Origin of the sequence: Stenotrophomonas sp. SMYL11 (assembly GCF_036320005.1) — a bacterium.
Classification (GTDB): Bacteria; Pseudomonadota; Gammaproteobacteria; order Xanthomonadales; family Xanthomonadaceae; genus Stenotrophomonas; species Stenotrophomonas maltophilia_A.
In genome coordinates this window covers 65732-107693 of sequence record NZ_JAWIRS010000014.1, presented here as the reverse complement: position 1 = coordinate 107693, position 41962 = coordinate 65732, and the positions used below count along the sequence as shown (strand labels likewise).

The following is a 41962-nucleotide window of genomic DNA, read 5'->3' as shown; positions in this document are numbered from 1 at the left end:
CGGGTTGGGTTCGCGGGGGTGTCAGCCGCATGGATGCGGCTGCCAAGCCTCCAGGGACGGATTCACGGCGTCCCCCGCGCACCCAACCCGACCGGCCCCCCCACGGCTTTTGCTTTCCACGACCAACCAGACACGACCCACGTGGGGCTGCGCCGTTGGCTGGAATCACCCTCGATGGCGGATCAACAACTGACTCATCAGCGCCCGCAGCGCCGGCGGCTTCACCGGCTTGGCCATCATTCCCCAGCCGCGTTCGGCGGCCATCTCACGCAATCCCGCATCGCGCTCGGCAGTGACCAGCACCACCGGCGGGCGGGCCTGCCACAGCTCTGCCAATGTCTCGTACAGCACCGGCCCGTGGTGGTCACCCATGCGCACATCCAGCAGCACCAGCTCCGGCACGGTTGCCGTCGCGGCCAACTGCAGCGCTGCCTGCGGGCCATCGGCCAGCAGCACTTCGCAGCCCCAGCGTTCCAGCAGCGCGCGGCTGGCCGCGCACACGTGCGGATCGTCATCGATCACCCACACCCGGCGCCCTCGCAGCGGGTTGTCCGCCGCCGGTTCCTGCGCCAGCACCGGCGTGGGCGCGGTGGCGGGAATCGCGCTGGCGTCGCCGAACGGCACGCCCACGGCGAACACGCTGCCCTGGCCCAGCTGCGAGCGCAGCCGGATCGGATGTCCGAGCAGGCGGCCGATGCGGTCCACGATGGCCAGGCCGAGGCCGGCACCACGCTGCTGGCCGTCGTGCAGGCGACGGAACTCCTCGAAGATCTCGCCCTGCAACGCGTCGGGAATGCCGGGCCCCTGATCGTGCACTTCGATCCACAGCAGGCCTTCGCGGCGACGGCAGCCGAGCAGCACACGGCCGCGCTCGCTGTAGCGCAGCGCGTTGGACAGGAAATTCTGCAGGATGCGGCGCAGCAGCGCTTCATCGCTGACCACCACGGCAGCGGTATCGACCCAGTCCACCACCAGGCCACGCGACTGCGCGGCGATGCCGAATTCGCGCGCCAGTGTCTGCAGCAGCGGCCCGAGCCGGAACGCCTGCACGCGGGTGGGAAGGCTGCCCGATTCCAGCCGCGCAATGTCCAGCAGGCTGTTGAGGATCGCATCCTGCGCGGCCAGTGCAGCGTCGATGTGATCGCTGGTCTGCTGCTGCGCCGGGTCGCTCAGCTTGCCGCGCAGCACCGAGACGAACATGCGCGCGGCATTGAGCGGTTGCAGCAGGTCGTGCACCGCGGAGGCGACGAAGCGGGTCTTGTAGCGGTTGGCCTGCTCGGCTTCGCGGCGCGCTTCGTCCAGATCGCGGGTGCGCTCGGCGATGCGGTGTTCCAGTGCATCGGCCAGCGAGCGCAGTTCGCGCGCCGCGTTCTTGTAGCTGGTGATGTCGGCGTAGCTGGTGACGAAACCGCCGTCGGGCAGCGGGTTGCCGCGGATTTCCAGCACCGTACCGTCGTCCTTCTCACTTTCGCGCATGTGCGGACGGCCGCTGCGCAGGTGGTTGAGGCGACGCTCGATGGCCTCGTCGACCGGGCCGGGACCGAGCAGGCCCCGGCGGGCGTTGAAGCGGAACAGTTCCTCGATGGGCCGCCCCACGCGCACAAGGTCCAGCGGGAAACGGAACAGTTCCAGGTAGCGCGAATTCCATGCGACCAGACGCAGGTCCCGGTCGATCACCACCACGCCCTGCGGCAGGTGTTCAAGACTGCGGCTTAGGCCGCTGTCGGCATCCGTGGCGGCCTGCAGCAGGCCATCCTGGGCGGTGCGCAGTTCCTGTGCATGCTGCTTGAGCAGGGTTTCCAGCTCGCGGCGGCTGCGCAGGCGATGCTTGGCCAAGCGCCGGCGCTGCTGTACGAACAGCACCAGGAAGCCTAGCGCCAGCCACGCAGCACCTCCGGTAAGCGCGGCCGCACGGCCGGCGGCGGTGGCGGCACTGGCGTCGTGCAGCAGATGCAGGTTCCAGTCTTCGGCCGGCAGCGCCAGGCTCTGCCACAGCATCGGCTGCGGCAATGCCGGATCCAGCAGGCGTACCATGCGGCCACCATCGGCCAGTACATCCTCGGTACGTGCGCGCAGTGGCTGCAGGTTGCGATCGGCGTACTGGCGGGCGTCCAGCATCTCGCGGCGCTCATCGGCGCCCAGTGGGCGCAGCAGGCGGTAGCGCCAGCTGTCACGGTTGGCCAGGAACACCACGTCATGGTCGTCACTGGCGAGCACCACGTCAGGGCTGCTCAGCCACTCCTGCTCCAGTGCCGACAGCTCGACCTTGATCACCACCACGCCGAGCCGCTTGCCGTCTTCCTCGATGGCCTGCGACAGGTAGTAGCCGGGCACGCCGGTGGTCATGCCGATACCGTAGAAGCGGCCGCGGCCCTGGGCCAGCGCCTGGCGGTAATAGGGACGATAGCTGTAGTTCTCACCGACGTTGGTGGTCGGCTGGTCCCAGTTGCTCGCCGCCACCGCCACACCATCGTGACCGACCAGGGTCAGGGTCGAGGCACGGGTGACTTCATTGGCGCGTTGCAGCTTGAGGTTCAGCCGCTGCCGTTCGGTGGGCGAGGGCGGCACACGCAGGGCGTGCAGAAGATCCGGATCCAGCGCCAGTACCTGCGGCAGCGTGCCGAAGCGGTCGATGCGCTGCTGCAGGCCCTGGCCATACAACTGCAGCTGGCGTTGTACCTGGCTGCTTTCATCACCGAGAGCGCGCCGCCAGGCGTAGTGGCCGGCGGCGACCGCACACAGCACGGTGCCGCCGACCATCACCGCGATGGTCAGCAACAGCATCCGGTGGCGGCTGAGCCAGTACATGGCGGCAGTCTACGCAGGGCCGGCGGGCGTGGCGTGCACGCCCGCCGGGATCTGACGTGGAAGGGGTCAGAAGTGCATCTGCGCGCGCAGTTCGAAGATCTCCGGCGTGCTGTGCACGCCACGACGGCTGGCGTCGACCTTGACGTAGTTGGCCTGGAACTTGAAGTGGCTGGTCAGGTACCAGTTCGCACCCAGAGTGAGGTCGTGCTGGCGGCCGCCGAGGATGCTGCCATCGTCGAGGTCCATGCGGCTGTAACGGGCCACCAGTTCCACCGCGCCGTAGTCGTGCGCCGGCTTGATGTTGGCCACCGCACCGGCGTTGTACGGGCGCGATTCGCCGGTCAGCACCCAGCTGGCCATGGCGTACTGGCCGTGGCCGGTGTAGTCGGGCTTGCCATCGTGGCGGGTGACGGTGGCTTGCAGGGCTTCGGCCTGCAGCGAGAACGGGCCACGGATCCAGATGCCTTCCAGGCCGGTGCGGCGGATCTGGTCGGCGGTGACCAGCGCGCCGGAATCGACATAGCGGATGTCGGTCAGGCCAGCTTCCGGACGTGCGCGCAGGCGCGCGCTGGCCTCGTGGTGCACGTCGCGGCCATCGCTGTAACCGCGCGGATTTTCCTGCGAGTAGGCCAGGCCCAGGTGGATCACGTCACCCGGCGCCTTGACCGGGGTCCACACCGCACGCACGGCCTGGGTGGTGCCCGGGTTGTCACCCTGCAGGTCCTTGCCGCCATAGGCGCCGGCCTGCAGCAGGTACTGCGGGCGCTCCAGCACCCATTCCACACCCGTACGGCGGCCGGCGTAGAAGGCCTGCACGGGCAGTGCGGTTTCCAGGAAGCTGCCGGCGCGCGAGGACGTGTTCGCGTCCAGACCGACCGGGGTCTTCATGTAGCCGAAGCGGAAGCGGCCGATGTCGCGGCCAAAGAAGGCCTTGCTTTCGAAGCGCACGAACACGTCCAGCCAGGTATCGGACTGGAAGTCGTAATAGACCATCGCGTCGTAGACGCCCTTCTTCTTCAGCGTCGCACCGAACTCCTTGCGGCGCACGGCGTCGTCGTCCTCAAGGCCGCTGCCCGAGGAGAAATCGTTGTAGTCGTAAGCGATGTTGGCGGTAGCGGCCAGCTCGGTGCCGTCGCCGAAGGCGTACTTGGTCGGCCAGTTGTCGAAATCGGCAGCCGAAGCGAAGGCGGGAAGCGCTGCCAGCGACAGGGCCAGCAAGGTGGGAATCGGGCGCATGTTGGGTGCGGCTCTCTCAGATTGCGTGTGGACAGGACAACAACGGCCGCAAGGGCCGGAACTTTCGCAATGACGCGCCCGGCCGTTCAGCTCGGGCCACCGGCCTCCCCGTGATCGGGCGGTGCGGCGCCAGTGTAGGCATCGCGGCCACCTGAACCGGGGGGCTAGTACCAATAGGTTATCTGCGCCGGCGTGCCCGACGCGTACAAAGGCGTCCATTGGTCGCACCCCCTGCGCGTGCAGCACAGGGCCTGCGGTCAGTTTCCACGGTAACGGTTCCCGTGCAGTCCCGGGGCCGTACGTGCCTGAAAACGCCCCTTCCGGAGTCCGCCATGCACATCCCGACCGCAGCACCGGTGCCTGCAAAGCCGTTGCCGATCTATCGCCAGCTGTACTTCCAGGTGATCGTGGCGATCGTCCTGGGCGCCATCCTCGGCCACTACGAACCGTTGATCGGCGAGAAGATGAAGCCGCTCGGCGATGCCTTCATCAACCTGGTGAAGATGATCATCGCACCGGTGATCTTCCTGACCATCGTCACCGGCATCGCCGGCATGACCCACCTGCGCACGGTGGGCCGCGTATTCGCCAAGGCGATGGCGTACTTCCTGTTCTTCTCCACGCTGGCGTTGATCGTCGGCATGATCGTGGCGCACGTGGTGCAGCCCGGCGCCGGCATGAACATCAACCCGGCCGAGCTGGACCAGACCGCGGTGCACAGCTACGTCGAGAAGTCGCATGACCTGACGCTGGTCGGCTTCCTGATGGACATCATCCCGAAGACGCTGCTCAGCGCGTTCGTCGATGGCAACATCCTGCAGGTGCTGTTCGTGGCCGTGCTGTTCGGCATCGCGCTGGTATCGGTGGGCGAGAAGGGCAAGCCGATCGTGAACTTCCTGGAGGCGCTGGTCGCCCCGGTGTTCAAGCTGGTGCACATCCTGATGAAGGCCGCACCGATCGGTGCCTTCGGCGCAATCGCCTTCACCATCGGCAAGTACGGCGTCGGCTCGCTGATCAACCTGGCCTGGCTGGTGGGTTCGTTCTACCTCACCGCCTTCCTGTTCGTGGCGGTCATCCTGGGCCTGGTCTGCCGCCTGTGCGGCTTCTCGGTGTTCAAGCTGGCGCGCTACCTGAAGGCCGAACTGCTGCTGGTGCTGGGCACCTCCTCGTCGGAATCGGCACTGCCGTCGCTGATGGAGAAGATGGAACGCGCCGGCTGCAGCAAGTCTGTGGTGGGCCTGGTGGTCCCGACCGGCTACTCGTTCAACCTGGACGGCACCAACATCTACATGACCCTGGCCGCGCTGTTCATCGCCCAGGCCACCAACACCGAACTGACCCTGGGCCATCAGATTGCCCTGCTGCTGGTCGCCATGCTCAGCTCCAAGGGCGCGGCCGGCGTCACCGGCGCCGGCTTCATCACCCTGGCCGCCACCCTGGCGGTGGTGCCGGAGGTGCCGGTGGCCGGCATGGCGCTGATCCTGGGCGTGGACCGCTTCATGAGCGAATGCCGCTCGCTGACCAACTTCATCGGCAATGCCGTGGCCACGGTGGTGGTCTCGCGCTGGGAGGGGGCGCTGGACCGCAACCGCCTGAAGCTGGCGCTGGACGGCCGCGAAAGCGAACTGCCGCCGCTGATCGATGCCGTGCCAGAGGCGCTGCCGGCCAGGGGCTGATCCAGGTGTGTGGTACCGCGGGGCCGATCACGACAGTGGTACGGCCCCGCGGCGTTTCAAGGCGTCCCATGGCTGTCATGGGACGCACCGAAGCTGGTGTCGCGGTACCGTCGCATACGGCACGGAATTGTGCGGTCGCAGCATGCCTGCGACAGGATAGCGACAGGTCCAGACGCTCCAACGGGGGTATCATCCCCTGTCCCTTCTGCCCATTCATGTAACCCACATCGATGTCCAACGAAGATTTCAAACAGGCCGCCCTCGATTACCACCGGATGTCCCCGCCGGGAAAGATCAAGGTTTCCGCTACCAAGCCCATGCTGACCCAGCGCGACCTGTCGCTGGCGTATTCGCCGGGCGTGGCGTACGCCTGTGAAGCGATCAAGGCCGACCCGCAGCAGGCCAGCGAGCTGACCGCCCGCGGCAACCTGGTGGCGGTGATCTCCAACGGCACCGCGGTGCTGGGCCTGGGCAACATCGGCGCGCTGGCCGGCAAGCCGGTGATGGAAGGCAAGGGTGTGCTGTTCCAGAAGTTCGCCGGCATCGATGTGTTCGACATCGAAGTGGATGAAACCGACCCGGACAAGCTGGTCGACATCATCGCCTCGCTGGAGCCGACCTTCGGCGGCATCAACCTGGAAGACATCAAGGCCCCGGAATGCTTCGTGGTCGAGCGCAAGCTGCGCGAGCGCATGAAGATCCCGGTGTTCCATGACGACCAGCACGGCACGGCGATCATCGTCGGCGCAGCGGTGCTCAACGCCATGGCGATCACCGGCAAGAAGATCGAAGAGGTGAAGCTGGCGACCACGGGCATGGGCGCGGCCGGCATTTCCTGCGTGAACATGTTGGTGCAGCTGGGCCTGAAGCCGGAAAACATCCTGGCCTTCGACCGCGAGGGCGTGATCCACACCGGCCGTACCGACCTGGACCCGGAAAAGCAGCGCTATGCGCGCGACACCGACAAGCGCACCCTGGCCGAGATCGTCGACGGCGCGGACATCTTCCTGGGCCTGTCGGCGCCGGGCATCCTGACCGCCGAAATGGTCAAGACCATGGCGCCGGATCCGGTGATCTTCGCACTGGCCAACCCGACCCCGGAAATCATGCCGGAGGTGGCGCGCGCTGCGCGTCCGGACGCGATCATCGGCACCGGCCGTTCGGACTACCCGAATCAGGTCAACAACGTGCTGTGCTTCCCGTACCTGTTCCGCGGTGCGCTGGACGTGGGCGCGACCGCGATCAACGAAGAAATGAAGATCGCCTGCGTGCGCGCCATCGCCGCGCTGGCACGCCGTGCCGCCACCGACATGGGCTCGGCCTATGGCGGCGAGACCCCGAGCTTCGGCCGTGAATACCTGATCCCGCGCCCGTTCGACCGCCGCCTGCTGGTGGAGTTGTCGGCCGCCGTGGCCCAGGCCGCGATGGACTCGGGCGTGGCCTCGCGCCCGATCGACGACATGGGCGCTTACCGCGACAAGCTGGCCCAGTTCGTCTACCGCACCAGCCTGATGATGAAGCCGGTCTACGACCGCGCGCGCAGCGACAAGCAGCGCGTGGTGTACGCCGAAGGCGAAGAGGAAGTGGTGCTGCAGGCGGTACAGAACGTGGTTGATGACGGCCTGGCGCACCCGATCCTGATCGGCCGCCCGGAAGTGATCGAATCGCGCATCGAGCGCCTCGGCCTGCGCCTGAAGATCGGCGAGAACGTTGAAGTTACCAACATCAACGACGACCCGCGCTTCAACGAGTACTGGCAGTACTACCACGGCCTGACCGGCCGTCGTGGCGTGACCGTGGCCGCGGCGAAGAACCTGATGCGTTCGCGTCCGACCCTGATCGCGGCGGTGATGGTGGCCCGTGGCGAAGCCGACGCGATGCTGACCGGCATCGTCGGCCGCTTCCACAAGAAGCTGGGCTACGTGCGCAGCGTGCTGCCGCTGGAGCCGAAGGTCACCTCGACCTCGGCGATGACCGGCGTGATCAACCAGCAGGGCGTGTTCTTCTTCGTCGATACCCACGTGCAGGAAGATCCGACCGCCGAGCAGCTGTGCGAAGCGACCCTGCAGGCGGCCTACCGCATGAAGCTGTTCGGCATCGAACCGAAGGTGGCGCTGCTGTCGCACTCCAACTTCGGTAGCCACGATTCTAAGGACGCGCTGAAGATGCGCCAGGTGCGTGAGCTGCTGCTCAAGCGCAACCCGCGCCTGAACGTGGACGGCGAGATGCAGGGCGACACCGCGTGGGACGAAGCGCTGCGCCAGAAGCTGCTGCCGGGCTCGACCCTGCAGGGCCGCGCCAACCTGTTCGTGCTGCCGAACCTGGAAGCGGCCAACATCGCCTATAACCTGGTGCGCGTGTTCACCGACGGCGTGGCGATCGGCCCGATCCTGATGGGCGTGAACAAGCCGGTGCATATCCTGACCACCAGCGCGACCTCGCGCAGGATCCTGAACATGACCGCGATCGCCGCGGTGGATGCGCAGATCCGCAAGCAGCTGGAAGCGGAAAAGAAGGCGTAAGCCTTCTTCCCGATTCCAGCTGCAGAAGCGCGCCCCCCGGGGCGCGTTTCTGTTTCCGCAAAGCGGAAACGGGTAGAGTCGACTGTTAGTCGACTGCTCTTGATTCGGGCGCCGAAAATCCCGCGCTATTGCGCGATAGTCGACCAACGGTCGACTCTACCGGTCCCGAAGCCGGTCCCATCGCTGCCACACGCGCTACGCAACCCGGTCATGTCCCTGCAACGCCTGTGCGGCCCAATACGCCCACGCGGCCCGGCCGTGGGAAGGGACCGGACCGGCCTTCCCACCCTGGGCCCGACCAACTTTTCATGGGCGAGGGTGTCATGCGCAATCGAGTGACGCGGCGGTACTTCCAGCAACTGTTCGCGCTCTACGCTGGCTTCGTGCAGTCGCGCTGAGGCGCAGAAGACAGCGAGGTAGAGTCGACTATCGCGCGAAGCACGGGGTTTTTGGTGGCTGTACGAAAGGCAGTCGACTAACAGTCGACTCTACCCAGTCGCCAACCCGCTCAGTGCCGCTTGCCGCGGCGTGCCGGCGCCGGCGGCGGTGCATCCGAACGCAGCTTGGCGTACTGCGCCCACAGCGCCGGCAGTGCCTTGCCGGTGTGCTTCTGCCACAGCGCCGGTGCATAGCGGCCGTCGCGCAGCGCCTTGTCCAGTGCCAGCACCAGGCCGGGATGTTCTGCCTCCGCCCACTTCAGGAACGCGGCGGTTACCCGGTAGCCGCTGTCGACGTTCTGCCCCTTCTCGACCTTCACCGGCAATGCCCAGCCAGCGGCGGCGTTGTCCATGCCGTAGCGGTCGCGCGCGTAGTCGGCGATGCCTTCCACCAGCCAGCCCGGTACCCGTGCATCGCCGTAGCCGGGATACCCCTGCACGATGTGCATCGCCTCATGGGTGACCAGGTCGATGTCGTTCGGATGCTGCGCCAGCCAACCCGGATTGATGGTGATCGTCGCTGCCTGGTCCTTGTCGCCGACGAAGGCGATGCCGGTGTAGGCCGGATCGATCACGATGCGAACCATTGACGGCGCAGCGGGATGGAAGTCGGCACGTTCGCGCAGGTACGCGAAGAAGAACGTATCGATCACCCGCTTGCGCTGCGGTGCGGCCAGGGCGCCACGGGCGTCCTGGTAGTTCAGCGTCACGCCGTCGCGGGTCAGCTGCGTATCGAACGCCTGGGTCTGGCCGAAGCTTGGGAAGGACAGGGCAACAAGGGCCAGAGGCAGAAGACGGAAGCGCATGCAGCTCATTGTACGGTGCCGGGCGCCAGCAGTTCGATCTCCGCCAGCGGCAGCCGTGCCGGTGCCACCAGGCGCAGGCGGTACTCGCTGTAACGACCGGGTTTGGCGATGCGGAACGGACGGGTCTGGCGGGCGGATTCGAAATCTTCGCCGCTGCGCTGGTCGAGCACGGCCCAGCTGCCGCCGCCGTTGCGCGCCTCCAGCGTCCACTCACCGCCCTGGATGCGGCCGTCACCGCTGGTCAGCGTATACATCGTCGGGGTGCCCTCGGCCAGGCCGGTCAGCGCGATGGTTGCACCGGCGCCCAGACCCACCGTGGTGCCGGCATCGTCATCGACCAGCGCGGGCAGGGCACGGCCATCGGCCAGCGTCGCCTTCGCGCCGCTGCCGAGCAGGTCGTGCAGCAGCTGCGGGTGCTGGCCGCGCGCGGTCAACGAGCGCGGCACATCGTCCACGCCGCTGCCCCAGCGCGAGGGGCGGGGGCCCATCACGAAGTCGAGGGTCGCGCCCTTGGCGATCAGGTCGTGCGGCACCCAGGTCTTGGTCCACGGCGTACCGTTGATCTTCAGCGACTGGACGTAGACGTTCTCGCGCGAGTTGTTGGCCGCGTTCACGGTCAGCACCGCGCCACCCTGCAGCTCCACCCGTGCATGCTCGAATGCCGGCGAGCCGATCACGTACTCCGGGGCGCCCATGCGCAGCGGGTACAGGCCCAGCGAGGCCAGTACGTACCATGCCGAGGTCTCGCCGTTGTCCTCATCGCCCGGGTAGCCCTGGCCGATCTCGCTGCCGACGTACAACCGCGACAGGATCTCGCGCACGTGCTGCTGGGTCTTCCACGGCTGCCCGGCGTACAGGTACATCCACGGGATGTGGTGCGCCGGCTGGTTGCTGTGCGCGTACATGCCCATGCGCACGTCGCGCGCTTCGGTCATCTCGTGGATGGTGCCGCCGTAGGAGCCGGCCAGTGCCGGGTCCGCGGTTTCCGGCGTGGCGAAGAAGGTATCCAGCTTCGCCGCCAGCTTTTCGCGGCCGCCGTACAACGCGGCCAGGCCTTCGCCATCATGGGCGGCGGTGAAGGCGAAGGTCCAGCCATTGGATTCGGTGTAGTCGTGGCCCCACACGCGCGGATCGTAGGCCTTGGCGTCCACGCGCCAGCGACCATCGGCCTTGCGGCCCTGGAAGAAGCCTGCCGCCGGATCGAACATCGTCGCGTAACTGGCGGCGCGATGGCGGAAGTAGTCGGCCTCGGTGCTGTAGCGCTCGCGTGCGGCGGGCGCGGTCGCGCGCTTGGCCAGGGCATCGGCCATGTTGGCGATGCCAAAGTCATTGAGTGCGCCTTCCATCGTCCACGACATGCCTTCGTGCACGTCGGCACTGGCATAGCCCCGGAAGGTCGAACGGCTCATGCCCTTGCGGCCGACATGGCGGTCCGGCGGCACCACGGTTGCGTTCTTCAGCGCGGCGGCATAGGCCTCGGCCGGATCGAAACCGCCGACGCCCTTCAGCCATGCATCGGCGAAGGCCACATCGGAGCTGGTGCCGACCATCAGATCGGCGTAGCCCGGCGACGACCAGCGTGCGATCCAGCCGCCGGCGCGGTACTGCTCGATGAAGCCCTGCACCAGCTGCCCGGCATCGTCGGGCGTGAACAGCGCGTAGGCCGGCCAGGTGGTGCGGAAGGTGTCCCAGAAGCCGTTGTTGACGAATACCTTGCCGTCGCGCACGGCGGCATAGCTGCGGGTCGCGCTTCCCTCGGTGTTGTCATCGCTGGCGCTGGCCTGGTTGGCGTAGCGCCACTCCGGTGCGGTGGCGCTGCCCACGTTCTCATGGCCGGAATTGGGGTACAGGAACAGCCGGTACAGGTTGGAATACAGCGTGGTCTTCTGGTCGTCGCTGGCATCGCCGATGTCGAAACGGGCCAGGCGCGCATCCCATGCATCCTGTGCACGGCCGGCCACGCTTTCCAGCGTATCGGCTGCGGCGATTTCCAGGGCCAGGTTGTGCCGTGCCTGTTCCACCGAGATCAGCGAGGTGGCGATGCGCATGGTCACCCGCCGGTCGCTGCCGGCATCGAACTTGATGTAACCGGTCGGTCGGCCGGTGTTGAGGCGCCCACTGCTGCGCCACGGCCTGTCGAAGCTCGCTGCCACGTACATGCGGCTGGCACCATTGGACAGCCCGCTGCGCGTATCGGTGTAGCCGGACAGTGTCTGCGTGGCAGCGTCCAGGGTCAGGCCACCGCGTGCATCGACATTGTCGAACAGCAGGTTGGCGTCGCCGCCCTCGGGGAAGTCGAAGCGGAACAGCGCGGCATGATCGGTCGGCGCGATGGCGGCCGCGATGCCGTTGTCGAAGCGCACGTCGTAGCGATACGGGCGCGCGCTTTCATGGCTGCGCTCGAACGACAGCGCGCGCTTGCGACGGTCGGCCTCCGGCACGCCACGGCTGGCCGAGGGCATCACCTGGAAGGTCTGGCGGTCGCCCATCCACGGGCTGGGCTGATGGCTCAGCGCAAGCGCCTGCAGCTGCGGGCGGTTCTGTGCGTCGTTCTGTTCGTTCCAGCGGTACAGCCAGTTCAGTGCGCCGGCATCGGTCACCGGGGTCCAGAAATTGAATCCGTGCGGTACCGCGGTGGCCGGGAAATTGTTGCCGCGCGAGAAGGTGCCGTTGGCCTGGGTGCCACGGGTGGTCAGCACCCAGTCGGAGACGCGCGCTGGCTGCTGACGTGGCACTGTGTCCAGGCGCACGTCATCGATCCAGCCGGAGACCGGTGCACCGTCGGCACTGGCCACGTCCAGTTCGATCGCCACCACGCGGCGGCCCTTCAGCGCGGGCACGTCGCCCAGCCGTACCGCCTTGCGCGCCCACTGCTGCGGATACAGCGTCTTCGAATCGCCCTGCGCGCGCGCACCGATGGCCACGCCATGCTGGTCGCGTGCAGCGCTGGCCGAAACGCGGCTGCCATCGTCCAGCAGCAGGTCCAGTGACACATAGGTCGAGGCCACGGTGTCCTTGCCGACGATCTCCGGCAGCACCAGCCACGACAGGGTGGTATCGGCCTCAATGGTCATGTCCGCCTTGAACAGCTCGCGCCGCGCGCTGCCGCCTTCGCTGCTGTAGCGCAGTGCATGCAGGCCGCTGTAGCCCGCATTGCGCTTGGCGGCGTAAGGCGCAGCAGGGCCGTTGCCGATCGTGACCTGCAGTGCGCCTGCGGCCGGTGCCGGAGCCGGCTGGCCCGGTTCGAACGAGGTCTGCAGTCCCTGTGCCAGCACCGGCATCGCGGTAGTCGCACAGGCCAGGGCCAGGGCGAGCGGGAGCAGGGCGCGGCGTGGATCGGACAGGGTCATGCAGGAGTCTCCCGGAAGGGCAGGCGGCGGGCAGAACCCGCATCGGCGGACACCACGGACAGCATCGCTCCGCCCGCCGGGATGGCAGTGGAAGAAGCGATGCCGGTCCGGTGGGGGCGGGCCATGCGATCGGGTCGGATTGGAGTGGGCCGGTTTACGACCTGGCCCGATCCTGCAACAGCCGTGGCAACCTGACAAGTGCCATTTAGTTCGATCCAAATGCGGGAAATATCGTTGTCGGCGGATTTTCGGCATGAACCTGCAGGATCGGTCGGGAATTTCCACCGGCACCCCGTCCCGAGGCGGCATGCAAGGCCGCAGGGAATCGGCCCGGTACGCGCAAAGACCCGTTGCGGCGCAATGTCGGGGCGGCCCAGATGCTAGAATCACAGGCCTCGCAACCCGTTCATCGACATCCGCCATGAGCCATACCGCCACTGCGCCCGCCAACGCCGAGAAGCGCTACACCGTGCACCGCAGCGATCTGCCGCTGAGCTGCCCGACCCCGGAAATGGCGCTGTGGAACTCGCATCCGCGCGTGTACCTGCCGATCGAAGACGAACCCAACGGCGAAGCGCAGTGCCCGTACTGCGGTTCCGTGTTCGTGCTGGCCGACTAAGCGGCCGCCTCTTCGATGCGCCGATTGACCGTGGTGCAGTTGCTGCCGGCGCTGCACTCCGGCGGTGTCGAGCGCTCGACCCTGGAAATCGCTGCGGCCCTGGTCGCTGCTGGCCATCGTGCGCTGGTGGTCTCCGCCGGTGGCCGCCTGGTGCAGCCGCTGCTCGATAGCGGTGCCGAGCACCTCACCCTCGACATCGGCCGCAAGTCGCTGCTGACCCTGCGCCACCTGCCGACGTTGCGCCGCCTGTTCGCCGAAGTTGGCGCGGATATCGTGCATGCCCGTTCACGGCTGCCGGCCTGGCTGGGCCTGTACGCGATCCGTGCGATGCCTGCCGTGCAGCGCCCGCACTGGGTGACCACCGTGCACGGGTTGAATTCGCCCAGTCGCTACAGCGCGGTGATGACCAGCGGTGAACGCGTGATCTGCGTGTCCAACACCGTGCGCGACTACGTGCAGCGGCACTACCCGACGGTTCCCGAAGCGAGGCTGCAGGTGATTCCGCGCGGCGTCGATGTCGCACAGTTTCCGCGCGTGGCCCGCGCCGACCGCCGGCCACGACTGGCGCTGGCAGCCGATTACCCGTGGCTGGCGCAGGTTGAGGGCCCGCTGCTGCTGCTGCCGGGGCGGGGCACCCGGCTGAAGGGGCATGCTCATGCGCTGCAGTTGCTGGCGGATGTACGCGCGGCCGGTGTGCCGGCACAGCTGTGGATGCTGGGCACCGATGAACCCGGCCGTGAAGCCTACGTGGCCGACCTGCGCGGGCAGGCGGCTGCTTTGGGCGTGACCGACGCAGTGCAGATCAGCACGCCGACCGCGCGCATCGCCCAGGCCTATGCGGCCAGCGATCTGGTGCTGCAGCTGTCGGACAAGCCCGAAGCGTTCGGCCGTACCGTGGTCGAGGCGCTGTCGGTCGGTCGCCCGGTGCTGGGCTGGGACCATGGTGGCGTGGGCGAACTGCTGCAGCAGCTGCAGCCGGCCGGCGCCGTGCCGCTGGGCGATGCACGGGCGCTGGGTGAACGTGCGCTGGCCCTGCTGGCGCAGCCGCCGTCCTTGCCGACCCGCATCCCGTTTACCCTGCAGGCCATGCAGCGCGACACCCTCCGCCTCTATGCCGACCTTGCAGGCTGACGCCGCAACCCTCGTGCGCGAGGACCGCGCCGGGCGCTGGGCGCCCTGGTGGGTGCTGGCCTACGTGGCGCTGTGGCCGTTGCCGGGCATCGCTGAAACCGTGCTGGGTCTTGGTGCGCTGTATGCCGCGGTGCGCATGATCATGCGCCGCCTGCAGCGCCGCCCGCACCTGCTGACACCCGCCGCGTGGGCGCTGACCTCGATCCTGTTCCTCGGTTACTGGCTGCCGCAGGCGTTCTCCGCGTTCGATGCGATCGATCCGGCGGCGTCGTGGACCAAGGCGGCCGCCGGCCTGCGCTACCTGCCGTTCATGTGGCTGGTGGCGATCGCCGTGGCCACCCAGCAGCGGCGCCGCCTGATCTTCGGTGGCCTGGCGCTGATCACCGCGCTGTGGACGTTGGATGCGCTGGTGCAGTCGGTGGCGGGCACCAGCCCGTGGTTCTGGTCGCTGCAGCAGCTGAAGCTCACCGTCAGCGGCCATGCGCTGTGCCCGGCCGAGGAAGCCGCGTTGGCCGACCGCCTCAGTGGCGCGCTCGGGCCGTGCAACCTGAAATTCGGCCAGGTGCTGGCCAGCCTGTCACCGTTCCTGCTGCTGCCGATGGCGCGGCGGTTCGGCAGCGCGGGGTGGCTGCTGGCCGCTGCCGCACTGGGATGCGTGTTGCTGTTGGCCGGTTCGCGCGCATCGTGGATCACCTTTGCACTGGTGCTGGCCTACAGCGGCGTGCGCCAGTTCGGCTGGAAGCGTCTGCTCCTGCTTGCCCTGGTGGCGGCGATGGGCACGGTCGCACTGACAGCGGGCGTGCCGCAGCTACGCGAGCGTGTTGCGCGCACGGCTCAGGCATGGAACGAAGACGGGCAGGGCGTTGACGAGGCACTGTCGGGGCGCGCGCGCATCTGGACTGCGGCCGTGTGCATGATCGAGGAACATCCGGTCAACGGTGTCGGTGCGCGTGGCTTCCGCGATGCGTATCCCGCCTGCGTGGCCGAAGAGGGCCCCGCCGTGTGGGGCAATCAACCGGCGTTGCATGCCCATCAGATCGTGCTGGAAATCCTGGCGGAGACCGGTGTGCTCGGCCTGCTGCTGTGGCTGGCGGCGGTCGCCCAGGCCTGGCGGGCATGGCGCTACGCGCCGGCCGCTGCCCGTGAGCGTGCGCGGCCGGCGATGCTGGCGCTGGCGGTCACCGTGTTCCCGCTCAATACGCATCTGGCGTTCTATTCCGCGTTCTGGGGTGGCCTGACCGTGCTGCTGGCCGCCTTGTTCGCCGGCAGCCTGTTGGCCCGCGAAACGGACGACACGCCGACGGTGGTGTGATCGTCCAACCACGCATGGCGTGGCTCCACTCCACGTACCGAACAAACGTTCCCATGGTGGATCCACGCCATGGCGTGCATGGGGCGGTCACCGAACGAACGTCGCCGTGGTAGATCCACGCCATGCGTGGATGGGGCTTTACCGACGCAGACACGCGCCAACCTCCACTAGCCGTGCCTCCTTGTGTATCGCACGCTGAGGCCATGGCCAGCCCAAGGCTCCGCTACGGTCGCTGCTCCTGCACCGGTAACGTCTATTCATTGACTACGGTAACCCTCGATCGTGAACCCTTCTTTGCCGATGCTTCCAACGTAGCGATTCTGGTTGAGGCACTGCGCTTCGTAGAGCGCAAGGGCGTGAGCCACAGCTTCACCTGGGTGGTGATGCCCGACCATCTGCACTGGTTGATGGAATTGCGCGGGGGAACCCTGGCCGAGTGCATGGCCCTGCTCAAATCACGCAGCAGCCGACTGCTGAATCGGCGATTGGAGCGGCGAGGGTCGCTGTGGCAGCACGGTTACCACGATCACGCCGTACGCAGCGATGAGTCTCTTCACGAGAAGGCGATATACATCCTGGCCAATCCGGTCCGTGCGGGCTTGGCGTGCGTGGTGGGGGAGTGCCCGTACGCCTGGTGCCGCTGGCCGTTGTGAATCCCGGCACGGAATCGAAGAGCATCCACGTATGGCGTGGATCTACTTGTAAAAATCACTCCGCCCGCCCGGCTGGCGCTTGAAACGGCGGTGGATCCACAGGTACTGGTCCGGGGCCTCGCGCACCATTTCTTCGATGGCCTGGTTGACCCGCGTGGTATCGGCTTCCACATCCTCGCTGGGGAAATTCTCCAGCGGTGCGCCGATCTTCAGGAAATACTTCCCGCCCTCGCGGCGGTGGAAGTACGGAATCACCGCACAGCCGGTCATCCGCGCCAGCTGGTGGGTGGCGGTAATGGTGGATGCGGTATGGCCGAAGAACGGCACGAACACGGTGTCCTTGCCACGCATGTCCTGATCCGGCGCATACCAGAGGAAGCCGCCCTTCTTCAGGTGGCGCACGGTCGCGCGGATGTCCTCATTGGCGAACATCGCCTTGGCATAGCGCAGGCGGCCGAACTTCACCGCCCACTCGTACACCGGGTTCTTGTGCTTGCGGTACATGCCTGAAAGATCGACGTAGTCGCACAGCAGGCGTCCGCACATTTCCAGGGTCATGAAGTGGCCGGAGACCAGCAGCACGCCGCGGCCTTCGGCCTGCATCTGCCGCAGATGCTCGAGGCCTTCGATCTTCACCTGTGGGCGGATGCGGTCGATGCTGCCCCACCAGGCACGGATGCACTCGAGCACGCCCACGCCCAGCGCGTCGAAGCTGTCGCGCACCAGGCGCTGGCGCCAGGCTTCGTCCTTCTCCGGGAAGCACAGCTGCAGGTTGACCTCGGCGGCGCGACGGCGGCTGCCGAGCAGGCGCCAGCTGATCCAGCCGACGCCACGGCCGAGCGCACGCTGCAGCATCCACGGCAGGCGGGCGATGGCGAAGGCGCCGAGCATGGCGGCGAACATCGGCCAGTTGCGGGGATCGCGCAGCGACGGGCGGACGGCGGTGGTGGCATCGGACATGGCGCCATTCTACCAACCCGGCTGCGTGTCTTTCCCGGGGGGCTCCCGTATCCTTGCCGCATGCGTAAAGACCCTGTCGAATGGATCCTGCGCGGCCTGTACTCGGCCGTGCTCTACATCCTGCTGCCGATCACCGTGTACCACCTGGTCTGGCGCGGTTTCCGGGTCCGTGAATACTTCCGGCGCTGGGACGAGCGTTATGCCTCGTATCCGCAGCCGACCGGCCAGCCGCGGGTCTGGCTGCACGCGGTCTCGGTGGGCGAGGTCAATGCCGCCGCGCCGCTGGTGAATGCCCTGCGCCAGCAGCGTCCGGACATCCGCTGGGTCATCACCACCATCACCCCGACCGGTTCGGAGCGCGTGCGCGCGCTGTGGGGAGACGCGCTGGACCATGTCTATCTGCCGTACGACGTACCGGGCAGCGTCAACCGCTTCCTCGGCCATTTCCAGCCCAGCCTGGCACTGATCCTGGAAACCGAGCTGTGGCCGAACATGCTGTTCGGCTGCCGCGACCGTCGCATCCCGGTCTACATCCTCAACGCCCGCCTGTCCGCGCGTTCGCTGCGCGGTTACCGGGTGCTGGCGGCGCTGATCCGCCGTGCGCTGCGCACGGTCACCTGCGTGGCCGCGCAGTCGCAGGACGATGCCGAGCGCTTCGTGCAGCTGGGTGCTGCGCGTGAACAGGTGCAGGCGCTGGGCAACCTCAAGTTCGATATCGCCACGCCGGATGTGCAGGGCTTCGTCGCGCAGTTCCACGCCTGCGTGCCTGAAGGGCGCCCGGTGTGGATCGCGGCCAGTACCCACGATGGTGAGGAGCAGGCGGTGATCGACCTGCATCGGCGCCTGCGCCAGCAGCACCCCGACCTGTTGTTGCTGTGGGCGCCGCGGCACCCCGAGCGCTTCCCGAAGGTGGAGGCGCTGGCGCGCGAGCAGGGCTGGAACGTGACGACCCGTCGCGCGAAGCAATGGCCGGAGGCCGGCACGGATGTCTTCGTCATCGACACCCTGGGCGAGCTGATGCCGTTCTATGCCTGCGCGCAGGTCGCCTTCGTCGGCGGCAGCCTGCAGCCGATCGGTGGCCACAATCTGCTGGAACCGGCGGCGATGGGCACTGCCGCTGTGACCGGTCCGCACCTGCACAACTTCGCCGAGATCTCACGGCGCATGCGTGAGGCCGGTGCCTTGCTGATCGGCGAGGACGTGCAGGCGGTAGGTGACCTGCTGCAGCACCTGCTGGGCGACGCACCGGCGCGCGAGGACATGGCCCGTGCTGGATGCACGCTGGTCAGCAATGGCCGTGGTGCCCTGCAGCGCACGCTGGCGCTGGTCGCGCCACATCTGCCGCCGCCGCGCAGCTGAGCCGGGCAGCAACACCGCCCGGGCGGACACTACGTGGACCGACTGACGTGATCGACTGCATCAATTCTGCTTAGCAGCCGGATTCCTGTCGCAGCAGGACCGGATGCGTGGCTGCGAACGTGTTTGTGGTCACATCGCGATGCGCACGGTACGGATTCTGATACCGCCCTTTGGCGCAGGCTGCCAGCCTGCTGTCGACCGCGCATGGGCGGAATCAAGAGGGCTTGCGATGGACAGCGACAACCGCCGTGGCCGGCACGCGCTGCTGGGAATGGATCACTTCGCGTTGGTGGCGTTGACCCTGTTGCTGGGGGGCAGCGTGATCGCCCTGGTCGGCCAGTACACCGCCGCCCAGGCCGGCCCGGCCATCGTACTGAGTCTGCTGCTGGCCGCACTGGGCACAGCGCCGATACTGTATTGCCTGCACGTGCTGAACCAGCAGCAGCCGGAAGCCGATGGCCTGTACGGCCCGCTGCGGGCCGCCTGGGGCACGGCAGTCGCGCGCCTGCTGGGTGCTGTGCTGCTGCTGGAGCTGGTGGTGACCAGCGCCGGCGTGGCGCGGTCCATGGCGGGCCACGCGCGTGCGGTGTTTGCCAGTCGCGGTATTGAAACCGGCAGCGCATTGCCGGATCCGGTGATGGCCGTCACCAGCCTGCTGGTGCTGGGTGCGTTCGTGTTGCTGCCTCCGCGTCGCATCGTGCTGATGGTCTGCGTGCTGTTGACGGCGAAGATCGGTGTTGGGCTGTTGCTGCTGGCGCTGGCGGTCCGCTACGTGCACTACGCGAACTGGATTCCGTGGCTGCCGGACGCCACCGCGCCCTATCGGTTCGGACCCGGCGGGGTGCTGGCGGCAAGCGTGCCCTTGCTGGCGGTGTTTGCCAGTGTGGGTCTGGCATTGGGGTTTCCTGGGCGTGGCCCGCAGGTGCGTGCGTGGTCACCAGCGCTGCTTGCGGCCGCGCTGCTGCTGGCAATGCTGCTGCTGATCGTGCTGGCGGCGTTGCAGGCCGGCCTGGTCGAGTTCCCGGCATTGGCCAGTACGCGGCCGTTGTCGGTGGCATTGCAGGGCCATCCGCAGTTGCAGTGGCTGCTGCCGTTGCTGCCGCTGGCGGGCATGGCCGGGCTGGCAGCACTGCTGCTGGTGCTGTTGCCGTTGGCTACACATCTGGCAGCGCAGCTCTGGCCTGTGGTCGCGGATGAAGCGCCCGGGTTCCGGACGCGGCTGATACCGGTCACCGTGGTGCTGGCGGCGCTGCTGGCGTTGGGAGCGCCCGTCGATGCATTGCCGGTGCTGCCGGGTCCGGCAACCCTGCTGGTGATGGCGGCCTTGTGCCTGGCAGCGCTGCGTGTGCGCGCGCCGATGCCGGGTGCTGCGATGGTGCTTGCGCCCCTGGCCGCGGCGCTGTGCGTGCTGGCCGCAGTGGAGCGGGCAGGCGCGTGGCCGGGCTGACGGCCGGCGGATCTGCGCCATGCCTGGGTGGGGCCGTACGCGCCGCCCACAAAAAAGCCACCCTCCCGGGTGGCTTCTTCGTTGCCGGCAGGGCGACGGATCAGTGCGTGGTCGTCGCCGGGTTGCCCGCGTCCTGGGTCAGCAGGCGGTTGACGTCCTGCAGCTCGGCCACGTCCAGCGCACCCAGCGACTGGCTCAGCAGCAGGCGGTTCTGCAGGAAGGTGTAGCGGGCCTGGGCGTAGTCCAGCTGTGCCGAGAACAGGATGCGCTGGTTCTGGATCACGTCCAGCACGGTACGGGTACCGACTTCCAGGCCGACCTGCGACGCGTCATACGCGCTCTGCGCCGAAACCACCGCCAGACGGCGGGCTTCCACTTCGCTGATGCCCTGCACCAGGGTCTGGTAGGCATTGCGGGTGTTGCGGTCCAGGGCACGCTTCTGCTGCTCGTAGCCGTCCTGGGCGATGTCGCGCTGGGCCAGTGCCTGGCGCACGCCGGACTGGGTGGCACCACCGGCGAAGATCGGCACGCTCAGGGTCAGCCCGATGCTGTTGGTGCGTGCATCCGGCGACAACGAGCCGGCACCGGTGCTGTCGCCCCAGGTTGCGGTCTTGCCCCAGCTGCCGCCCAGCGACAGGGTCGGGTAGTGGCCACCACGTGCGGCCTGCACGCCGGCCTCGGCGGCGCTGACCTTCAGTTCCTGGGCCTTCAGCGCCGGATTCTGGGTGGTGGCCTGGTGCACCAGCTCATCGATGTTGCCGCGATTGGCCGGCACTTCCGGACGGAAGTCGGCCGGCAGGCCACGCAGGTTCGCCACCGGCTGGCCGGTCAGTTCGGTCAGGGCCTGGTAGTTATCGGCCAGGGTGTTCTGCGCAACGATGGTGTTGGCGCGCGCCTGGTCGTACTGGGCGCGTGCTTCGTGCACGTCGGTGATCGGCGCCAGGCCCACTTCCAGGCGCTTGTCGGCGAAGTCGAACTGCTTCTTCGCGGCCGCTTCATTGGTCTGTGCGGCGTTCAGCGATTCGATCGCCACCAGCACGTTGAAGTAGGCCGCCGAGGTGCGCACGATCAGGCTGTCGTTGGCCGAATCGAGGGTGAAGTCCGCCGCCTTGCTCAGCTCGCGCTGCGAACGCAGGTTGTTGATCTGGGTCCAGTTGAACAGCGTCTGGCTTCCTTCGATCGTGTAGTTGCGGCGCTTGCTGGTCACGGTGCCGGAGTTGGCGTCATGGTCCGCCTCGCTGCGCGAGCGGTTCAGCGTGGCCTGGCCGTTGATCTGCGGCAGCAGGGCAGCGCGGGCCTGCACGGCGCCTTCCTTGTCGTACAGCCGGGTCGATTCGGCGGCGGACAGCTGCGGATCGCCATTGCGCGCCATTTCGTAGACCTGCAGCAGGTCGGCGGCATGGGCGGACAACGGCAGCAGGGCAGTGGCCAGCGCAACAGCGAGGGATCGGCGGATCATTGCGGCTTCCTTGGACTCAGAGGTGGAACTGGGGGGCCGGGGCGGCACCACGCAGGTAATCGATATCGGTCTCGAACAGGGACTCGCTGCTGCCGTCGGCCTTGACCAGCAAGGCCTCCATCGCCGGCGAACGGCCATGGATCACGAACAGGCGACCACCCGGACGCAGCCACGAAGCGAACTGTGACGGCACCACGTCGACCGCGCCAGTGACACAGATCACGTCAAAGCGGCGTTCGGTCTGCCAGGACAGGGCGTCGGCCACTTCCACGCGGACGTTGGTGCCCAGGCCGGAGGCGTCCAGGCGGGCGCGCGCGGCGGCGGCCAGTTCCGGGTCGATTTCCAGGCTCAGCACGTCGCGCGCAAGCGCGCCGATGCAGGCCGACAGGAAGCCGCTGCCGGTGCCGATTTCCAGCACTTCGTCACCCGGCTGCAGGTCCAGCGCCTGCAGGGTACGGCCCTCGATGACCGGCTTCATCATCTTCTGGCCATGGCCGATCGGCAGTTCAACATCGGCATAGGCCAGTGCCCGGTGTGCATCGGCGACAAAGGCCTCGCGCGGCAGGCGGGCCAGGACGTCGAGCACCTTGATGTCCAGCACGTCCCAGGGACGGATCTGCTGTTCCACCATCAGTTCGCGGGCGTGGGCGTAATCAATCGTCATGAGGTTCAAATCCAGCGCAGTGGGCCGGCCATTTTACCGGTGCCGGAGGCCGGCGGCGCGCCCAGAGCATCAGCTGCCGGGGGGCCGGGGTCGCAGTGCCGGAAGTCATCGCGACCTCCGGTTCGTTCAGTTTTGGTTATTCAGCCGTCCCGGCCCCTCGCGGCGCATAGGCGCGCAGGAAGAAGTCGATGCTGGCGGTCACATGGGCAAGAGGGTCGCACTCCACCGGTGACAGTGGCATGCCGCACATCATATGCATGTGCACTTCGCCCTTGACCAGGGTCAGGAACTGCTGGCCGGCCAGGTAATAGTCGGGGATCTCCAGCTCGCCGCGTTCGCCGCGGGCGCGCAGGAAGTCGGCCAGGGCTTCGCAGGTACGCTCCGGGCCAGCCTGCCAGAACAGCTCGCGCAGGCGCTCATCGGTCTCCGGCGCCATCATCATGCGCTGGATCGAGATCGCCGCGTCGGAGGTGATCAGCTCGAAAAAGGCCAGGCCGATGCCGATCAGCTGGTCGCGCAGGGGGCCGTCCGCGTCGGCCACGAACAGCGCGTCAGGCAGCATTTCAATGCATTTTGACTGCACGGCCTCGGAGAACAGGGTCTCCTTGTCGCCGAAGTGGCTGTACACAGTCAGCTTCGAGACGCCGGCCTGAGCGGCGATGGTGTCCATGCTCACGCCGGTATAGCCCTGTTCGATGAACAGTGCCTTGGCTGCTTCAAGGATCGCCGCGCGCTTGCCGAGGTCCTTGGGGCGCCCGGGTCCGGCGGCCTTGGCAGCGGGCTTGGCCGACGGCTTGCGGGAAGTGTGAGAACTCATCACCACAATACTAGACCAAGCGGTTCGATATTTATACTATACCGACTGGTTCACTAATGTCCGTGTCGCAACAGTATGTTGCCGGCGCGTTCCCCCGGATCCCCTTTTCAGGTCCTGTACCTCATGAAGAACATGCGTTGGTTGGGTGTTGGCGTGCTGGCGGTGGTGGTGGCGGCTTGCGGCAGGCAGGCCGCCGAACCGGTGGCGGCCATTCCGGTCCTGGTGGTGCATCCCACCACGCAGGACGGACAGGCGCCGGCGGCCTACCCCGGCGAGGTACGCGCCCGCCAGGAGAGTCCGCTGTCGTTCCGGGTCGGCGGCAACCTGATCAAGCGTCATGTCGACGCTGGGCAGCGCGTGAAGAAGGGCCAGCTGCTGGCCGAGCTGGACGTGGCCGACTACGCCTCGCAGGCAGCCGCCTCGCAGGCGCAGCTGGCGGCGGCGGAGGCCGACCTGGTACGCGCCCGCGATGACCAGAAGCGCTATGCCAAGCTGGCCGAAGACCAGCTGGTCAGCCGCTCGGCGCTGGACCAGCAGACCGCCGCGTTCAAGGCGGCGCAGGGCCAGGCCAATGCCGCCCGCGCCAACCTGGCGGTGGCCCGCAACCAGGCCGAGTACGCGCAGCTGCGCGCGCCGGCCGACGGTGTGATCGCCAGCCGCCAGGCCGAAGCCGGGCAGGTGGTCAGTGCCGGGCAGACGGTGTTCACCCTGGCCGCAGACGGTGGCCGCGAAGTGCTGATCGCGCTGCCGGAAAGCAACATCCGTGATTACAGGGTCGGGCAGCCGGTGCAGGTGGAACTGTGGAACCGCCCGGGCCAGCTGCTGCCGGGTACCCTGCGCGAGATCGCGCCAGCCGCCGATGCGCAGGCACGCACCTATGCCACGCGGGTCAGCCTGGCGCCGGAAGCCTTGAGCGAAGTGGAACTGGGCCAGAGCGCGCGGGTATTCGCCGCTGCCGGCCGCAGTGGCACGCTGCAGCTGCCGCTGGCGGCGGTGCAGCGGGGCAGTGATGGCAAGGCCAGTGTATGGGTGGTCGATCCGTCCAATGGCGCCGTCAAGGCAACGCCGGTGACGGTCGGTGCCTACGGTGCGCAGGCGGTGCCGGTCCTGTCCGGCGTGGCCGCAGGGGACTGGGTGGTGGCTGCCGGTGGCCACCTGCTGCGTGAGGGCCAGCGGGTGACGCCGGTCGACCGCCAGAATCGCCCGGTCCTGGCAGCGGCGACCACGCCGGCCGCTGCGCCGGCCGCAGGCAAGGGGCACTGATCCGTGCGCCGCTTCAATCTCTCCGAATGGGCGTTGGGCAATCGCCCGCTGGTGCTGTTTGCGATGCTGGCCTTCGCCGTCATCGGCGCCTGGTCGTACAAGCACCTGGGCCAGTCTGAAGATCCACCCTTCACCTTCAAGGCGATGGTGGTGCGCACGATGTGGCCGGGCGCCACCGCCGAGCAGGTCTCGCGGCAGGTAACCGAGCCGATCGAGAAGGCGCTGATGAACACCGGCGAGTACGAGTTCATCCGCTCGTACTCCCGCCCGGGCGAATCGCAGGTGATCTTCATGGCCCGGGACAGCCTGCGTTCCAAGCAGATTCCCGACCTCTGGTACCAGGTGCGCAAGCGCGTGGGTGACATCCGCGCCACGCTGCCGCGCGAGATCGTCGGGCCGTTCTACAACGATGAGTTCGGCGACACCTTCGGCAACATCTACGCGCTCACCGGCGAAGGCTTCGACTATGCGGTGATGCGCGATTACGCAGACCGCATCCAGCTGGAGCTTCAGCGCGTGCCCGACGTCGGCAAGATCGATCTGGTCGGCCTGCAGGACGAGAAGGTCTGGATCGAACTGTCCAACACCAAGCTGGCCACGCTGGGCGTGTCGCTGCAGCAGGTGCAGCAGGCACTGGCCGACCAGAACGCGGTGACCGCCACCAGCTTCTTCGAGACCCCGACCGACCGCGTGCAGCTGCGCGTGACCGGCCAGTTCGATTCGATCGAGGATATCCGCAGGTTCCCGATCCAGGCCGGCGAGCGCACCGTGCACCTGGGCGACATCGCCGAGGTGAAGCGGGGCTTTGCCGATCCGGCCTCGCCGAAGATGCGCTTCATGGGCCAGGATGCGATCGGCCTGGCGGTGGCGATGAAGGAAGGCGGCGACATCCTGAAACTCGGTGCGACCCTCGATGCCGAGTTCGAGCGCCTGCAGAAGACCCTGCCGGCCGGCATGCAGCTGCGCAAGGTGTCCGACCAGCCGCACGCGGTGGAGGAGTCGGTGGGCGAGTTCGTGCAGGTACTGACCGAAGCGGTGGTGATCGTGCTGCTGGTCAGCTTCTTCTCGCTGGGCCTGCGCACCGGCCTGGTGGTGGGCGTGACCATTCCGCTGGTGCTGGCGATGACCTTCTTCGTCATGCACTACTTCGACATCGGCCTGCACAAGATCTCGCTGGGCGCGCTGGTGCTGGCGCTGGGCCTGCTGGTGGACGATGCGATCATCGCGGTGGAGATGATGGCCACCAAGATGGAGCAGGGCTACGACCGCCTGCGCGCGGCCAGCTTCGCCTGGGAATCGACCGCGTTCCCGATGCTGACCGGTACCCTGATCACGGCGGCCGGCTTCCTGCCGATCGCCACGGCCGCATCGAGCACCGGTGAGTACACCCGTTCGCTGTTCCAGGTGGTGACCATCGCACTGGTGGTGTCCTGGATCGCCGCGGTGCTGTTCATCCCGTACCTCGGCGACAAGATGCTGCCGGACCTGTTCAATCCGCAGTTGCCCAAGCCCGACAGCCTGGCCGGTCGCTGGCGTGCCAAGCGCCTGCAGTGGGCTGACCGCCACCCGGCGCTCGCGCGCTGGATCGCGCCGAAGGAACATGCGCACGACCATGATCCGTACCAGCGGCCGTTCTACACCCGTTTCCGGGGTTTCCTGGATACCTGCCTCCGCCATCGCTGGTGGGTGATCGGTGCGACCATCGCGCTGTTCATCGGCTCGCTGATGCTGTTCCGCTTCGTGCCGCAGCAGTTCTTCCCCGATTCCACCCGGCCCGAGCTGATGGTGGACATCGAACTGGCCGAAGGCGCATCGCTGGCCGCCACCCAGGCGCAGGCCAGCAAGCTGGAAAAGCTGCTGAAGCAGCGCGAGGGCATCAGCAACTACGTGGCCTACGTCGGCACCGGTTCGCCGCGCTTCTACCTGCCGCTGGACCAGCAGCTGCCGGCGACCAACTTCGCCCAGTTCGTGGTGCTGACCGAAGATGCCAAGGCCCGCGAAGCGACCCGTGACTGGATGCTGAAGGACGTCATCAAGCAGTTCCCGGACGTGCAGATGCGCGTGACGCGGCTTGAGAACGGCCCGCCGGTCGGCTATCCGGTACAGATGCGCGTGTCCGGCGAGCACATCGCGCAGGTGCAGGCGATCGCGCGCCAGGTCGAAGCCAAGGTGCGCGAGAACCCGCATGTGATGAACGTCAACCTGGACTGGAGCGAGCCGAGCAAGGTGGTGCGGCTGGTGATCGACCAGGACCGTGCACGCGCGCTGGGCGTGAGCAGCGCGCAGGTCAGCCAGTTCCTCAGCAGTTCGCTGTCGGGCATGAGCGTCAGCACCTATCGCGAAGGCAACCGCCAGATCGAGATGCTGCTGCGTGGCCCGGACAACGAACGCGCGCAGCTGGACCTGATCGGCAGCCTGGCGATGCCCACCAGCAGTGGCACGGCAGTGACGCTGTCGCAGGTCGCGCGGCTGGAGTACGCCTTCGAGGACGGCATCATCTGGCATCGCAACCGCCTGCCGACGGTGACCGTGCGTGCCGATATCAGCGATGGCATGCAGGCGCTGGACGTGGTGCAGCAGATCGTGCCGACGCTGGATGGCATCCGTGCCGAACTGCCTAGTGGCTACCTGCTGGAAACCGGTGGTTCGGTGGAAGATTCGGCACGTGGGCAGAACTCGATCAAGGCCGGCATGCCGTTGTTCCTGATCGTGGTGGCTATGCTGCTGATGCTGCAGCTGCGCAGCTTCTCGCGCGCGGCGATGGTGCTGGTGACCGCGCCGCTGGGCATCATTGGCGCCACGTTGTTCCTGCTGCTGTTCCGCGCCCCGTTCGGCTTCGTGGCGCTGCTGGGCACGATCGCGCTGGCCGGCATGATCATGCGCAACTCGGTGATCCTGATCGACCAGATCCAGCAGGACATCGACGCCGGGCATGACCGCTGGCATTCGATCATCGATGCGACGGTGCGCCGCTTCCGCCCGATCGTGCTGACCGCGCTTGCCGCGGTGCTGGCGATGATTCCGCTGTCGCGCAGTGCGTTCTATGGCTCGATGGCGATTTCGATCATGGGCGGCCTGATCGTGGGCACGGTGCTGACCCTGGTGTTCCTGCCGGCGTTGTACGCGGCATGGTTCCGGGTCAAGCCGGATGAATCCGGGGCGTGAAGCCCCGGGTTCTGCGGCCACTGCCCTGGTAGGTGTCAACCTTGGTTGGCACTGATGCACGCATCCACGCATGGCGTGGATCTACTGCAGCTGCAGGCCGTTCCGCAGCACCGGCAGCAGCCATTCAATGAACACCTGCACGCGTTGCGCACGATGCTGCCGGTGCGGCTGCAGCAGGGTCACCGGCAGCGGTTGCGCCACGTGCTGTGGCATCACTTCCACCAGCGCACCAGATTGCAGTTCGGCCTGCACGTCGTAGCGCGGAATCTGCAGCAGCCCCAACCCCGCCACGCAGCACGCGATCGACGCCTCGGCGCTGTTCACCCGCACCCAGCCGGGCATCGGCAGGGTGCGCAGCTGGCCACCGTCCTGCCATTCCCACGGTTCCACCCGTGCCGTGGTCGGCGATGCATAGTTCACCGCGCGGTGCTGCTGCAGGTCGGCAGGATGCTGCGGCACACCGTGCTCGCGCAGGTAGGCCGGCGCGGCAACATTGACGAAGTCGAGCTGGCCCAGTGTGCGCGCCACCAGGCTGGAGTCACCCAACTGACCGACCCGCAGGACCGCATCGCACCCGTCTTCGATCAGGTTCACCGCGCGGTCGGTCATGCCCAGGTCCACTTCCACCTGTGGATGGCGCGCGAAGAAGTCGGGCAGCGCCGGGGCAATGATGCGGCGGCCGATGCGGCTGGGCACGTCGATCTTCAGCAGGCCCACCGGTTGTGCGTCATCCTGTCGGAACAACGATTCGGCGTCTTCAACCTCTGCGATCAGGCGCAGGCAGCGGGCATGGAACACGTCGCCGTCGTGGGTGGTGGAGACCCGCCGGGTCGAGCGCTGCAGCAGGCGGGTGCCGAGCCGCTGCTCCAGCTCCGCAATGGCCGCCGAGACGGTGGAGCGGGGCAGGCCGAGCTGGTCGGCGGCGCGGGTGAAGCTGGCGCACTCCACCACCCGGGTGAAGATGCGGAAGCGATCGATCCGGTCCATTGTTCGCTGGCTCTGGAAAGTTAAGTCAATGTGGCGGGCTTTATCCGCAATTTCTGCACGATATCGTCGTCAGGGCAGGGTTGCCACCCCGGGCAGCCCCCTTCCGAGACCGACGCCATGACCGACCATTCCCTCAAGGGCAAGACCGTGCTGATCGCCGGTGGCGCCAAGAACCTGGGCGGACTGATCGCCCGCGACTTCGCCAGCCAGGGCGCCAAAGCCATCGTCATCCACTACAACAGCGCTGCCACCCAGGCCGATGCAGAGGCGACCGTCGCCGCCGTGCAGGCCGCCGGCAGCACGGCGGTGGCCCTGCAGGGTGACCTGACGTCGGCGGCGGCCATGGAGCGCTTGTTCGCCGACGCCGTGGCCGCAGTTGGCCGTCCCGATATCGCCATCAATACGGTCGGCAAGGTATTGAAGAAGCCGCTGCTTGAGATCAGTGAAGCGGAGTACGACGAGATGAGCGCGGTCAATGCCAAGGCTGCCTTCTTCTTCCTGAAGGAGGCCGGTCGCCACGTCAACGACGGCGGCCGCATCTGCACCCTGGTCACCTCACTGCTGGGCGCGTTCACGCCGTTCTATTCCAGCTATGCCGGCACCAAGGCGCCGGTCGAGCATTTCACCCGTGCGGCGTCGAAGGAGTTCGGTGAGCGCGGTATCTCGGTGACCGCGATCGGCCCTGGTCCGATGGACACGCCGTTCTTTTATCCGGCCGAAAGTGCCGACGCGCAGGCGTACCACAAGACGGCTGCGGCACTTTCGCCTTTCACCCGGACCGGCCTGACCGACATCGCCGACATCGTGCCGTGGATCCGCTTTCTGGTCACCGATGGCTGGTGGATGACTGGCCAGACCATCCTGGTCAATGGCGGTTACACCACCAAATAACGCAGCCACGCAGGGCCTGGCTCTACAGCGGTGGTGGGTGCCAAGCTTGGTTGGCACGGATGGCACATCCACGCATGGCGTGGAACTACAGTAGAGCCACCCCATGGGTGGCTGCGCACAATGTCCAAAGGGAGACGCGCCACGCATGGCGTGGCGCTATCGGATCAGTTGAGTTTGGCCAGCACCGCGTCGGTGGCGGCAGCGGTGCTGACGGCCTGGCCCTTGGCCGCGAGGTCGGCGGTGAACACGCCGTCGTCCAGCACGGCGTGCACGGCGGCTTCCACCGCAGCGGCTTCCGCTTCCAGCCCCAGCGAATGGCGCAGCAGCATCGCCGCGCTGAAGATCGTCGCGTACGGATTGGCGATGCCCTTGCCGGCGATGTCCGGGGCCGAACCATGGATCGGCTCGTAGATGCCGACCGCACCGGGTTCGCCGAGCGAGGCCGAGGGCAGCAGGCCCAGCGAGCCGGCCAGCATCGACGCTTCATCGGTGAGGATGTCGCCGAACATGTTCTCGGTGACGATCACGTCGTACTCGCGCGGCTTGGCCAGCAGGTGCATCGCCATCGAATCAACCAGCTGGTGCTCCAGCGCTACATCCGGGAACTCCTCGCGGCCGATCCGCGCGGCCACGTCACGCCACAGGCGCGAGGTTTCCAGCACGTTGGCCTTGTCCACCGAGGTGACCTTGCCGCGACGCTGCCGCGCCAGGCGGAAAGCGCTGCGCAGCACGCGCTCGATCTCGGCCACGGTGTAGCGGCACAGATCGCTGGCGCTGTCGGTGTCGCGGGTCTTGTCGCCGAAGTAGATGCCGCCGGTCAGCTCGCGCACCACCACGAAGTCCACCCCCTGCAGCAGCTCCGCCTTGATCGGCGAAGCGTGCAGGGCGGCTTCATGGGTACGCACCGGGCGTAGGTTGGCATACAGGCCCAGCGCCTTGCGGATCGCCAGCAGACCCTGCTCCGGGCGCACCTTGGCATTCGGGTCGGACCACTTCGGGCCGCCGACCGCACCCAGCAGTACGGCGTTGGCGGCCTGGCAGGCGGTCAACGTAGAGGCGGGCAATGGCTCGCCATGGCGATCGATGGCGACGCCACCGATGTCGTGCTCGCTGAAGGTGAAGGTGTGGTTGAAGCGTTCGGCGACGGCCTTCAGCACGGCGACTGCCGCGGCGGCCACTTCCGGGCCGATGCCATCACCGGGCAGGACAACAATTTCAGCGTGCATGCTCACTCTCGTAGCGTTCGATTTCAGGGACACGGCCCAACAGATACCCCAACTGGTCGACACCTTCCAGCAGGCAGGTCTGCGAGAAGCCATCCAGCGGGAAGGAATAGACGCGACCATCTGGCGTGCGCAGTTCGCGCGCGGCCACGTCGATGGTCAGCTCGTCGTCCGGGCGCTGCATCAGCGCCTGCACATCGGCCTCGTCCAGCACGATCGGCAGCAGGCCATTCTTCAGCGAGTTGCCGCGGAAGATGTCGGCGATCTCGCTGCTGACGATGGCGCGCAGGCCCAGGTCGGTCAGTGCCCATGGCGCGTGCTCGCGCGAGGAGCCACAGCCGAAGTTGCGGCCGGCCAGCAGGATGCTGCGGCCCGCGTTGTGCGGCAGGTTGAAGGCGAAGTCGGCCACCGGGGAACCGTCAGCCTGCCAGCGCCAGTCATTGAAGGCGTTGCGGCCCAGGCCGGCGCGCTCGGTGGTGGACAGGAACCGCGCCGGAATGATCTGGTCGGTGTCGATGTTGGTCTGGCGCAGCACCACGCTGGCCGAGGTCAGGGTACGGAAACCGGCCATCACGCCACCTCCTGTGCGAACAGTTCGCGGGTATCGGCAACGTGCCCGTTCACTGCGGCCCACGCCGCGCTCATCGGCGAGGCCAGCAGCGTGCGCGAACCGGGGCCCTGGCGGCCCTCGAAATTGCGGTTGCTGGTGCTCACGGCCAGCTGGCCGGGCGCGACCAGATCGCCGTTCATGGCGATGCACATCGAGCAGCCCGGCTCGCGCCATTCGGCGCCGGCGGCGCGCACGATCTCGTGGATGCCTTCGGCCTCGGCCTCGCGCTTGACGATCTCCGAGCCCGGCACCACCAGCATGCGCACCCGGTCAGCGACGCGACGACCGCGCAGCACCTGCGCCACTTCGCGCATGTCGCTCAGGCGGCCATTGGTGCACGAGCCGACGAACACCACGTCCACCGGCGTACCTGCCAGCGTCCTGCCGGCCTGGAAGTGCATGTAGTCCAGGCCCTTCTGTGCGGCGGCATCGTTGGCTGCGGGAATTGGTGCATCCACTGCGATGGCCGTGCCCGGATGGGTGCCCCAGGTCAGGGTCGGGCGGATGTCGGCCGCGTCGATGTGCACTTCGCTGTCGAAGCGCGCGCCCTCATCGCTGCGCAGCTGCTGCCAGCGGGCCACGGCGGCGTCGAAGTCGGCGCCTTTGGGGCCGCGCGGGGTCGCGGCGACGAAGTCGAAGGTGACCTGGTCCGGCGCCACCATGCCGGCACGTGCACCTGCTTCGATCGACATGTTGCACAGGGTCATGCGCTGTTCCATGTCCATCGCTTCGATGGTACTGCCACGGAACTCGATCACGTGGCCGGTGCCACCGTTGACGCCGATCACGCCGATGATGTGCAGGACCACGTCCTTGGCGCCGACGCCCGGCGCCAGCGGGCCGTCGACGGTGATCGCAAAGGTCTTCGCCTTGCGCTGCAGCAGGCACTGCGTGGCCAGCACGTGGCCGACCTCGCTGGTGCCGATGCCGAACGCCAGCGAACCGAACGCCCCGTGGGTGGAGGTGTGGCTGTCGCCACAGACGATGGTCATGCCGGGCTGGGTAAAGCCCTGTTCCGGCGCGATCACGTGGACGATGCCGCGGTTGTCCGAAGCCATGTCGAACAGCTCGATGCCGTGCTCTGCGCAGTTGCGTGCCAGCGTGGCGACCTGTGCCTCGGACGCCGCGCTGGCGTAGGGCAGCTTGCCATCGGCGGCAGCCGGCAGGGTCGGCGTGGAGTGGTCCATCGTCGCCTTGGTGCGATCCGGGCGGCGCGGCGACAGGCCGCGCTCGCGCAGTTCGGTGAACGCCTGCGGCGAGGTCACCTCGTGGATCAGGTGCAGGTCGATGTACAGCACGGCGGGCGCGCTGTCGGATTCAGGGACAACCACGTGGGCGTCCCACAGTTTGTCGTACAGGGTGCGGGGTGCGGAAGTCATGCGTATGCCTGGCAGAAGTACGAAATAGCGAACATCAGTAAAGAAAACGGAACGGTCAAGTCAGCGGCGACGGGCAAGCACCCGCAGCCGCACGTAGTCGGCCAACGGCTGACCCGCGGCATTGCGCGGCAGCTCGGCCAGCAATGCGGTGGCGGCCTCGCGCACGGTGGCGCGGGCCTCGGCTGGCAGGTCGTCCAGCAGTGGTGCGGCGAATACCCGCAGCCAGCCGGCCACGCCGGCGGGTAGTGCGGTCGGTCGCGGCGTGCACTCGATCAGCTGCACCTGGAAGCCATGCTGGCGCAGGCGGTCGGCGTAGGCATCGGCCGTCGGGAAATACCACTGGAACGCGCTGGCGCCATGACCGTGGGCCACGCGTGCGCCCTGTACCGCCGCGATGATCGTGGCCACGTTGCCGTGGCCGCCGAACTCGGCAACGAAGCGGCCGCCCGGGCGCAGTGCGCGGCGCACGCCTTCCATCACCCGGTCGGGGTTGCTCATCCAATGCACTGCTGCGTTGCTGAATACCGCATCGAACTCACTGTCGAACGACAGCGCGTGGCCATCCATCACCTGCGCATCGACGCCGCGCGCACGCGCGGCGATCACCAGCTCCGGCGAGGCATCCACGCCGTGGATGTGCGCGCCGCTCAGCGCCAGCTCGGTGCTGAGCACGCCATCGCCACAGCCCAGGTCGAGGATGCGTTCACCGGCGCGCGGGTCGAGCAGGCGCGATACCGCGCCGCCGAGCAGTGGCACGAAGCCGGCGTCGATCGCATAGTCCTGGGCGTTCCACTGCTGGCCAGCGGTGCCGGCCGGGGTGGGGGTGTCGAAGGCGCTCATGGCTGGTTCCTCAGGCGGTGGCAGGGGTGGCAACGTCGGTGCTGCTGTGGGCGGCAGCCTGACGCTGGCGCAGCAGGCGGTTGGCCACATCCAGCCAGGCCAGCGCGGAGGCTTCGATGATGTCCTTGCTGGTGCCGGTGCCGTCGTACTCCACGCCCTCGTGGCGCACGCTCAGATTGGCTTCGCCGCGCGCATCGGCGCCGATGCCGACGCTGTGCACGTGGTAGCTGTCCAGCATCAGCTGCACGCCGGTGGCCGCCGACAGCGCGCCGAACAGCGCATCGACCGGGCCGTCGCCCTGCGCGGTCTCGGCTACGCGGTTGCCGTCCGGGTCGGATAGTTCGACCAGTGCATTGGCGCGGCTGCCGACGTCGCTGATGGTCATCGACGCCAGGCGATAGCCCTGCGCGTTGGAGCCGCCCTGCATCAAGGTCTGCAGGTCGGCATCGGTGACTACGCGCTGCTGCTCGCACAGGCCCTTGAACTGCTCGAACACCAGCTTCAGTTCGTCTTCGTCCAGCCAGAAGCCCAGCGCACGCAGGCGTGCTTCGACGGCGGCGCGACCACTGTGGCGGCCCAGCACCATCTGTGAATCCTCCCAGCCCACGTCTTCCGGACGCATGATTTCGTAGGTGCCGCGATGGCGCAGCATGCCGTGCTGGTGGATGCCCGATTCATGGGCGAAGGCATTGGCGCCGACGATGGCCTTGTTGCGCTGTACCGGCATGCCCACCAGGCGCTGCAGCAGCTGCGAGGTGCCGACGATGCGCGGGGTGTTGATCGAGCTGTCCTGTTCGTAGAAGGCCTGGCGCACCTTCAGCACCATCGCGATCTCTTCCAGCGAGCAGTTGCCGGCGCGCTCGCCGATGCCGTTGATGGTGCACTCGACCTGGCGTGCACCGCCTTCGATGGCGGCCAGCGAGTTGGCCACGGCCAGGCCCAGGTCGTTGTGGCAGTGCGCGCTGAAGATCACATTGGCGGCATTCGGCACGTCGGCGACGCCGGCGATGACCTGCTGGAACATCGCGCGGATCTCTTCCGGCGTGGTGAAGCCGACGGTGTCGGGCAGGTTGATGGTGGTGGCGCCGGCAGCAATGGCCACGCGCGCGACTTCGATCAGGTAGTCCAGCTCGGTGCGGGTGGCGTCCTCGGCCGAGAACTCGACATCGTCGATGTAGGACCGGGCCAGCGAGACGTGCTTGCGTACCGACTCCAGCACCTGCTCGCGGGTCATCCGCAGCTTGTGCTCGCGGTGCAGCGGGCTGGTCGACAGGAACACGTGCAGGCGCGGGTTGGCAGCGGCCTCCAGGGCACGTGCGGAGGTTTCGATGTCGGCCTGCAGGCAGCGCGACAGCACGGCCAGGGTCAGGCTCGGGCGGCGCAGTTCGCGGCCGATCAGCGCCATCGCTTCGCGGTCGGACTGCGAACTGGCCGGGAAGCCGGTCTCGATGATGTCCACGCCCAGTTCGTCCAGCGCACGCGCCATCACCAGTTTCTGCGGCGGGCTCATGCTGCAGCCGGGGGACTGCTCGCCGTCACGCAGGGTGGTGTCGAAGATGCGGATGCGCGGGGTGGTAATTCGTTCGATGGTGGTCACAGGGAAATCTCCTCGACAGCGGGCGTGACGGCTTGCAGGGGGGAAGGGGAAGAGGTGTGGGAAGCGGTGGCGCTGGCCTTGCTGGGCGAGCGCGGGGATTCGTTGCGCCGTCGCCGCGGTTTGCGTGGCGGGCGCGGACGGATGTCGGTGAGCAGGCCGGCCAGTACGCCGGCATCGATGTTGCCGCCGGAGACCACCGCGCACTTGCGGCGGCCGGCGACGCGGCGGCCGGCGGCCAGCGCCAGCGCACCGGCGCCCTCGGCGATGATGTGTTCTTCCAGTGCCAGCCGGACCAGGGTTTCGCGCAGCTCTGCTTCGCGCACGATCACCACATCGTCCAGCAGCGAGGTGCACAGGCGGCGGGTCAGGAAGCCGGGGATCTTCACCCGGACGCCATCGGCCAGCGAGGCAACGGGGGCGATCTCGCGCACGTCGCCACGGATCGCACGCGCCATCGAATCCACTCCCTCCACCTGCGCGCCGACCACGCGCACGCCCTGTGATTTCAGTGCCAATGCAACGCCGGAGGCCAGACCGCCGCCGCCGATCGGCACGATCACCACGTCCGGCGCGTGTGCGGCCAGCTCGATGCCGACCGTGCCCTGGCCGGCGATCACATCGGCATCGTCGAATGCGGACAGGAAGCGGTAGCCGTGGCGTTGTGCCAGTTCAACCGCGAAGGCGTAGGCCTCGTCATAGCTGGTGCCGTGCTGGCGCACGGTGGCGCCCCAGTGGGCGACGCCGGCGATCTTGGTGGCCGGTGCGCCGTGCGGCATCACGGTGATGGCCGGCACGTCCAGGCGATAGGCAGCCCACGCCACGCCCTGGGCATGGTTGCCGGCCGAGGCGCAGATCACCGGCCGGGTATCGCCGCGCTCGCGGCCGGCCAGCAGCGCATTCAATGCGCCGCGTACCTTGTAGGAGCCGGTGCGCTGCAGGTTTTCCAGCTTCAGCCAGGTGCCGAAGCGTTCGGCATGGTGTAGCGGCGTGGGCGGCAGGAAGCGGCGCAGGCGGGCCTGCGCCGCCAGTACGTCGGCGACGCTTACGTCGCCGACATCGCTTTCCTGGCTGGTGTCAGCGGCCGGCATGGGCCACCAGCGCGGTGCGGAAGACCGCCGCATGCGGGCACGGGCGACGAAGAAGACGCCTCCGTACCGGCACCGTGGTCGCTACGGTACGGGTGTTCATACGGATGCTCCTTCCACTGCGGTGACCTGCACGGACACGCAGTCGTAGATCTTCTCGATCTGCCGGCACAGCGTTTCCGCCGGACGCTGGCCATCCACCACCAGCTGCAGGTGCCAGCGGCCATCGTCGGCGGCCACCGGCGCACCGCTGATCGCACGCGGCGCGAAGCCACGGCGTTCGGCCATGCCGATCACGCGCAGCAGCGCGCCTTCGGCCGGGTGCAGCACCAGGTCAAGCCGGTATTGCATTGGGGGTCTCCTGGCGGGCGTGGGCGGGATTGCTTTCCAGCATCGTGCTGTTGGCAGTGTTCGGCGGCACCAGCGGCCACACATTGGCGCGTGCATCGATGGCCACGTGCAGCAGCGCCGGGCCTGGTTCGGCCAGCAGCGCGGCCAGGCCGCCTTCCACGTCGTCGCGGCTGTCGATGCGGGTGGCGGCGATGCCGAACACCTGCGCCAGTGCCACGAAGTCCGGGTTGTCGGACAGGTCGATCTCGCTGTAACGCTCGGCGAAGAACAGCTCCTGCCACTGCCGCACCATGCCCAGCGAACTGTTGTCCAGCAGCACGATCTTCACCGGCAGGCGGCAGCGCGCGATGGTGGCCAGCTCCTGCACGTTCATCATGAAGCTGCCGTCGCCGGACACCAGCACCACGGTGCGACCGGGGCAGGCAAACTGCGCACCCATCGCGGCCGGCAGGCCGAAGCCCATGGTGCCCAGCGCGCCACTGGTCAGATGATTGCGCGGGTGGTTGAAACGGCAGTGCTGGGCCACCCACATCTGGTGCTGGCCGACATCGCAGGCGATCACCGCATCGGCCGGTGCCAGCTCGCTCAGGCGCTTCAGCAGCGCAGGGGCGTAGATGTGCTGGCCCGGCGCGTCGTAGCGTGCGGCGAAACGATCGCGATGCTGTGCACAGCGCTTGCGCCATGCGTCCTGGTGGGCCTTGGGGGAGGGGAAGGCCGCACGCAGGGCGCGGATGGCATGGCCGACATTGCCGGGCACGGCGACATCGGCGCTACGCAGCTTGGAGATCTCGTAGGCATCGGCATCGATGTGGACGACACGGGCGAACGGTGCGAACTCGGCCAGCTTGCCGGTGGCACGGTCGTCGAAGCGTGCACCCAGCACCAGCAGCAGGTCGCTTTCCTGCACCGCCATGTTGGCCGCGCGGGTACCGTGCATGCCCAGCATGCCCAGCGACTGCGGGTGGTTGGCCGGCAACGCGCCCAGCCCACGCAGGGTCATCACGGTGGGGATGGCGCTGGCCTCGACGAAATCGCGCAGGTCCTGCACCGCATCGCCCAGCGCGATGCCACCACCGGCGTAGACCACCGGCTTTTCGGCGGCTGCCAGTGCGGCGATGGCTTCGGCGATGGCCGCTTCGGCCGGCGCAGGCGGCGGCTCGACGCCGCTCGGCACGTGCGCTGGCAGATGACCGGCATCGGCCAGCTGCACGTCCTTGGGCAGGTCGATCAGCACCGGGCCGGGACGGCCCTCGCGGGCGATGCGGAACGCATCGGCGACCACGCGCGGCAGGTCATCGACGCTGCGCACCAGCCAGCTGTGCTTGACGATCGGCATCGTCAGGCCGAACACATCCAGCTCCTGGAAGGCGTCGGTGCCCAGCAACGGCGTGCCGACCTGGCCGGTGATGCAGACCATCGGCACCGAATCCAGCATCGCATCGGCAATGCCGGTGACCAGGTTCGAGGCGCCCGGGCCGGAGGTGGCCACGCAGACGCCCACCTGGTTGCTGGCGCGGGCGAAACCATTGGCGGCCAGCGCCGCGCCCTGCTCATGGCGTACCAGGATGTGCTTCAGCGACGAATCCACCAGCGCGTCGTAGAACGGCATGATGGTGCCACCGGGATAGCCGAACAGCGTACGGACGCCTTCGGCCTCCAGCGCCTGGGTCAGCCAGCGCGCGCCGTTGGGCGGCGCGCTGCGATGTGTCGAAGAGTTCATGGGGGAACCTTGCAAAGCGGGTGGGGGAGGGCCGCGTGGTTACGCGGCCTGTCCTTGCAACCAGACCATCTTGGCGCGCAGTTCCTTGCCCACCTTTTCGATCGGGTGCTCCAGGTCGGCCTGCTTGAACCGGTTGTAGTTCGGCAGGCCCGCTTCGTACTCGGCCACCCAGTTCTTGGTGAAGGTGCCGTCCTGGATGTCCTTCAGCACTTCCTTCATGCGTGCCTTGGTGCCGGCATCGATCACGCGCGGGCCGCTGACGTAGTCGCCGTACTGCGCGGTCTCGGAGATGAATTCCAGCATGCGCGAGATGCCGCCTTCGTAGAACAGGTCCACGATCAGCTTCAGTTCGTGCAGCACTTCGTAGTAGGCAATCTCCGGCTGGTAGCCAGCTTCGACCAGGGTCTCGAAACCGGCCTGCACCAGCGCCGAGGCGCCGCCGCACAGCACCGCCTGCTCGCCGAACAGATCGGTCTCGGTCTCTTCCTTGAAGGTGGTCTGGATCAGGTTGGCGCGGGCGCCGCCGAGGCCGGCCGCATAGGCCTGCGCATGCTGCGCAGCCTTGCCGCTGACATCCTGGTAGACCGCCCAGATGCACGGCACGCCGCGCCCGATCTCATACTCACGACGCACCAGCGCACCCGGGCCCTTCGGCGCAACCAGCACCACGTCCAGGTCGGCGCGCGGCTCGATCATGCCGTAGTGCACGTTCAGGCCATGCGCGAACAGCAGGCAGGCGCCCTGCTTCATGTTCGGCGCCAGCACGTCGTTGTAGAGCTTCTTCTGCACCATGTCCGGGGTCAGCACGGCGACCAGGTCGGCGTCTTTCACCGCTTCAGCGGGCGCGATCACGGTGAAGCCATCGGCCTGCGCCTTGGCTTCGGTCGGGCCGCCCGGACGCAGGCCTACCACCACATCGAAGCCGGATTCACGCAGGTTCAGCGCGTGGGCGCGGCCTTGGCTGCCGTAGCCGATGACAGCGATCTTGGTCTGGGGCAGGTCGTTGGTGCTCATGGGGGAGGTTCCTTGCGGTGGGAAGAAAAAAGAACGGCCGGTCGTCGAGGTGACGTGCCGGCCGGTCAGGGGAAAGCGGTGGGGGAGGCGCCGCGCATCGCACAGGCACAGCCACCACGGGGCATCGTGGTGCTGCGGGTCCGGGTTGTGCGGTTGGCGGTGTGCATGGTGGTTGCGTCTGAAACCAGGTCCTGAAATGAAAAAACCCGCACCGGGGCGGGTGCGGGTTTTTGAAGAGTTCCGGTGTGTCTGTTGCTTACACGCTGGCTCGTCCCGCACCTGTAGGTTGGGTAATAAGTACGAGCACAAGAATCGAACGCAGCGAGGCGGCGCCGGTGTCGGCGGCTTCGATGTGGGTTCGCGGTGGCGTGTTGTGATGCAACATGTGATCGAGAGAAACACAGCCGTTTCTGCGCTGTCAACCCTCACGACCGATTTTCCATCGGTTTCCGCTGCATCCAGCGCAATCGCTTGCGGCACAAGGATGGTTGCCGCTGAAAGTGTTTCGGTGAACCCGAATTCACTCCTTTCAGCGCGGTTTTTGCGCGGAATCCGGCGGATTTTCGCCTTGGTGGGGCGGACCGTGTTCCGCACCCACCCCAGGATCAACGCCCATGACCTCTGCCCGATACCGCGTGAAGGCTGCAGCGGCGAAGATCGGGGAACCACCCTTCCATCGGAACCCGACCGTGTCCCGACGCCTTGCCCGTTCCCTGCTCGCCGCCGCCGTGCTGGCTGCCGTGCCCGCGTTGTCCTTTGCCGCCGACCGCATCAGCGGCCACACCTTTGCTACCCGTTCGGAGGTGATCGCCCCGCATGCGATGGCCGCCACCTCGCAGCCGCTGGCCACCCAGATCGCGCTGGACGTGATGAAGGGCGGTGGTTCGGCGGTGGACGCGGCGATTGCCGCCAACGCCGCGCTCGGTCTGATGGAACCCACCGGCAACGGCATCGGCGGCGACCTGTTCGCCATCGTGTGGGACCCGAAGACGCAGAAGCTGTACGGCTACAACGGCTCGGGGCGCTCACCGAAGTCGCTGACGCTGGCCGAGTTCCAGCGCCGCGGGCTGAAGGAGATTCCCGCTACCGGCCCGCTGCCGGTGTCGGTGCCCGGCGCGGTCGATGGCTGGTTCGCCCTGCACGAGCGCTTCGGTCGCAGGCCGATGGCCGACAATCTGGCCCCGGCCATCCGCTATGCCCGCGAGGGCCATCCGGTGGCCGAAGTGATTGCCTACTACTGGGATCGTTCGGTGCCGCGCCTGTCGAAGTACCCCGGCTTCACCGAGCAGTTCACCATCGACGGCCATGCCCCGCGCAAGGGCCAGATGTGGAAGAACCCGAACCTGGCCAGCACCCTGCAGAAGATCGCCGACGGTGGCCGCGATGCCTTCTACAAGGGGGAGATCGCCCGCACCATCGGCGACTACTTCAAGGCCAACGGCGGCTACCTGAGCTACCAGGACATGGCCGACCACCACGGTGAATGGGTGGAACCGGTCAGCAGCAACTATCGTGGCTACGATGTCTGGGAGCTGCCACCGAACAGCCAGGGCATCGCCGCGCTGCAGATCCTCAACGTGCTGGAAGGCTACGACTTCTCGAAGATCCCGTTTGGTTCACCGGAGCATGTGCACCTGTTCGTTGAAGCGAAGAAGCTGGCCTTCGCCGACCGCGCGCGCTTCTATGCCGACATGGCGTTCCAGCCGGCGCCGGTGCAGAAGCTGATCTCCAAGGAATACGCCGCACAGCGCCGCGCGCTGATCTCGATGGACAAGGCGTTGAAGGAAGTGCAGCCGGGCACGCCGAAGCAGCTGGAAGAGGGTGACACCATCTACATGACCGTGGCCGACGCCGACGGCATGATGGTGTCGCTGATCCAGTCCAACTACCGTGGCATGGGCAGCGGCATGGCACCGCCGGGACTGGGCTTCATCCTGCAGGACCGTGGCGAGATGTTCGTGCTGCAGAAGAACCATCCCAACGGCTACGCGCCGGGCAAGCGACCGTTCCAGACCATCATCCCGGCGTTCATCACCAAGGGGGGCAAGCCCTACGCCAGCTTCGGGGTGATGGGCGGCGCGATGCAGCCGCAGGGCCATGCGCAGATCGTGATGAATCTGGTGGACTTCGGCATGAACCTGCAGGAAGCCGGCGACGCACCGCGCATCCAGCACGAAGGTTCCACTGAACCGACCGGGCAGGCCACGGCAATGAGCGATGGCGGTGAAGTGAATCTGGAAACCGGCTTCCCGTACGAGACGGTGCGTGCGTTGATGCGCAAGGGGCATCGCATCGTGTTCGCCGACGGTCCGTATGGCGGGTACCAGGCGATCATGCGTGATCCCGAGACCGGGGTTTACTACGGTGCTTCGGAGAGCCGCAAGGATGGGCAGGCGGCGGGGTATTGAGGTTTCCCGGCCACCGGGCGCAGCGCCCTCTGAGGTGATGGTTCGTGGAAGCGGGATCATGTGATTGGGCCGGGGGGGGGGGGGGGGGGGGGGGGGGGGGGGGGGGGGGGGGGGGGGGGGGGGGGGGGGGGGGGGGCGGCCGCGGGCCGCGCGCGGGGCGGCGCGCCCGCCCC

At 67.5% G+C, this 41962-nt stretch carries 30 protein-coding genes; 12 read left to right on the top strand and 18 right to left on the bottom strand.

Going from position 1 to position 41962, the window contains the following annotated elements:
• Positions 1 to 165: 165 nt before the first annotated feature.
• Positions 166 to 2808, bottom strand: coding sequence for a hybrid sensor histidine kinase/response regulator (locus V3B46_RS17605; RefSeq protein WP_154264375.1), 2643 nt, complete (start codon positions 2806 to 2808; stop codon positions 166 to 168).
• Between the two features lie 66 nt (positions 2809 to 2874).
• Positions 2875 to 4044, bottom strand: coding sequence for an OprO/OprP family phosphate-selective porin (locus V3B46_RS17600; protein WP_329892483.1), 1170 nt, complete (start codon positions 4042 to 4044; stop codon positions 2875 to 2877).
• Between the two features lie 332 nt (positions 4045 to 4376).
• Between V3B46_RS17600 and V3B46_RS17595 the strand changes: the two genes are divergently transcribed.
• On the top strand, positions 4377 to 5720 hold the full coding sequence (locus V3B46_RS17595) for a dicarboxylate/amino acid:cation symporter (RefSeq protein ID WP_329892482.1): 1344 nt from the start codon (positions 4377 to 4379) through the stop codon (positions 5718 to 5720).
• 230 nt (positions 5721 to 5950) lie between these two features.
• Entirely contained in the window at positions 5951 to 8242 is a 2292-nt protein-coding gene (locus V3B46_RS17590; RefSeq protein ID WP_049469974.1) for an NADP-dependent malic enzyme, read from the top strand.
• Between the two features lie 508 nt (positions 8243 to 8750).
• Here the strand turns inward: V3B46_RS17590 and V3B46_RS17585 are convergent.
• Together V3B46_RS17585 and V3B46_RS17580 are read right to left on the bottom strand one after the other, a co-directional pair.
• Positions 8751 to 9494 carry a basic secretory protein-like protein gene (locus V3B46_RS17585; protein WP_329892481.1) on the bottom strand — a complete coding sequence of 248 codons (744 nt, stop codon included), beginning with the start codon at positions 9492 to 9494 and terminating at the stop codon, positions 8751 to 8753.
• Entirely contained in the window at positions 9491 to 12835 is a 3345-nt protein-coding gene (locus V3B46_RS17580) for a GH92 family glycosyl hydrolase (RefSeq protein WP_329892480.1), read from the bottom strand. Before V3B46_RS17580 ends, V3B46_RS17585 begins: the two co-directional genes overlap by 4 nt.
• 421 nt (positions 12836 to 13256) lie before the next feature.
• Here V3B46_RS17580 and V3B46_RS17575 point away from each other — a divergent pair, with 421 nt between their 5' ends.
• From V3B46_RS17575 to V3B46_RS17560, 4 genes are all read left to right on the top strand, one after another.
• The gene (locus V3B46_RS17575; protein ID WP_005410967.1) at positions 13257 to 13454 is read left to right on the top strand and encodes a zinc-finger domain-containing protein; all 198 of its coding nucleotides are present in this window, start codon (positions 13257 to 13259) and stop codon (positions 13452 to 13454) included.
• A 15-nt stretch (positions 13455 to 13469) separates the two neighbouring features.
• A complete protein-coding gene (locus V3B46_RS17570) occupies positions 13470 to 14585 on the top strand; it encodes a glycosyltransferase (RefSeq protein ID WP_329892479.1) in 1116 nt (371 codons plus the stop codon).
• A complete protein-coding gene (locus tag V3B46_RS17565; RefSeq protein WP_329892478.1) occupies positions 14566 to 15897 on the top strand; it encodes an O-antigen ligase family protein in 1332 nt (443 codons plus the stop codon). Before V3B46_RS17570 ends, V3B46_RS17565 begins: the two co-directional genes overlap by 20 nt.
• 203 nt (positions 15898 to 16100) lie before the next feature.
• Positions 16101 to 16550, top strand: a complete 450-nt coding sequence (locus V3B46_RS17560; protein ID WP_329892477.1) for an REP-associated tyrosine transposase — start codon at positions 16101 to 16103, stop codon at positions 16548 to 16550.
• A 42-nt stretch (positions 16551 to 16592) separates the two neighbouring features.
• On the opposite strand, the gene V3B46_RS17555 is transcribed toward V3B46_RS17560, so the two are convergent.
• Positions 16593 to 17510, bottom strand: a complete 918-nt coding sequence (locus V3B46_RS17555) for an LpxL/LpxP family Kdo(2)-lipid IV(A) lauroyl/palmitoleoyl acyltransferase (RefSeq protein WP_049398382.1) — start codon at positions 17508 to 17510, stop codon at positions 16593 to 16595.
• 60 nt (positions 17511 to 17570) lie between these two features.
• Between V3B46_RS17555 and waaA the strand changes: the two genes are divergently transcribed.
• Complete coding sequence (gene waaA, locus V3B46_RS17550; RefSeq protein WP_329892476.1) at positions 17571 to 18869, top strand: lipid IV(A) 3-deoxy-D-manno-octulosonic acid transferase; 1299 nt, start codon at positions 17571 to 17573, stop codon at positions 18867 to 18869.
• 229 nt (positions 18870 to 19098) lie between these two features.
• On the top strand, positions 19099 to 20316 hold the full coding sequence (locus tag V3B46_RS17545) for an APC family permease (RefSeq protein ID WP_329892475.1): 1218 nt from the start codon (positions 19099 to 19101) through the stop codon (positions 20314 to 20316).
• Between the two features lie 100 nt (positions 20317 to 20416).
• Here V3B46_RS17545 and V3B46_RS17540 read toward each other — a convergent pair whose 3' ends face one another.
• The 3 genes from V3B46_RS17540 to V3B46_RS17530 all read right to left on the bottom strand — a co-directional run bounded on the left by V3B46_RS17540 (position 20417) and on the right by V3B46_RS17530 (position 23256).
• Positions 20417 to 21775: a TolC family outer membrane protein gene (locus V3B46_RS17540; protein ID WP_154264364.1), complete on the bottom strand. Its 1359-nt coding sequence runs from the start codon at positions 21773 to 21775 to the stop codon at positions 20417 to 20419.
• Positions 21776 to 21791: 16 nt separating this feature from the next.
• Positions 21792 to 22439, bottom strand: coding sequence for a protein-L-isoaspartate O-methyltransferase family protein (locus tag V3B46_RS17535; RefSeq protein WP_014648346.1), 648 nt, complete (start codon positions 22437 to 22439; stop codon positions 21792 to 21794).
• Between the two features lie 136 nt (positions 22440 to 22575).
• Complete coding sequence (locus V3B46_RS17530; protein WP_329892474.1) at positions 22576 to 23256, bottom strand: TetR/AcrR family transcriptional regulator; 681 nt, start codon at positions 23254 to 23256, stop codon at positions 22576 to 22578.
• Positions 23257 to 23379: 123 nt separating this feature from the next.
• Here V3B46_RS17530 and V3B46_RS17525 point away from each other — a divergent pair, with 123 nt between their 5' ends.
• Both V3B46_RS17525 and V3B46_RS17520 read left to right on the top strand, forming a co-directional pair.
• Positions 23380 to 24519 carry an efflux RND transporter periplasmic adaptor subunit gene (locus V3B46_RS17525; protein WP_329892473.1) on the top strand — a complete coding sequence of 380 codons (1140 nt, stop codon included), beginning with the start codon at positions 23380 to 23382 and terminating at the stop codon, positions 24517 to 24519.
• 3 nt (positions 24520 to 24522) lie between these two features.
• A complete protein-coding gene (locus V3B46_RS17520; RefSeq protein WP_329892472.1) occupies positions 24523 to 27684 on the top strand; it encodes an efflux RND transporter permease subunit in 3162 nt (1053 codons plus the stop codon).
• Between the two features lie 81 nt (positions 27685 to 27765).
• On the opposite strand, the gene V3B46_RS17515 is transcribed toward V3B46_RS17520, so the two are convergent.
• Positions 27766 to 28671, bottom strand: coding sequence for a LysR family transcriptional regulator (locus V3B46_RS17515; protein WP_329892471.1), 906 nt, complete (start codon positions 28669 to 28671; stop codon positions 27766 to 27768).
• 117 nt (positions 28672 to 28788) lie between these two features.
• Here V3B46_RS17515 and V3B46_RS17510 point away from each other — a divergent pair, with 117 nt between their 5' ends.
• Positions 28789 to 29562 carry an SDR family oxidoreductase gene (locus V3B46_RS17510; RefSeq protein ID WP_154264359.1) on the top strand — a complete coding sequence of 258 codons (774 nt, stop codon included), beginning with the start codon at positions 28789 to 28791 and terminating at the stop codon, positions 29560 to 29562.
• 164 nt (positions 29563 to 29726) lie between these two features.
• On the opposite strand, the gene leuB is transcribed toward V3B46_RS17510, so the two are convergent.
• The 9 genes from leuB to ilvC form a co-directional block, all read right to left on the bottom strand.
• Positions 29727 to 30788, bottom strand: coding sequence for a 3-isopropylmalate dehydrogenase (gene leuB / locus V3B46_RS17505; RefSeq protein ID WP_154264358.1), 1062 nt, complete (start codon positions 30786 to 30788; stop codon positions 29727 to 29729).
• A complete protein-coding gene (leuD, locus tag V3B46_RS17500; RefSeq protein WP_154264357.1) occupies positions 30778 to 31356 on the bottom strand; it encodes a 3-isopropylmalate dehydratase small subunit in 579 nt (192 codons plus the stop codon). The genes leuB and leuD overlap by 11 nt, the downstream gene beginning before the upstream one ends.
• Entirely contained in the window at positions 31356 to 32774 is a 1419-nt protein-coding gene (leuC, locus tag V3B46_RS17495) for a 3-isopropylmalate dehydratase large subunit (protein WP_154264356.1), read from the bottom strand. Before leuC ends, leuD begins: the two co-directional genes overlap by 1 nt.
• A 60-nt stretch (positions 32775 to 32834) precedes the next feature.
• Entirely contained in the window at positions 32835 to 33614 is a 780-nt protein-coding gene (locus V3B46_RS17490) for a class I SAM-dependent methyltransferase (RefSeq protein WP_329892470.1), read from the bottom strand.
• A gap of 10 nt (positions 33615 to 33624) precedes the next feature.
• A complete protein-coding gene (locus tag V3B46_RS17485) occupies positions 33625 to 35211 on the bottom strand; it encodes a 2-isopropylmalate synthase (RefSeq protein WP_329892469.1) in 1587 nt (528 codons plus the stop codon).
• A complete protein-coding gene (locus V3B46_RS17480; RefSeq protein ID WP_329892468.1) occupies positions 35208 to 36299 on the bottom strand; it encodes a threonine dehydratase in 1092 nt (363 codons plus the stop codon). The genes V3B46_RS17485 and V3B46_RS17480 overlap by 4 nt, the downstream gene beginning before the upstream one ends.
• A 96-nt stretch (positions 36300 to 36395) precedes the next feature.
• On the bottom strand, positions 36396 to 36647 hold the full coding sequence (locus V3B46_RS17475; protein WP_014038403.1) for an ACT domain-containing protein: 252 nt from the start codon (positions 36645 to 36647) through the stop codon (positions 36396 to 36398).
• Complete coding sequence (gene ilvG, locus V3B46_RS17470) at positions 36631 to 38367, bottom strand: acetolactate synthase 2 catalytic subunit (protein WP_329892467.1); 1737 nt, start codon at positions 38365 to 38367, stop codon at positions 36631 to 36633. Before ilvG ends, V3B46_RS17475 begins: the two co-directional genes overlap by 17 nt.
• Before the next feature lie 39 nt (positions 38368 to 38406).
• Positions 38407 to 39381 (bottom strand): ketol-acid reductoisomerase, encoded by a 975-nt coding sequence (ilvC, locus tag V3B46_RS17465; RefSeq protein WP_032130453.1) that lies wholly within the window; start codon positions 39379 to 39381, stop codon positions 38407 to 38409.
• A 614-nt stretch (positions 39382 to 39995) separates the two neighbouring features.
• On the opposite strand from ilvC, the gene ggt reads away from it, so the two are divergent.
• On the top strand, positions 39996 to 41789 hold the full coding sequence (gene ggt / locus V3B46_RS17460) for a gamma-glutamyltransferase (protein WP_329892466.1): 1794 nt from the start codon (positions 39996 to 39998) through the stop codon (positions 41787 to 41789).
• The last annotated feature ends 173 nt before the right edge of the window (positions 41790 to 41962 follow it).

Excerpts from the sequence above, each read along its gene's own strand:
- V3B46_RS17605 (WP_154264375.1), bottom strand. The coding sequence starts at position 2,808 with ATGTACTGGCTCAGCCGCCACCGGATGCTGTTGCTGACCATCGCGGTG.
- V3B46_RS17600 (WP_329892483.1), bottom strand. The coding sequence starts at position 4,044 with ATGCGCCCGATTCCCACCTTGCTGGCCCTGTCGCTGGCAGCGCTTCCC.
- V3B46_RS17595 (WP_329892482.1), top strand. The coding sequence starts at position 4,377 with ATGCACATCCCGACCGCAGCACCGGTGCCTGCAAAGCCGTTGCCGATC.
- V3B46_RS17590 (WP_049469974.1), top strand. The coding sequence starts at position 5,951 with ATGTCCAACGAAGATTTCAAACAGGCCGCCCTCGATTACCACCGGATG.
- V3B46_RS17585 (WP_329892481.1), bottom strand. The coding sequence starts at position 9,494 with ATGAGCTGCATGCGCTTCCGTCTTCTGCCTCTGGCCCTTGTTGCCCTG.
- V3B46_RS17580 (WP_329892480.1), bottom strand. The coding sequence starts at position 12,835 with ATGACCCTGTCCGATCCACGCCGCGCCCTGCTCCCGCTCGCCCTGGCC.
- V3B46_RS17575 (WP_005410967.1), top strand. The coding sequence starts at position 13,257 with ATGAGCCATACCGCCACTGCGCCCGCCAACGCCGAGAAGCGCTACACC.
- V3B46_RS17570 (WP_329892479.1), top strand. The coding sequence starts at position 13,470 with ATGCGCCGATTGACCGTGGTGCAGTTGCTGCCGGCGCTGCACTCCGGC.
- V3B46_RS17565 (WP_329892478.1), top strand. The coding sequence starts at position 14,566 with ATGCCGACCTTGCAGGCTGACGCCGCAACCCTCGTGCGCGAGGACCGC.
- V3B46_RS17560 (WP_329892477.1), top strand. The coding sequence starts at position 16,101 with ATGGCCAGCCCAAGGCTCCGCTACGGTCGCTGCTCCTGCACCGGTAAC.
- V3B46_RS17555 (WP_049398382.1), bottom strand. The coding sequence starts at position 17,510 with ATGTCCGATGCCACCACCGCCGTCCGCCCGTCGCTGCGCGATCCCCGC.
- waaA (WP_329892476.1), top strand. The coding sequence starts at position 17,571 with ATGCGTAAAGACCCTGTCGAATGGATCCTGCGCGGCCTGTACTCGGCC.
- V3B46_RS17545 (WP_329892475.1), top strand. The coding sequence starts at position 19,099 with ATGGACAGCGACAACCGCCGTGGCCGGCACGCGCTGCTGGGAATGGAT.
- V3B46_RS17540 (WP_154264364.1), bottom strand. The coding sequence starts at position 21,775 with ATGATCCGCCGATCCCTCGCTGTTGCGCTGGCCACTGCCCTGCTGCCG.
- V3B46_RS17535 (WP_014648346.1), bottom strand. The coding sequence starts at position 22,439 with ATGACGATTGATTACGCCCACGCCCGCGAACTGATGGTGGAACAGCAG.
- V3B46_RS17530 (WP_329892474.1), bottom strand. The coding sequence starts at position 23,256 with ATGAGTTCTCACACTTCCCGCAAGCCGTCGGCCAAGCCCGCTGCCAAG.
- V3B46_RS17525 (WP_329892473.1), top strand. The coding sequence starts at position 23,380 with ATGAAGAACATGCGTTGGTTGGGTGTTGGCGTGCTGGCGGTGGTGGTG.
- V3B46_RS17515 (WP_329892471.1), bottom strand. The coding sequence starts at position 28,671 with ATGGACCGGATCGATCGCTTCCGCATCTTCACCCGGGTGGTGGAGTGC.
- V3B46_RS17510 (WP_154264359.1), top strand. The coding sequence starts at position 28,789 with ATGACCGACCATTCCCTCAAGGGCAAGACCGTGCTGATCGCCGGTGGC.
- leuB (WP_154264358.1), bottom strand. The coding sequence starts at position 30,788 with ATGCACGCTGAAATTGTTGTCCTGCCCGGTGATGGCATCGGCCCGGAA.
- leuD (WP_154264357.1), bottom strand. The coding sequence starts at position 31,356 with ATGGCCGGTTTCCGTACCCTGACCTCGGCCAGCGTGGTGCTGCGCCAG.
- leuC (WP_154264356.1), bottom strand. The coding sequence starts at position 32,774 with ATGACTTCCGCACCCCGCACCCTGTACGACAAACTGTGGGACGCCCAC.
- V3B46_RS17490 (WP_329892470.1), bottom strand. The coding sequence starts at position 33,614 with ATGAGCGCCTTCGACACCCCCACCCCGGCCGGCACCGCTGGCCAGCAG.
- V3B46_RS17480 (WP_329892468.1), bottom strand. The coding sequence starts at position 36,299 with ATGCCGGCCGCTGACACCAGCCAGGAAAGCGATGTCGGCGACGTAAGC.
- V3B46_RS17475 (WP_014038403.1), bottom strand. The coding sequence starts at position 36,647 with ATGCAATACCGGCTTGACCTGGTGCTGCACCCGGCCGAAGGCGCGCTG.
- ilvG (WP_329892467.1), bottom strand. The coding sequence starts at position 38,367 with ATGAACTCTTCGACACATCGCAGCGCGCCGCCCAACGGCGCGCGCTGG.
- ilvC (WP_032130453.1), bottom strand. The coding sequence starts at position 39,381 with ATGAGCACCAACGACCTGCCCCAGACCAAGATCGCTGTCATCGGCTAC.
- ggt (WP_329892466.1), top strand. The coding sequence starts at position 39,996 with ATGACCTCTGCCCGATACCGCGTGAAGGCTGCAGCGGCGAAGATCGGG.